Origin of the sequence: Neisseria zalophi (genome assembly GCF_008807015.1) — a bacterium.
Lineage (GTDB): Bacteria > Pseudomonadota > Gammaproteobacteria > Burkholderiales > Neisseriaceae > Neisseria > Neisseria zalophi.
Genome location: NZ_CP031700.1, coordinates 1,556,347 through 1,614,017 on the forward strand (window position 1 = coordinate 1,556,347; position 57,671 = coordinate 1,614,017).

Consider the following 57,671-nt stretch of genomic DNA (forward strand, 5'->3'; position numbering starts at 1 on the left):
GTATCTATTTTTTAGATAAAAAAACACAAGTAAAATTGAAAAAACTAGCAGAAAAAGGAGATATCAATGCTGCCTTCCAACTATCTCAATACTTCACTTTAATTAATAAAAATAATGATGAAGCACTTAAATATTTACTTATTGGCGCCAGAAATGGAGATGTACGTGCACAATACAGAGTTTCTCAGAGTTTTTTTAATAAGAAGTTATATAAAGAAGCTTTATTTTGGGCCCAGGAAGCTAAAAAAAACGGCATTTCAAATTTAGACGAATTTATTGATCCGGATGAATTTATTGATGAAATAAAGTCAGAAATGAACAATCAAATATAGTTGTAAGCATAAATAAAAGAGTTAAATCAATCATTATATGTAGAAAATTGCTGTGTAGTTTACACATTGGGTTGATAAAATAAGCCTCTAATACTTCAAAAGGCGTCAGCCCTTTAAGTGTTACATATCGATCGTTACCGCCTCGACTACGACTGCCACCGCCAACCCCACTCTGCAAAACAACAGCAAACTAAACAATGTGTACGACAAAATCGGCAGACGCTTAAGCAAAGAAAGAACCGACAAAGACGCGTTACAATCCACCCATCCGAAGCGCACTCATTTTGTTTGGGATAGCAGCTGCCTGTTACAGGAATACATCTATAAAGGCAACTATACCTACATTTACACCGACCAAAATTCCTACGAACCTTTAGCACAGTTATTCTTTAACAATCAAGATGAGCAGCAATACCTAGCCTATTTCCATAACGACAAAATCGGTATTCCTAGAGAAATGACAGGTCAGTTCGGTAATCTGTTATGGTATGGCAATACACCGCCTGGGGTAAACTTAATAAAGACGAACGGGTTTATCCACTCGTACATCAACTGTTTAGGCTTCAGAACCAGTATTGGGAACTATTATTGCTCATCAACAAATATTTTTTGGTAATCATACAGCCACATCAGACCTTTCAAAAACTGAAAATTATGGTTGGTTTGATATATGAAGTAAAAGATGATAATTTATTAAGAGAAATCATTAATGAAAATTAGAAAAATGATAAATATAGTTTATTTATAAGTAATTGCCAACAATGAGTAAATAAAGTAATGGAAGCATACAAAGTGGAGAGAAGCAATGCTTATACTTATATTTGTATTATTAATAACTATTCTATTAATAATATATTTACTTAATAAAATATATTTTTTAATTATTATATTTTTATTGGCTATTGTTTTTGGTATTTTTTACACATCAAATTATAGAGATATAAATGGATTAACTTGGCTATTAATAGATGGTACAACTTATAAACAAAAAGTATCTAGTAACTTTAAATTCAAAAATAAAAATTTAATAGCCATTGAATTCAATCGAAATATTATATATCAATTAAAATTTGAACTTTATCCATATAAATCAAATAAGAAAGATATTATAGAATTTGAAAATATGATGAAACATATAAAAAATACAAAAATATATATGTATACAAAAAATTCTAATCAAATATATAAAAGTTTTCATCTGTATCAAAGTCAAAATACCTCATGGAGTGCCGGGACAGTTATTTATCAAGATGACTCCCGTCAGCCATTTGTTATTGGTTTTGAATCTGAAAGTTTTTTTATACCACCCTCATTAAAACAACAAAAAATTTATTTTAAGTTTGATATCAACAATAAAGAGGTATTAAATTATTTAAATAACAACAAAATAAAATTATCTATTATTCAAAAATCTTTATAGTAGTTAATAAAAAACCTAAGCATAAAATCCTAAGGTAGTATACAGAACCACAAGCACGTACGAGTTATCTCTCTCAAGGCAGTCTGAAACAAACCAACCCTTTCAGACGGCCTCCTTTACAGCATTTACAACAGTACCGGCAGACCGTTTCAGCTAAACCTTCCATTCATCTGCCTCAACAACAGAGAGTATTCAAGCCATGCTTTAATATAAAATGCAAGATAGAGGAGTTATCCCTTATTTTATAGAAAACACAATTAAAACAGCTACCAAAAACCCTATTAGAGATGATTCAACCATTCATTATGATAAAATCAACAAAATTATGGTAGTTACCAATAAATAAAAGATAAGGTTATAATTGTTATACATAAAAGTAAATAATATGGTATTTGTTATAGATAAATTTTTAACTGAAGCAAATAAAGCTAGTGAAAATCTTTTTTTATTTGCATCTTTTGTAAATAATACAGAATTTTTAATGAATTATATTGAGCGTAAATATTTAAAAAATATTGACACAGATAAATATAAAAATTGCTGGGATGAGTTAGAAATTTTAAACGCATTAGCTTTGTCAGATTGGGAGGATGATGGAAAGCCTACTGACTGGCATAAGAAGTGGAAAAAATATTATCAAAAAGATGCAAAAAGTTTAATTTGTAATTTATTGAATATACTACATATGAATTAATGAATAATTTTTCTAAGCCTGACAATATAAGCAAAACTTAAGTAAGCCTTAATTTGTATATAACCCTACAGGTAATCGGGCATTTCAAGTACGTATATGTTATTCGCTCTCAATTCTACCCTTTCAGATGATCTCATATTTTATATAGCCTATAAAAATAATAATAAAGAAACCACTGGGGAAACTGGAAAAACTGATTCATATATAGGAAAAGGTTAAAAGTGAATAATTTATTAAATATATATGTAAATTATGGTATAAGTTTGTATGACAAAGGAGAAAGTGTAATTATTCTGCCAAAAAACATTGCACTTATCGCTATAAATTATTACCTTGAACTAGGAATAATAATATTAGGCGGAGATATATATGAAAAAGTAGATGATAAAAATTTTAATCATACTTATGACAACTGGTATTATGAGGGCAATTCATCTGCTGAAAGTATTATAAAAGCAAGGGGTTACTTGCAGTCATTTAATAATAAAAATGTATATGTCTCATTTGTTGTGAGGCTATGCAAGCCGTAGCCTGTATGCTCCACAGGTAGCGTGTGTGCCTTCAGGCACGCACGTGTTATCACCCCCTCAAAGCCGTCTGAAAAAATAAATCATACACCACCCTTTTAAACGAAAACCCCACAAAAGCTTTTAAACATGGTTTAATGCCATTTCAGCAAACAAGAAAACCGTTATCATGAAACCTCATGCTCCGATTATTCAATCACTGCTCGATACCGATTTATATAAATTCACCATGTTGCAGGTTGTCCTGCATAAATTTCCCCAAGCGCACGGCGTTTATGAATTCCGCTGTCGCAACAACGATGAAACCGTTTATCCGCTGGCCGAAATCCGTGAAGATTTGGAACGCGAACTTGATGAATTGTGCCGTTTGCAATTAAGCCAAGACGAATTGGATTATTTGCGAAGCTTCCGCTTTATCAAAAGCGATTTTGTCGACTATATGGAGCTTTTCCAGCTCAAGCGCCGTTTTGTTAACGTCAGCACCGATGAAGAAGGCCGACTACATATCAAAATCGAAGGGCCGATGATACAGGCGATGTTCTTCGAGATTTATATTCTTTCAATTGTGAACGAACTTTATTTCCGCCGTCTTGAAACGCCGGAAGTATTGGCTGAAGGCGAGCGTAGGCTTCAAGCGAAGGCCGAACGATTAAAAGAATTGGCAAAAATCCAAGATCCAAACGATCCGCCATTTCTGATTTCTGATTTCGGTACCCGCCGCCGCTATACCCTGGACTGGCAGGAACATGTTATCAAAACACTTTATGCGGCAGCCCCTGAAATCGTACGCGGCACCAGTAATGTTTATTTAGCCAAAAAACTCGGTCTCACCCCAATCGGCACCATGGCGCACGAGTTTTTACAAGCCTTTCAAGCCCTTGATGTTCGCCTGCGCGACTTCCAAAAAGCCGCGCTTGAAGCATGGGTAAGCGAATACCGTGGCGACTTGGGTATTGCACTTACCGATGTAGTTGGTATGGATGCGTTCCTGCGTGATTTCGACCTCTATTTTGCCAAACTGTTTGATGGTCTCCGTCACGACAGCGGTGATCCGTATGTTTGGGGTGATAAAGCCTACCGCCATTATCAAAAACTCAAAATTGACAGCCGCACCAAAATGCTGACTTTCTCAGACAGCCTTGATATTGAAAAATCATGGGCGTTACACCTCTATTTCAAAAACCGTTTTAAAACCAGTTTTGGTATCGGCACCAACCTTACCAATGATTTAGGGCATACCACACTCAATATCGTATTGAAATTGGTAGAATGTAACGGCCAATCTGTGGCTAAACTGTCTGACAGTCCCGGCAAAACTATGACGGATAACAATACCTTCCTTGCTTATTTACGGCAGGTATTTGAAATACCCGAACCAGAAGATAGTAAGCAATAAAAGCAGGCCGTCTGAATAGATAAATATTCAGACGGCCTTAAACCGATAACGGCTTTTATAAACATGATATTCAAGCCGTCTGAAAATACTTTTGATATCCATGGTTAACCATATCGTAGGCAGCAAATATTTGGATTGCCAATATTTTGGCAAAGCCGCCCATTTATGATATAAGGCCGTTTCCAAACAATTATCCGCTAGTTTCAACAGCCAAGGCCGTCTGAAACCCGATAAACAAAATAGAAGGAAATATAATGAGTTCACAAGATTTAACCGGAAAAATCGCGCTGGTTACCGGCGCTTCACGCGGTATTGGTGCTGCTATTGCCGACACACTGGCTGCTGCCGGTGCCACAGTTATCGGTACGGCTACGTCTGAAAGCGGTGCAACCGCCATTGGCGAGCGTATGGCACAATGGAAAGGCGAAGGCCGTGTTTTGAACACTGCCGAAGAAAACAGTATTGAAGCATTGATTGCCGATATTGAAAAAACACACGGTCAATTAGATATTTTAGTGAATAACGCCGGTATCACCCGGGATAATCTGCTGATGCGTATGAAAGAAGAAGAATGGGATGACATTATGCAGGTGAACCTGAAATCGGTTTATCGTACCAGTAAAGCCGTTTTACGCGGTATGATGAAACGGCGCTACGGTCGTATTATCAGCATTACTTCCGTGGTCGGCGCGATGGGCAATGCCGGTCAGGCCAACTATGCGGCAGCCAAAGCCGGCTTAATCGGTTTTTCCAAATCCATCGCACGTGAAGTCGGTAGCCGTGGGATTACCGTGAATTGCGTTGCCCCCGGCTTTATCGATACCGACATGACCCGCGCCCTACCTGAAGAAACCCGTAAGGCTTTTGAAGCAGAAACTTCATTGGGCAAATTCGGCGAAGCGCAAGATATTGCCGATGCCGTATTATTCTTAGCCAGTGATCAGGCAAAATACATTACCGGCCAAACCCTACACGTCAACGGTGGTATGTTGATGCCCTAAGTGAATAGACTACTCGAACTTCAAAGGCCGTCTGAATCTATTTTTCAGACGGCCTTTTGTTTATCTACATCTATAAAACAAAGCAATGGCACAGATTTATTGTATAAATTTTTGTGACATAACAAGTGGTTTTATGCCACTTCAAGCCATGCAAAAAACATGTTTTTAAAGTCTTTTATCATGGGTAGTCCCGATTTGCTATATAATCCAAACCCTATTTCCGGCAAACATCATTATTTAATTCACGATATTCACACTATGGAACACTTCTCTCTAGCACCTATTGTTATTGTTTTATCTGTTGCGGTTATTTCCGTTATTTTTTGCCGGAAGTTCAATATTCCTTCCATGCTCGGTTATCTGCTTTCCGGTTTTCTTGCCGGCCCGAGTGTGTTGCACCTGATACCGAAAAGCGAAGCCACCGATTATCTGGGGGAAATCGGTATTGTGTTTTTGATGTTTAGTATCGGTTTGGAATTCTCCCTGCCCAAACTCAAAGCCATGCGGCGCTTGGTATTTGGTTTGGGTGGTATGCAGGTGGTCATTACCATTATTGCGATTGTCGGTATTTTGATGATTAGCAGCGCCCAATTTAACTGGGCGTTTGCCGTTGCCGGCGCCTTAACCATGTCGTCTACCGCCATTGTGAGCCGTATTCTTTCCGAAAAAACCGAATTGGGGCAAACCCACGGCCAAATGACAATGGGCGTGTTACTGATGCAGGATATTGCGGTTGTGCCGTTAATGATTTTGCTACCGGCACTTGCCGGCGGTAGTAGTGGCAACCTATGGATTGAATTGGGCTTGGCTGTTTTGAAAATGGTACTGACACTTGGTGTTCTATTTGTCATCGGCAGCCGTATTATGTCGCCATGGTTCCGGTTGGTGGCTAAACGCAAATCGTCCGAACTATTTATGATTAACGTTTTGCTGGTCACACTCGGTGTTGCTTATCTGACCGAACTAGAAGGCTTGTCACTTGCTTTGGGTGCGTTTGTGGCCGGCATGTTGCTCTCCGAAACCGAATACCGTTTTCAGGTAGAAGACGATATCCGCCCTTTCCGCGATATCCTGCTTGGTTTTTTCTTTATTACCGTCGGCATGAAATTGGATATTCAGGCATTAATCGACGACTGGCAATCGGTATTGATGCTGTTGGGCATTCTGATTTTATTAAAAGCCACAGTGATTTTTATTATTGCCCACCGCATGAAACACAGTGCGGCCGACAGTTTGAAAACCGCGCTTTATTTGGCTCAGGGCGGTGAGTTTGGCTTTGTAATGTTGGCCGTTTCCAGCAAAATCAATATGGTTTCGCCCCAACTCGAACAGGCTGCGACTGCTGCAATTTTACTTTCTATGATTATCGCCCCGTTCCTACTCAATAGCAGCGATAAATTGATTAACAAATTTGTGAAGTCAGATTGGGATATGAAGGCCGTCGATCTACAAAACATGCTCATTGCTACCATGAGCAAATCCGACCATGTGCTGATTATCGGCTACGGTCGCGGCGGACAAACCATCGGCAGGATTCTGACTCAAGAAAATATTCCCTATTATGCTTTGGACTTAGATGTCGAACGCGTTCAAGTAGCCCGCAGTGCCGGTGAACCGGTATCATTTGGTGATGCCAAGCGGCGTGAAGTTTTAGAAGCCGCCGGCTTAAACCGTGCCAAAATGGTGGTGATTACCCTTAGCAATATGCACGAAACCCAACACGTGTTGGATAATATTATGAGCATCCACCCCACTATGCCCGTACATGTGCGTGCCGTTAGCGACGATTACCTGCAAACCTTTACCCAAATGGGTGCCGAAGAAGCAGTATCCGATACCAAAGAAACCAGCCTCGCTTTAGCTTCTTATGCCATGTTGGGAGCAGGATTGTCGTATCACCACGTTCATCAAACCATTATGGATATCCGCCGCAACCGCTACGATATTTTAAAAGACTTGTTTGTCGGTAGTGACGACGAATCCGCATTTTATGATGAAGAAAACAATGTCAGCCGTTATGCATTTGCATTGTCACAAGAAGCACATGCTATTGGTAAACACATAGACGAACTGCCACTCAAGCATTTAAATATCAAGCTGCTGTTTGTCCGCCGCCATACCCATCGTATTCAAGAATTTGATAAAGACTTCCGACTGAATGACGGCGACATTCTGGTTGTTGCCGGAAACAAGGAAAAAATAATATCCTTTGAAAACTGGTCTCTACAAGGAAACGCTTAAAATGATGCAAAAAATACTTGCAGCGACAACCAAGTTTTGATTTAATCACGGCTTCACAGCGACACGGGTGATTAGCTCAGTTGGTAGAGCGTCTGCCTTACAAGCAGAATGTCGGCGGTTCGACTCCGTCATCACCCACCAAGTTTTTTGTGCGGAGTGGTAGTTCAGTTGGTCAGAATACCGGCCTGTCACGCCGGGGGTCGCGGGTTCGAGCCCCGTCCACTCCGCCAACCTTATTAAAAAAGCATCAATTTTCGGATTGATGCTTTTTTATTTGCTTAATATTTATCAGGCCGTCTGAAACATTTTCAGACGGCCTGATGCGTTTCTTTCAATTCATCCGTTCAAATAAAACCTTGAATAATTCAAGCTGCCTGAATACCGCTCAATAAAATGCTACAATAACCAGCCTCAAACACTGATTGACTGCGATTTATGAAAACCATCGAACATGTTCAGGCCGTTGCCTTTGATTTGGACGGCACGCTTTGCGATTCCGTGCCCGATTTAGCTGCCGCAGCCAATGCCGCACGCGAACACTTAGGCTTGTCGGCACTTCCTATCGAAACCGTCAAAAGCTATGTGGGCGACGGCGTTGCTAAGCTGATACATCGAGTGCTAACCGAAACCTACGAAGAAGAAGCCGAGCCCGCTCAGTGGGAACAGGGATTCACATTTTTTATCCGCTATTATCATGATCACTTAAGCGTTTATACCCGCCCCTATCCCGAAACCGAAGCCGGATTAAAACTGCTTAAATCTTTAGGTATTCCCTTAATTGTGATTACCAATAAAAATGAAGTTCTGGCAGTCGAGCTATTAAAACAACTCGGTTTGGCCGACTATTTCAGCCTGATACTCGGCGGCGACAGTTTATCCGAGAAAAAACCGTCCCCCCTGCCTATTACGCATGCCGCAGAAGTATTGAATATCCAACCGGCCGATATGATCATGGTCGGCGACTCTAAAAACGATATTCTGGCGGCCAAAGCAGCCGGCTGTTTGAGCGTCGGCGTTACGTTCGGTTATGGCGATATGACTATGTTGTCACAAAACGAAGCCACCAAGCCGGATTGGTTAATCGGCTCTATTCCGGAAATTTATGAAAACCTGCAACCGCAGAAAGAAGTAGAAAACCGATAAAAGCCATCCATAATATAGGCCGTCTGAAACTCTTTCAGACGGCCTATTATCCAAAAGATACCTTATTCCGATATGAAGCAACCCCTATCCCTCCGTGCCCGTGCCTTAAATATACTCGCCCGCCAAGAAATCAGCCGCGCCGACCTTAAACGCAAACTGGCACCTTATGCCGACAATGAAAACGAACTAGATCAACTTTTAGACGAACTGGCCGAACGAAACTGGCAATCAGACGAACGCTTTGCCGAAGCCTATATACACAGCAAAAGCAAACGACACGGCACGCTACGCCTGAAACAAACTTTACAGCAAAAAGGCATCGATAATGAAACAGCCGCATCCTTTTTACCCAGCCGTGAGCAAGAATTGCAAACAGCCATTGAAGTGCTGCATAAAAAATTCAAACAACCCGCCCAAGATATGAAAGAGATGCAAAAACAAATGCGTTTTCTCGCTTATCGGGGTTTTGATACCGACACTATCCGTGCTGCTATGAAAAACGACTGGTTTGAAGAAGAATAAAACTGTACCGATTGGCTATCGACTATCGCGACCCCATAATAAAAGGTAAATAATATATAAATCACCTTGAAAGCTGTATAGCCATACCCATGTAGCCAAAAGCCGTCTGAAACCTTAATATTCAGACAAACGGCCATATCCGGCACAATATTTTTTAACGTTGCACTATTTAACCCAAGAAAGGCCATTATGAAAACTTTAAAAGAAGCACTCGACTGGCGTTACACCACCAAAGTATATGATGCCGGCAAAAAAATATCGGCGGAAGACTTTGCCCAAATCGAGCACATCCTCCAATTCAGCCCGAGCAGCACCAATTTACAACCCTCTCATTTCATTATTGCCGACGATGATGCCGGTAAAGCACGCATTGCCAAAGCAGCAGAAGGCCCTTATGCCTACAATGCTCCAAAAATCAAAAATGCTTCCCACATTATTGTATTCTGCAGCAAAGTTTTCGCTGATGACGAACATTTAGAAGCCGTTCTCGAACAGGAAGACAAAGACGGCCGCTTCGCCGAAGAGGCTAACAAAACCCAAATGCACAATACCCGCCGGATGTTTTTAAATATCCACCGTTACAACTACAAAGATGAGCCTCACTGGCATGCCAGACAAACTTATCTGACTTTTGGCGCCGTATTGCTCGGTGCTGCCCAATTAGGCTTGGACGCCACCCCGATTGAAGGTGTGGATATGGCGAAAGTAGATGAAGAATTCGGACTTCATCAAAAAGGCTATTCTGCTCTGGCTGTAATCGCGTTGGGCTACCGCGACGAAGCAGAAGACTTTAATGCCCGCTTGCCAAAATCACGTTTACCGAAAGAAAAATTGTTTACCAAAGCTTAAATATATTGATTCGGTATATCAGGCCGTCTGAAAAAAGTGAACTGTCCCCCAAATCTTGGACAAACATAAAAGCCTTTTCAGGCGGCCTTTTCGAGCTGGGTTCTGTATGCCACAGGACTCAGCTTTTTCAATTTCAAACTACATCTGTCATGATTGTCGTACCGTATATAGTGTATCCATTGTCTGCATCAGCTCTGTTGTCGAAAGTTTGCCTTCCTGATAAAAGCATTCCGTCTTCAGTATTGCAAAGAAGCTTTCCATCGGTGCATTGTCCCAGCAATTGCCTTTACGCGACATACTTTTCACTATACCGTGTTCCGCCAACGTGCGGCTGTACGGCTTGGTATTTAAAGTCTAATGTATATTTGCTCATGAGAAAACTGCACCTTAATGGGTTGGAGGAGTGTCCAACTTTTGGGGTGCAGTTCAATGTTCAAACGGCCTGCTTAAATATTGATATATTAAACAAACATATTCAAACTTTTAAAGCTGTTTTAAGCGGGCGATACGGTTGTCTAATGTGGGATGTGTACTGAGCAATGAATCCTTTGCTTCACTGGCAATACCCATAGCGGCCATTTCTTTAGGTAGATCACTGGCATTGCCTTTCAAACGTTGTAAAGCGGCAATCATTTTCGGCGCCCCTACCAAACAGGCCGCACCTGCATCGGCGCGATATTCACGTTGGCGGCTGAACCACATCACAATAAAACTGGCTAAAAAGCCGAATACTACTTGCAATACCATACTGACCATAAAATAAGTACCTTGTGAGGTACCGCCGCCCTCTGTACGTGCTACCATGCCTGAAACCACACGCGCCAAGAACACCACAAAAGTATTGACGACGCCTTGAATCAAGGTCAATGTCACCATATCACCATTGCCGACGTGTGCCATTTCATGTGCCAATACCGCTTCAACTTCATCCCTTGTCATATGGTCGAGTAATCCGGTGCTGACGGCAACCAATGAATTATTTTTGCTGGCACCGGTCGCAAAGGCATTTGGTTCGGGTGAATGATAAATAGCCACTTCGGGTGTTTTCAAATTCCATTGGCGGGCTTGGTTTTCAACTGTTTTTAATAACCACGCTTCGGTTTCATTGTGCGGTTGAGTAATCACTTCCGCACCAACCGAGCGTTTTGCCATGGTTTTGGACATCAATAAAGAAATAATGGAACCGGTAAAGCCGATTACTGCCGAATAAATCAGCAGGCTGACCATATCATTGGGGTTTGCACTCACCCCGAGTATGCTCAGTACAATACCGATAACAACCAAAACCGCAATATTGGTCATTAAAAATAAAAAAATACGTTTCACAGAGTTTTCCTTTGGAAGTGGTAGTTTATATATGTTGTATTTTTAATAGAACGCACAGATTGTCGCAAAAAACACGCTTCCCGCAAAGATATTATATAGAAAAGGTATGCAAAATTTATGAATAAATTTATACCGCCTGTCTGTTTATCTTTACCGTCTGTGTATTTATTACCCTATTTATCAGATAAATATGGCAGATAATCGGCATATTCGATTGTAAGTACAATAAATCAATTAGATAATAAAGACCTTATTACCCTAGTTTTAACTTATTGATAAATAATCTAAAGGCCGTCTGAAATAATTCAGACGGCCATAACGGAAACCATGATGCAAGCCATTATTCAAACCGCGCTAGACAACCTGATCACCCAAAAGCAGCAGGCGATTAACGACTATCATGCCAAACAACGCCCTGCAGTTTTTTTTGCCCGATACGGGCGGGCACTGAGGCAGACATTAAGCCTATTGTGGCAGCATCAGTTTGCCGACAGCTCTTTGTGTTTGCTGGCAACAGGCGGTTTTGGGCGTGGTGAAATATACCCCTATTCCGACTTGGATTTAGCCATTGTTTCCGAACAAACCCTTACCGAAGACGAACAAGATGCTATCAGCCATTTTATACAGACCCTGTGGGATATACACCTTGTTCCCGCGCTCAAAGCCGGCAGTATTGATGAATTGTGTGAAAGCGCAGCCGAAGACATTACCGGCGACACTGCTTTTTTAGAAGCCCGTTTTTTGGCAGGTAATGAGGCTCTGGCAGAACGCTTCCTACACAAAATAAACCTGCAACGCGATACCGCTTCTTTTATCGAAGCCAAGTGGGTGGAAATGGAACAGCGTCATGCCAAATCGCAAGGTTCGGCTGCTGTATTAGAACCGAATATCAAAACCAGCCCGGGCGGCTTGCGTGATATTCATACTATGTTTTGGATTGCCAAAGCACAAGGTTTGGATACATTCTTAAGCCTGTCTTCTTCCGACGACATCCTCACCCATACCGAAGTCACTATGCTGCTAGACAGCTATAAACAACTTGCCGCCATACGCATCAATCTGCATCTAGCCGCAGGCCGTCAGGAAGACCGCCTGATTTTCGATTTACAATCCCAAGTAGCCGAAAACATGGGATGGCAGGAAGGCGAACAGCGGATTAAAAGCGAAAAACTAATGCGGGTATTTTACCGCGCCAGCAAAACCGTTACGCAACTGAACGGTATTCTGTTACCGATGCTGCGTGGTCGCGTTTATTCGCTTTTGCGCCAATTTGTCGGCTTGATTGACGACCATTATTATCAAATCGACAATCAAATCGCGGTATACGACAAACAACTTTTTACACGGGAACCCGAACATTTATTTAAAATTCTCGAAGTCATCCAAACCCATAACGATATCGACACCATCGCCCCACAAACCCTAAGGGCATGGTGGGCGGCGACCTTCAAAATTGATCAAGATTTTTACAACAACCCCACCAACCGCCAACGTTTTATCGGCTTTTTCAAACATGGCGAAGGGCTAACCCACCTTATGCGCTTTTTAAACCTTTATGGCGTATTAGAGCGTTATTTGCCCGCATGGAAAAACATTGTCGGCCTGCTGCAACACGATTTATTCCATATCTATCCGGTGGACGACCATATCCTGACCGTATTGCGCAATGCCCGCCGCTTGGCGATGGATGCCCACAGCCACGAGCTGCCTTTTGCTTCCGCATTGATGCATGGTTTCGAACGACAATACATTATCTATCTGGCTACCGTGTTTCACGATATTGCCAAAGGACGGGGCGGCAATCATGCCATCGAAGGCATTGGCGACGCCCGCCGTTTTGCCGCCGACCATTTTCTTGATAAAGAAGAAAGTGAAATGCTGTGCTGGTTGGTGGAAGACCATTTATTGATGTCTTCCGTTGCTCAAAAAGAAGACATACAAAACCCTGATGTCATCAGCCATTTTTGTGAACGTGTGAAAACGCAAGAGCGACTAACCGCTCTTTATCTGCTGACCGTAGCCGATATCCGCGGCACCAACCCCAAATTATGGAACAGCTGGAAAGCCGGCCTATTTGAAACCCTGTTTCATGCCGCCAGCCACCGTTTGGCAGGCGGGAAAGACAACCGCCACGCAATGATCAGCCGCCGCCAACAAGCTGCAACCGATCAACTCAATCATGCCGGCACACCGGAAAAACAGCAAAAACAGCTTTGGCGTATGCTTGGTTCCGCCTATATAGTTCGCCACGAATTGCGCGACATTCTTTGGCATACGGCTAACCTGATTCATCATACGGATCAGCCGCAAGTACGCTGCCGTTTACTAGACTCGGATGGGGATGCTTTGCAAGTGATGGTTTTTATGCCGAACGCACCACGCCTGTTTGCCCGACTATGCCGTATTTTCAATCATCACAATATGGATATTTTGGCCGCCCGCGCGTTTGTGACCGATCACGACTATATTCTCGACACTTTCACGGTACAAATGCCGCCACAACACACTCCGGGTGATTATCTTGACATACAGAGCGCACTTGAAGCCGAAATCAATAATTTTGTTCACGGCTACGACACCACCGAAAATCACGCCACCTTACGTCCCGTACCAAACAGCCGCCGCAGCCGTCATTTACCGATAGCACCGGTTATCCGACTAACTTCCGATCAGGACAACCCCGACTGGTACACATTGGAAATTGTCGCCGTCGACCGCCCTTACCTACTGGCCGATATTGCCGAAATCTTTTCCGCACAAGATATCAGCCTGCGTTATGCCAAAATTTCCACTTTGGGCGAACGGGCAGAAGACGGGTTTGTGATTTTCAGCACCGCCTTAGCCAACCCTAAAAAACAGCTTGCCTTAAAACAAGCCTTATTTGAACAATTAACAGTTTAATCAACCCATCTTTATCCGGAGCATTTTGAAACGGGTAAAATCCATTTTTACCATTATTAGAAAGCAGATGATTTTAAAACGCCAATCTATTATTAACGAATTAACAACCTTTAAAAACAGTATAGTCAATTTTAACTAGAATAAGTAAAATACCGCTAAATTCTATTTATTTCTGACAACCAAGCATAACAAGGCTTTTTTAAGAAGGGTTCGGCTGGGTAGTCAACAATAATATTAAAATCAAATACTACCAAAGGAGTGATTGGCGATGCGTTTTTTGGCTATATTGAGTCATCAGTTAACTCGTTTTACTGCCATAGTCATTTTATTGGCTGCCGGTGTTACTTTTATTGAGCCGGCAACTTTCAGCTGGGTGAAAGGCGATGCCCAAGTTGTGGTTTTGGGCATTATCATGCTTGCCATGGGTATGACGCTGGGTAAGCAGGACTATCAAATATTGCTTCGGCGTCCTTTTGATATCTGTATCGGCACATTGGCACAATTCACCATTATGCCGTTGTTGGCGATTTTGGTTGCTAAATCATTGAATCTGTCGGTAGGGTTAACGCTGGGGCTTGTGCTGGTCGGCAGTTGCCCGGGCGGTGTTTCATCCAATATTATGAGTTACCTAGCCAAAGGCGATGTAGCATTTTCTGTCGGCATGACAACCTTATCCACCATTATTGCGCCCGTGGTTACACCTTTATGGCTGACCTACTTGGTCGGGCAAACGGTTGAAATGGATGGTTGGGGCATGTTCCGCTTTATGGTGTTGGTTACCTTAATGCCAATTGCAATCGGATCAATCTGTAATATTTTATTTCATCATCAAAAATGGTTTGAAACCATTCGTGCCATTATGCCGGGTGTAGCGGTGTTGGCTTTCGCTTGTATTATCGGCGGGGTTGCGGCTGTGTTTGGCAACCAATTATTCGAATCGGCATTAATTGCCATTGTTGCCATCGCTATTCATAATTTTTGCGGTTATGTTTTAGGGTATTTTTCCGGCAATTTAATCGGGGCAAATACGGCTAAAAAACGTACGCTTGCTATTGAAGTCGGGGTGCAAAATGCCGGCCTTGCGACAGGATTGAGCACTAAATTTTTCCCGACTAATGCCGAATCGGCCATTGTGGCAGCCGTTTCTACTATTTGGCATTCGGTTTCCGGTTCGGTTTTGGCAAATTTATTCGCTTGGTGGGATAGATATCAAATGGCTAAACAAAAAACTGATGTTAAAAATCCGGAATCAATAAGTATTGGTGAATAGAATCGGTATCACCCAAGCGGCAATCGGTATCCACGATTGCCGCTTTTGTATGATTGCGCCCTACTCAATGATTCAGCCAGCTTACGATAAGGTATAATGTGCCGTTTTCTTAAATATTTACCCGGCCGTCTGAAACTTTTGCAGAAGAATTTACCTATAGATTTTTCTGCAAAAGTTTCACTTAAGCATTTCAGACGGCTCGTAGTATAAAGACGAGTCCTTATGTTAAAAAAATGGTTACACAAAGTTTTGCCCGGCAAATCGGCCAAACCGCGTCGTGCACAAAAACAAGTTATCCCGTTCAGCGAACACCGCATCGGCGCCGATATGTTGAGTTTTGCCGCAGAAAAAGTGGTTCGTAGGCTGCACAATCAAGGCTTTGAAGCCTATGTGGTCGGCGGTGCCGTGCGCGATTTATTACTAGGCATCGAACCGAAAGATTTCGATATAGCCACCAATGCCACCCCCGAACAGGTGCGTAAAATATTCCGCCGCAGCCGTATTATCGGCCGCCGTTTTCAAATCGTGCATGTGATGGTCGGGCCGGAAACCATTGAAGTAACCACATTCCGCGGCGGTGGTAAGGTTCAGCAAAACGAACACGGCCGCATTATGAAAGACAATGTATACGGCTCAATGGCAGAAGATGCCATGCGCCGCGATTTCACCTGCAACGCACTGTATTACGACCCCATTACCCAACACATTATTGATTTTCATCATGGTTTGGCCGATATTCAAGCCCGCCAACTGGTGATGATCGGCAACACTGCCGAACGCTATCAGGAAGACCCGGTACGCATTTTGCGCGCCGTACGTTTATCGGGCAAACTCGGCTTTGAAGTGGAATATGAAACCGCCGCACCGATTACCGCATATGCAGGCCGTCTGAAACTCGAACCGGTTGCGCGGCTATTCGATGAAATCATGAAACTGCTGTTTTCCGGTCATGCCGTACAGTGTTTGGCACAGCTCGATAAATTAGGTATTCCCGATAATATCCACCCGATTCTAACCGCCCTGCAACACGCCGTTGCCGATAGCGATAATATCGTTTCCCTAGCCCTACGCAATACCGACGAGCGTCTGCGCGCCGATAAATCGGTATCGGTCGGCTTTGTTTTGGCCGCAGCCATGTGGCCGCGCTTAAATGAAATTTGGCAGCATAACACTGCGCAAGGCATAAGACCCGTTCCGGCCTTGACCCAGGCGATTAACGAATTACTCGATGCGGAAAAAGGCTGGGGCGTACCGCAACGTTTTTCCGCCACCATGCGCGAAATTTGGCAGTTGCAACCGCAATTTGAAAACATCAAAGGCGCCCGTCCGCACCGCCTTATCGCCCAACAACGCTTTCGTGCAGCCTATGATTTCATGTTGTTGCGTGCCGAAACGGGCAATGCCGATAAAGTATTGGCCAGATGGTGGACCACTTTCCAAAGTGCTGATGATGAAACCCGCCTACAAATGACCGCCGCAGCACAAAACAACCACAACAACGGCGAAGCTAAACGCAAGCGCCGCCGCAAACCCCGTAAAAAGAAAGAAAACCCGCAAGATGCCGTCTGAAAAGCAAGCGCCCAAGCTGACGTTAATGTTTCGCGAATATTGCAGCCTATGCCACAAAATGCGCGATGCCCTGCAACCGTATCAGGCCGAATATGGTTTTGATCTCGATATTATCGATGTGGACGACGACCCCGTATTGGAAGAAAAATACAACGAACTTGTGCCGGTATTATTGGCAGGCGATACGGAAATCTGCCATTGGTTTTTAGATGAAAACAAGCTAAAGGCTTTTTTAGACCAAGAGGCCGTCTGAAAAGCGGTAGGGCTAACCATTACCAAACCGCCAAACTTTAACGGCCTGCCCGATGGTTCACCATCATCACCCCCGCAATAGAAAGCGCCCCACCGACCACCATCGACAGTAGAACCGATTCGCCAAGCAATAAAGCCGACAGCAACACCCCGAACAAAGGCACCAAATTGGTAAAAATCACCGTTTTAGAAGGCCCCGCCGCCCTGATGCCTTGGTAATACCAAACAAAAGCCACCACCGTACCGAACGCCCCCATATAAAAAAGTGCCGCCCATACCGGCCAGCCCAACGCCGTCCAGTCGACCGAAGCAATATGGCCTGCCGCACTCAGCCCGAGAAACAAACACCCCCACAAAGCCGAATAAGTTGTTGCCGCAATCGGGCTTAAAGAGACCAACGCCCTGCGCGATAGCAAGGTATAAGCCACCCAAGCCAAAACCGCACACAACATCGATAGCTCGCCCCTGCCAAACGAACGGCCGATATCCTGAACGGTTCCAGCCAAATCACCCCGCGTAATAATCACCGCCGCCCCCACCAGCGCCAACACAATGCCCAACCAACGCAAACGCCCCAAGCGTTCGCCAAAGAAAACAGCGGAACACACCGCAACAGTAACCGGGCTGAGGGTTACAAACAAAGCCGTACGGCCGGCCGGAATATGCGCCAGTGCACCGAAGAAAAACAGGTTATAGAGAAACACGCCGGTCAGCCCCAAAAGCGCTGTTGAGAAAACCTGCTGCCGATTCAGGCGCGGCAATCCGCCTTCCATTCTAAAGGCCACCCAAACCAAGAGTAACGAAGCAATCAGATAGCGGCCGAATGCCGCCACAGTCAACGGCATCGCCTGAGCCAGCACCCTGCCGCCGATAAAAGTACCGCCCCAAAAAAGGGCAACCAAAACTTGTTTGAACGCGAGCGAGGCAGGCATGTGGTTTGTTGGTGTTTTCATATTGTTTTCTAAATCAATAAGCGCAATTTTTTGATAAACAAAATATAAAAGCAGCTATATCCGCCCTGTCTTTTAATCAGGCCGTCTGAAAAATACCTTACCGATAGCTTAATACTTCAACTTCATCATCCACCCGAACACGCCCCTGATTCAGTGCCACCAGATTTACCCCAAATACGGCATTTCTCACCACCGCCAATGTACTGAGCGGCTCTTGAAAACGGTCTTTCTGCCCGCTCTGCAGATCCACCGTCGTCATCACACAGCGGGTACACGGTTTGAAATTTTCAAATTCCACCTCACCGATGCGGATACGGTGCCATTGTTCTTCTTCATAAGCCTGCTTGCCCGAAAACACCAAATTAGCACGAAAACGCGCCATTTCCACCGGTTTGTCTAACATATGATTCAAGTCGGCCAAAGAAGCGGTATTGGTGAGTAAAAACGGTGCCCCGTCGGCAAAAGAAAGCGGTGTTTGCGAATATGACAGCATACGGTGGCTTTGTTCACCCAACCAATACAAACGCACCGCCATACCGAGTTGCTCAGAGAGCCATTTATCTATTTCAATACTGCCGCAACGGGCGGCAAAAGAATCTTTCCACACGGTAACATCGGCGCTATCGGTCATTTCAGACACCGAAACCTCACGACGGCTGCCGTCAGGTGCCGTTAATACCAATCCGTCCAATCGAGCATCGGCTTGCCAAAGCAACATCTTCGGAAACTTGCGCGCGGTCACAAAGCCACCCTGCGGCGTGGCCACCAGCCATTCGCGGTCATGCGGCAAGCCGGTCGGCAAAATATCGGCTTCTGCAAGGGTATTACCGCCCATAGACTTAACAGGATAACGGATCAGTTCGGTTAGCTTCACAGTGTTTATTCCATAGTTATCAACGTTTTTGAAAATCATAGCAAAATAACCATACGCCGTCTGTATCGGGCTTGAATAAAACAGCGGCCAAAATATACCGCCGCCTAGCCATTTCAATAAATTCGTCATTCAGTTTATGAATGATGTTGGCTATAATACCCGCTTTATTCTTTATTCCAAGCCAATACAATGCCATACACCCTGATTCTGCAACACCCCGCCCTTGCCCAATGCGATCTCAGTGTTTTGAACACCTTAGACCTGCCCGAAGGCAAAACACACCGCCATACGCTGCGGATTCCCGTTTCCGAAACCTTCGCCCTGCCCGATTCGGCCGCCGAAAAATTAAGCAGCCAATCCATAGACTTTGCCGTTTTGCCCGATATGGCATTTTCCGATTTGGGTTTAATCGTGAGCGATATGGATTCAACCCTGATTACCATCGAATGTATTGATGAAATCGCCGCCGGTGCCGGTTTGAAAGCGCAAGTGGCCGAGATTACCGAGCAGGCCATGCGCGGCGAATTGGATTTCGAGCAGTCGCTACGCCGCCGTACCGCCCTGCTGAAAGGCTTGGACGAACATTTTTTGCAAGATGTATACGATAATGTTTTACAACTGTCGCTCGGCGCGGAAGCATTGCTCGAAGAATGCCGTCAAAACGGCGTAACGTTTATGTTGGTTTCCGGCGGGTTTACATTCTTCACCGAAAAACTGCAAAAACGGTTTGGGTTCGACTATCAATACGCCAATATTTTGGAGATAGAAAACGGCAAGCTCACCGGTCAAGTATCCGGCAGAGTGATTGATGCAAAAGCCAAAGCCGATTTATTGGTCGAACACCGCCAAAAACTCGGCCTGGCCAAGCATCAGGTTGTCGCCGTCGGCGACGGTGCCAACGATATTCCTATGATTACCGAAGCCGGTATCGGCATTGCCTATCATGCCAAACCGAAAACACAGGCACAGGCCGACGCCTGTATCCGTTTCGGCGATTTGCAAGCCGTTCGCGGTTGGTTCCGCTAATACAATGAAAAGCTTTTCAGACGGCCTGATAAAAACAACCCTATCATTCAAAAATAAAAAACAAAAAATCCGCTTGAATAATCAAGCGGATTTTTATAATCTGGCACGCCCACGGGGATTCGAACCCCGGTTGCCGCCGTGAAAGGGCAGTGTCCTAGGCCTCTAGACGATGGGCGCATATATCCGGAACGCGCACTATAACGATATATAAGCCCCCTGTCAATAAAACGACGGCATACCGCTTTTCAGACGGCCTAATCTTTATATTCCGATAGAATATAATCATAATATAGATTTTACATCACACCGCCCTATAATCAGGCACTTTATTTGCTATAATGCGGCGGTTTAATCCGAAAGAAATATCATGTGGTTCAAACAAGTCAGTTTTTATCCCCTGAATAAAAACAAACTGCCCGAATTGGAAACCTTAGCCGCCAAATTCACCGAAGCCGAATTCACCCCCTGCATGGGTTTGGATTGGTTTAGCGAAGGCTTTTCCGCTCCGGTTTCATTTTCACCCGAAACCGTGTTTCCCGCCGACTATACTTGGCGCATCGCCCTCAAAAAAGAAGAAAAAGTGCTGCCCGCCGGCGTGATTCGCGATATTCTCGACGAAAAAGTGGCCGAAATTCAAAATGCCGAAGCCCGCAATGTCGGCCGTAAAGAAAAACAAGAATTAAAAGAACAGATTACCGACGATTTATTACCGCGCGCCTTTACCCGCAGCAGCCGCACCCAAGCCATTTTCGATATCAAACACGGCTATCTTTTTGTAAACAATGCTTCGGCTACCAAAGCAGAAGCCATGCTGACCAAAGTGCGCGAAGCATTAGGCGGCCTTGAGGCCCGCTTGCCGAACACCAAACAATCGCCCTCTTCCAAAATGACCGACTGGCTTTTACAGGGCGCAGCCGAAGGCGGCTTCGAACTCGATAGCGATTGCGAATTAAAAGGCACCGGCGACGTTGCCCCCGTAATCAAAATATCGAAACAGGATTTAACCGCAAACGAAGTGGTTCAGCATGTGAAAAACGGCAAAACCGTTACCCAGCTCGGCTTGGTATGGCGCGAACAGATTGCATTCGTTTTAACGCAGGATTTCACCCTAAAACGTATCCAATATTTAGACGTTTTGCAGGAAGAAGCCGAAAACCACGGCGACGATGCCGCCGCTTTAACATTTGCCTCCCAGATTTTAATGGTCGAAGCATTAAGCACCATGCTGGAAGAATTGGCCGGCTATTTAGGCGGCTGGCAGGAAAGCGCAGAATAATCCGCCTACCGATAAACCAAACACCCACGGGCAAAACACCATACGGGTTTCAGACGGCCTGAAACATTCACGGCAACCCCGTGCCCCAACTTAAAGGAAAAACCATGAGCATTAAATCAGACAAATGGATCCGCCGTATGAGTGAAGAGCACGGCATGATCGAACCGTTCGAACCCAATCAGGTTAAAGAAGTCAACGGCCAAAAAATCATTTCATACGGCACTTCCAGCTACGGCTACGATATCCGCTGCGCCAACGAATTCAAAATTTTTACCAATATCAACAGCACCATTGTCGACCCGAAAAATTTCGACCCGAAAAACTTTGTTACCGTAGAAGACGACTGCTGCATTATCCCCCCCAACTCATTCGCCCTTGCCCGCACGGTCGAATATTTCCGCATTCCCCGCAACGTATTAACCGTATGCTTGGGCAAATCCACCTATGCACGTTGCGGCATTATTGTGAACGTGACCCCGTTCGAGCCCGAATGGGAAGGCTATGTAACCCTAGAGTTTTCCAATACCACCCCGCTGCCCGCCAAAATCTATGCCGGCGAAGGCGTGGCACAAGTGCTGTTTTTTGAAAGCGACGAAGTATGCGAAGTTTCCTATAAAGACCGCAGCGGAAAATACATGGGGCAAACCGGCGTTACCCTGCCCAAAACCTAATCGAAACCCATAAGCCGAAATCAAACCCAGCTGATTTCGGCTACTATTATCCGTTTCAGACGGCTTCATCCGTTTCAAACCGATATTCACCGTTATATTAAAACCATCCTTTAATCAACGGCCTGCAAGGTAGGGAATATGTCGCAACGCATACGCACCCATTATGACAACCTCAAAGTCGCACAAGACGCACCGATTGAAGTCATCCGCGCGGCTTACCGTTCCCTTTGCAAAAAATACCACCCCGATCAAAACCCGAACAATCCCGATGCCGAACGCATTATGAGCCTGATTAACCGCTCCTATGCCGTTCTATCCGACCCCGAACAACGCCGTGCCCACGATGATTGGATTGCCGCCCAATCCCACCATCACCCCTCTACCCCCTCAAACACCCTCAAACATCAGCCGAGCGAAACATTCAGGCCGTCTGAAAACCGTCCCCAAGCCCAAGCAACCTTTACCCGCTTCTGGCTCGGTCTAGTATTTTTTGCCATTATCCTCAGCCTCCTATTCTGGTTTGCCAAACAACAGCGCGAAGCCGTCCCCGCCTACCCAACCACCCGCCTCGACAACCATACCCCCGCCACCTATCCCGAATTCGCTCAATACATGCCCGGCTACCCCGTTTTAGCAGAACAAGGGCACAATATGGTTAAAATCGACAATCAAAACAAACACTCCGCCGTATTGGCACAAATTTTCCCAAACAATAGCAAAACCGCCATCCGCACCATTTACATACCGCCCCAAGCCGACTTTACCGCCTTTAAATTAGCCGCCGGACAATATCGGCTGCATTACAGGCAATTGGCCGATGATACGCAGGAGGAAGTTTTATTTGAGTTGAATGAACAGCAGGCCGACGCACGGGTGATTGTTTTGGAAGATAAGGGGTTGGGGATTTGAGGGGTTGGGAAAGATAAAATTAAATGTACTTAAAAATAGGCTAAAAATTCTATCGATTAAGTATTTTTAGATAGCCTTTCATAATATAAATATATTAGCATAATATAATTTAACAAAAAAAATTCATAGTGTATAATTTATCCAAATAAAAATATCATTGGAAAAATTATGTCAATTGAAAATATAATAGTAGATTCTCATACTCCCTACTCTAACAATCCTGATTCTCAAAATATATATTCTCAAGATAATAGAATTTATTGGAAATTACCTAGAGCTGAAAGTAATTTCTATAATTTGGAACGTTTAGGTAAAAATATTTCGAGCGTACTCAAGAAATACAAACAACAATTTCCCGAGTTTGATCATAAAGATTATGAAGAAATTGCTACAGAATTTTGTGAACAATTCTTTCTTAATGACTTTGATGTCAATGTCTTTGCATATTTTTCAAATCTGTCTTTAAAAGATCAATCTGAAAAAAAGATAACTTTGGCGATTCGTATTCCTAATCATCCGATTTTTAATGAAAACCTATCTAAGAATATTGCTATTACAGTATTAGGACTCTGTCTTACTGATAAACCCAATCCAATTTTTACGCCTCAAAGCATTGCTTTAACCTATGGAAAGCAAGGTCCTACTAATTATGAAAAAGAAAGTGAAGTACTTTTTCAAAAGCTTGATGAAGGAAAATTCCCTCCACGTAAAGCTAATAATGCTTTATCTTCTACTTTCTTAAAATCCTTACCAAAATTTGCAATAAGTGCGAAAGAACGCTTAGAAGCATGGAAAGAGTTTCTTATTTTTAAAGAAAATCTTATCAAACATAAAACACAAGGTGTTCGTTATTTAAAATGGAAGTTTCTTGAAAATTCTGAGCAATTAAAATTTGATGTAATATTTGAAAATCAGCAAGCCTTAAATTCTATAAAAAAAGCTTTTAGTCGACAAAATCTACATACTTTTGAGTTAAAAACATCTAGCGATCCTTATCGATTTATTTTACCTAAAAATAATTCTAATAAATTAGATAATAGTTTTGGCAACTTTGGCCAGCTTGCCAATAATGGAATAAAAATTATTAAAAATAATAAACATCAATCCCATCACAAAGAAGAAGTAAGTTTTGATTTGGATACAGCAGTTTGGGCGGAACTTCTTGTTGATATATCAGAAGAGTTGAGCTACAAGCTCAGTCAAATTAATGAAGAGTTTATTGATGACAAAGAAAATGATAAGAAACTTGAAAAAATCAACAATCTTTTTAAAGCACTACCTGAAACAGGGTTTTTATCTATTTCCCTCATTGGTGATTTAGCTCTAATTGAACGTCATCGAAAAGCAGTAGAAAATTTAATACAAAATGAAAACTGCTATGCTCCTTATTTATCAAATTATCTATTTGATATTAAAAATGCCAATCAACCTGATCATATTCCTGAAATTACTGAATGGGAAAATAACACTCTAAACGATAAGCAGAAATCCGCCGTGCAAAAAATACTTGCCGCCCCTGATATTTGCTTAATCCAAGGGCCGCCCGGAACGGGAAAAACCACCGTAATTGCTGAGGCTTGTTTACAATTTGCCAAGCGAGGTGAAAAAGTATTATTAGCCAGCCAAGCACATGATGCTTTAGATAATGCCTTATCTCGTTTAAAAAATCATCCAAATCTAAAAGCTATCCGTTTATCTAAAAATAACAATCGGATTTCAGATGAAGGTAAGGAGTTTACAGGTGAAAATGTATTAGCAAAACAATATACGGCTTTAAAAAACTATGTATCTGAAAAGTATCTACTTCCCCAACAACAACTCCAAGAAAAAATCCACAAGCTTAAAGAGTGGTTGGAGCCTGCTCACTTTATAGTTGATGATAGAGAGAAACTACATATTCGAGATAAAGAACAGCAGAGGCAATTAGCTCAAACAGAAAAACAATTAGCCGAACTTAAAGAAGAATTTGAGCAAAAAAATAAAATTTTCAATCGCCAACAACAAAATAATAGTAATTTAGAAAAATTAATTAATTTTTTGAAAAATGGTAATGATAGTATTGCTCAGTTAACTTTAGAAGTACCACAAGAAATTTTTTCTTTAGTAAAAAAACTATGTAACTTAGAAACAATAAAAATTGAACAGCAATATATCACTTTCAATATTTTTATGGATAGCCATGAAAATCAAATGGCTATTTTACAAAATCTATATAAACGCTGGCTGTCAATCGACAACGCCATACCCCAAATGCAAGCAGATTTAGATCGAATTAGTCTTGGACAGGGCAAAACAGATATAAAAACAGTATTAAAACTTGAAGAATTAAAACAAGAAATTGATGAACTTGCAAAGAAAATAGATGATGATGACGATGATGGTAATCTTATAACATTATGGAAAAGTAAACGTAAAGAGTGTAGAGAATTAGAAAAAAGTATAAACTCAAACAATAAAATTAATAATCTAATTGGTGATTATTATAATTTATTTAGTGATAAAGATAACTTCTTAAATGGCAATAGTGATAATATAAAAATTTTATTGCAACAACGATTAGATAACATTATAAAAATAAAACAGGATATTGATTCTATTATAAATAATACTATTGTTCAATTAAATCAACTTATAAAAATAGAAAATATAGAAAAGCCTAATGATGAAGAAATAAAACGACAAGAAACCATCGTAAAAAATATAAAAAATGAACTAGAGAAAATTAAACAACAAATTAATAAAAAAAATAGTGAAGCCTCAGAATGGACTATAAAAGCAGAATTTGACAGCTCTATTGAATTTACAAGTTTAGTTGAAGAGCAAAATCTTAATTTAAATAACTTACAAAATGAACTAAACAATATTCAACGGCAAAATAAAGATTTCCTACCTTTATTTAAACAGTGGCAGGATATTCTAACAGATCCATTACAACGAGCAAAAGATGATTGGATTGAATTAGAACAAACTTATTTTGAAAGTTGTAATGTAGTGGCTATTTCTTGTAATGAAGATGAACGAACATTAACAAATAATAATTTTGATAGCTTTGATGTGGTTATTATTGATGAGGTCTCCAAAGCAACGCCTCTAGAATTACTATTACCATTAATGCGCGCTCCAAAAGCAATTTTAGTAGGCGATCATCGTCAATTACCACCTATTTTCAACGAAGCTGACGGCTTGACTTTTGAAGATGAAGTTGAGAGGAATCAAGCGGATAAAGAAGAAGAAATAACAAATGTTAATACAGATGTCACCAAAGAGAATTTACGTAAATTTGAAAAGATGGTTACCGCTAGTTTGTTTAAAGAACTATTTGAGCAAGCACCTGAAAGCCTACGAGAACGATTAGATATTCAATTTCGCATGCATCCGGATATTATGAGGATGATTAATTACTTTTATGAAAATAAATTAACTTGTGGAAATCCTGATTTACCGCGCCCACATAATTTAACTTTCATTACTGAAAATAATGATCGCCTTCTCAAAAAAGAAGATCATCTTTTATGGGTTGATACTACAAATGATGAACATGGTAAAAAATATAAAATTGAGGATGGAGTTAATATTAATCGCCTTGAGGCCCGTCTAATAGCCAAGACTTTAATAGAAATTGATCGTCAAATACAAATAGAGGGTAAATATAATAAAGATAATAGGCTCAAAATAGGTGTGGTATCTTTTTATCAACCGCAATGCCGTTTAATTCGTGACGAAATACGAAAAAATGTGCCAAATAAAAAAACATGGTTTACTGCTATTGATGTAGAAATTAATACAGTTATCCGTTATCAAGGTAAAGAAAAGCCAATTATTTTACTTAGCTTAGTTAAAAATAATGGCCGTGATCTCCATCAAAAATTTACGCGTGGTAGAGCTAATATCGCCCGTTTTGAATTTATTAATGTAGCAATGAGTAGAGCTCAAAATCTATTAATAATATTTGGAGCAAGAAATATGCTAGAAAACAGAGAAGTAAAACTACCTAAAATGGATGAACATAAGATTGAGAAAACAATGATCTATAAAAAAATGTTTAACTATTTAGAATATCAGGCAGATACTGGAAACTTAACTGAAACTCAACCTTTCTTTAATGCTTTACAAAATACAATGAAAAAATTAAATGCTACAAAAGGGAATAACTCATGAATGAATACACACTAAGTCAACATTTTGTTGCATATCCAGTTTTTAATATCCGAGTAACTTATCGTTATCGTAAAGTTAGAAAACCTACTGTATTTGATAAGCTTATAATGAGTTTAGTTATGGACTTTCCACAGTTAAAGCAAAAATCATTAGGGGAAATTATTCAATCAATGCAGTTAGATGAGGTGTTTATTCGCAAGACTCTGGAAGATATGTTAGAAGCCGGATTGATTGAAGATATCGATTTAGATAATGATCTAAACAATATTCAAATTGAAGAATTAATATTAACTAATCATGGTGAAAAATTTTTTAAAGAAAAAAAAATGATTAGCAGGAGAAAATCAGCAAATGAAAATTTCTTTTTTAATCCTCTTATAAATGCTTATGAACAATTTCATAATATAAAAGATAATCAGATTGATATTAAATTAGATCATGAGCTTTTTACTCCGAATCAAGAGACTCTTACAAAACTTAGTATAAATAAAATGGCTGAGTTAAGTTGGGTTAAATCTGATATTGATCTCGAATCTAATGGCATTGACAATAACATAGACATAGAACAAATTAAATGGAAAACAGCTAAAGTTAGTTTGGTATTAGATAATAACTATAATGTCACATTAAGATGTGATGATAAATTATTTAAAAGCTGGTTAGATAATCGCTCATTGGATGTAATACATAATAAAATAATCAAACCAATTTTAGATAAAGCCGATAATATTATCGAACCTATTTTAAATAAAATAAAAATAGATAATTTAAATAACCTACTTTCTTTAGTGCTAGCGGATCAAAATACTGATTTAAAGCAATTAAAACAAACTGTACCAATTAATTTTTCTAATGCACAAGAATTTAATAATCAAGCCCCTTATATCATACTCAATAATAATCATGATGAAGCAAAATTAAAGGATCAAATACTTAGTATTTCTTGTAATCAAGAATATGAAGAAACTATTACAAAAATATTCTGGGATCCATGTAGTTTCAATCTATTTTATGAGGAAATTGGTTATATTCCTGCATATTTTCATCATCAAGAAATAAAATTGCCTGTACGTATTTTATCAAAAAATGAAAATAATCAGATAGCTGAGCTATCTGCATTAAATAATCCCAATTTCGATACTTTGGCTTTTATGGCCAATTATTTACCTTATAAGGAAATTATAGAAAAATTTCCTAAAATGGATATTTTAGAAGCTATATCATTTAAAGAACAATTTGAAAAAAATTGGAACAATAAAAAGTTTATTACAGGCTCTCCAGATATTTGGGCTGAAAAAATCAACTTACTAAATAATAATGACGAAATTGAAAAATTTACAAAATTGTTTCCGAATATACCTTTAAGTTTATCAAAAATAAATGATAATTTACACAGCACACTAATAGATGAAGCATTTAAAAATCCAAAATCACAAATAGCTAAGACAGCTGAATTAAGCCATCTATTTAAACTAACCAATGAGTTATCTAAGTTTAATGATATAACTAGGATACAATTAAATTTAATTAACCAAGATACAATGAAAAAATTTATAGAATGGGAAAGTATAAAATTAGAGTTTAAACGTAAATATCCTAAAATTAATTCTATTGAATTAGATAAAAGAACACAAAATATAACTAATTTTTATACAAAAATTAATGAGTTGTTTGAACCAATATCTCCCAATAAGAAATTTGCTGTATTAGATACAGACTTTATTCGAAAATATCCAGAAAAATTATTTAATATTCAAAAGGATAGAATAGTTATTCTATCAAAAACAACGCTAGATGAATTAGATTATCAAAAAGAAAAAAGTCAAAAAGATATCTATGAAGCTAATAAAATTCTTAATAGCATTCAAACTGATAGTTTAGATCAAGAAATAAAGGATACTATAGAGGATATTGAAAATATTAATAATAAGATTAAAGAGTTTGAATCACAGATTCAAAACAAGCGATCAATTTTAGCATCATTAAAAAATCATAGCGAGAAAGAAAATGTCTAAGAAAAAAAGAAATAGAAATAAATTAAATCAAAATAACTCAACTCCATTAAACGTAAATGAAAATATAGCTATAAAACACAAGATACCAGAAATGGAAATGGAAATTTCAAAGTTAGAGCATGAAATTTCTAGTTTGCAAAATAAAATAGCTATGCTGAAAATTGAAAAAAACAATTTCAATAAAAAAAAGCAAGATGCAGAAAACAAACAAAAAAAACTACTCAAAGACAAGAATCAACAACAACAACATATTGATTCCTTAAATAAGAAAGCTGCTGAAATCAGAGAGGCCATTCGAAAAATTGATGAATTAAAGTTGGCAACACACACAGAAAACTCAAATTCTGAGTTACTAACAATACTACAACAATCAAATACTATGAAAACTCCAAATGGTGAAAACGATGACAAAACCTTAGCTGTAGCAGTACGTTATAAATTAAACGATCTGATTTTTTATACAAATGATAAAAATTTAAAAAATAAGGCAACTAGTGTTGGTGTTAAAACTAGTTAATAAATAACCAATAGGAATAAAAAATGAGCGCAATTCATGAGAGACAATGGGCATTAGTTCGTGAACGTGAAATTCGAGAGGAAGCACATAAACAAAGATTAAAAGAAATTAAGAATCAAACTGAATTTTTTTTAAAAAAATATGAAAGCATATTAAATGAATTAGCAGAGGATGGACTAGAACAATATATTCCAAAAGAATGTGATCATGTACGTAATGAAATTAATCGAATACGTAATAATATGGATGCTTTAGAAGGGCGGGAAGTCAGTCGTATTTTAGGCAATTTTGTTAGAACTCTACCACATCAAGCAAGAGAACAACATCGTATCGCTGAGGAATATCAACGATTAATACAAGAGGAAGCAAAATTAGAAGCTGAGCGGCAAGTAAAAAAAATACAAAAAGAACGTGAAATAATCTGGCAACAAGTTACATCCAATTGGCAAAACAAATTGGCTCGAAATTTGGCGTTTAAAAAACTTTATGAGCTAAAACAACAAGCCTTTTCTGAAAATTGGGATGGACAACAAATAACGGAAGCAGTTGATAAAATAAAACAAGAATCTGAACAACAAGCCATTGAAAATGAAAAAAATTTCATAAATGCAGTAAGAGGAGAAAATGAACAAAAACAAAAAGGTGAATTACTAAAAATAATTAAAACAACAAATTTACCAAAAGCGCAATCTACTCAATTGCAGCAGAAAATCGAGCAAGCATCTGGTGAAAATTTAACTAAAATTGCCCAAGAAATTGATTTGGTACATGATGAAATTATAGAGAATGAAGACATCAGAAAAGAAATGGTAAAAGCTGTTTACCAAGCATTAAAACAAGCAGGATTTAATGTCCTCAACCCCATAAAACAAAAAAATGAAAATGGTGAGGAAATTGTTTTAGTTCAAGCTGCACGCCCTACCGGAAATCAAGCAAAATTTAGAATTAATTTAAATGGTTCAGTACGATATGAGTTTGATAACTATAAAGGTCAGCATTGTAAGGAAGATATGCAAAAAGTTTTACCTAAGTTATCTGAAATTTATGGTGTAAATTTATCCAAAGAGCGAGTTATTTGGGAAAACCCAGATGATACAAAGATGGATGCAAAACCAATTAACCCAATACAGACTAACAAAAATATAAAAAACTAATAATTAGAGACAAAAGATGAATGAATATATTAGTAGTTGGCTAGAAAACTTTGAACGTCAAGTAATGATACGTCGTGCATTGATTATTAGTGGTAATATCATCGATTTTTCATTTAATCGTTATAACCGTTTGGTTCCTATTAATCAAGCAATAACAGATAGTTTAAAAGCACAAGGATTTTCACATGTGGTCTTTTATTCTCGTTTATCTGGCGTATCAGGAGTTTCCACTGATGAGTGGAATAATCTTACACAAGCCATAATACAAGCTGAAGAAGGGGAAGACTATGATATAGAAAATATAGACAGCCCTACTTTATCTAATAATGCCCCAATAAGTACAGAAGATTTTTTTGCTACTGTACAACAAGTGATGACTAATGATTCAAAGAAAGTTGCTTTTGTTGTTGATTGGTCTAATTATTTATTTGGGCAAGTAAATGCATTAAGTGACGCAGAAAGAGCTTGGTTACAACAAATCTCTACAAGTTTACGCGATGCAGAGCAACCTAATTCTCCAGAAGCAATGGATAACCCACAAAGTATATTAATATTTCTTTGCTCAGGAAATATATCTTTACCTCCATCTATTTATTTAAATAATCCATTATTTGCTGAAATTAGTATCCCTCTGCCAACTATGCAAGAACGTGAGGAAGCAATTTTAGCTAAACAATATCATTTTAATTTACAAGAAACGTTAGATCGTGGAAGTAAAGCGCTAGCGGATTTTGTAACCTTAACGGATACACTTACATTACGAGATATTGATAATCTTGTTCGTTTATCTCGTCAACAACGGTCTCCTTTGATTTTACAAAACCTGATTTCTCTTTATCGTTATGGTAAACGTCAATCTCCTTGGGAAAAGCTTAATTATAAACGCTTGAAAGAAGCAAAAAATATACTGGAGCACCGTGTAAAAGGACAAGAACACGCAATTGACGCAGTAAATAAAATATTAATTCGTGCATATACTGGTTTATCAGGTTTACAACACTCTACCAAAGCCCGTACACCCAAAGGCACATTATTTTTTGTTGGCCCAACCGGCGTTGGTAAAACAGAATTGGCAAAATCATTAGCACAATTTTTATTCGGAGACGAAGATGCTTGTATCCGTTTTGATATGTCAGAATTTAATCATGAACATGCAGATCAAAGATTAATTGGTGCTCCTCCTGGGTATGTTGGATTTGAAGAAGGAGGACAATTAACTAATGCGGTTAAAGCCCGCCCCTTTTCTTTATTATTATTTGATGAAATTGAAAAAGCACACCCGCGTATTCTCGATAAATTTTTACAAATTTTAGAAGATGGTCGGCTAACTGATGGTAAAGGAGAAACTATTTCTTTTGCCGATACTTTCATTGTATTTACTTCTAATATTGGTGCATCAGAAGTTCAACCAGGAGAGCCTCAAAGTGTTGCAGAACAATTTAAACAATTGGTACAAGAACACTTTAGAAATAAACTTAACCGCCCCGAACTACTAGGTAGAATTGGAGAAGCAAATATTATTCCATTTAATTTCATACAAGATACTAATGTACTTAAATCTATTGCCAGAGCCAAACTACAACCATTAAATGAGCGCTTAAAAGAAAAATGGAATATTGATAGCCTTGAATTTGAAGATGAAGACCGGGCATTAGAATCTTTGGTAAGTCAGGTGAACCAACAACATGGTGGACGAGGAGTATTAAATGTATTAACTAAGTCATTATTTGATCCACTAGCAGAGTTTCTATTTGAGGAAAGTGAAAATCCTCAACCATTATATGGAAAAACACTCTATGTAGTACAAGCAGGGAAAACTTTTGATTTTGAAATTAAATAAGGTAAACAAATGCACTGGTTAAACATTGCTAAAATATTAGCAGCAACCGAAGCAGAAGGGCCAGGATTACGATTTGTAATTTGGGTGCAAGGGTGTTTAAAACGCTGTATCGGTTGTTGTAATGGAGATTTGTTAAAAATAAAACCTGTACATATATGTCGTTCAAATGAAATTATAATGAAATTAATAGAATCTAAAAAACAATATCCTTTAGAAGGATTAACTTTCTTAGGTGGAGAGCCAATGCTACAAGCTGATGGTTTGGCAGATATAGCTGAAGCAGCTCAGAATCTAGGATTATCAGTTATTTGTTTTTCAGGCTATCAAAAATATGAGTTAATTGAAGAACAATTCATAGGTTCTCAAAGATTATTAGCTGCTACTGATTTGTTAATTACAGGAGAGTTCGACCAAACAAAAACTGAAACCATTAGAAATTGGGTAGGTTCTACTAATCAACAATTCCATTATTTGACAGATCGTTATAATGTTGAAATTGAGACAAGACCATTAACTGTAACCAATGAATGGCGAATTAATTTAGATAATAAAATTGTTGGAAATGGATTACCATTTGAAATAACTATGAAATAAATTCTATATACTTTCAACATCAATTTTAATTCCCAATAAAAATAAGGCTGTCTCAAAATTCAGATAGCCTTATTTTAAAATTTAAATATTTCTTATTTTTAATAAAACTCAAAACGGAATATCATCATCAATATCATCCACCGGCGCGGCAGGAGCTGCTGGTGCTTGGCGGCGGGGTGCAGCCGGTGGCGGGGTTTGCGGTGCGGGTGCGCTTTGATAGTTTTGCTGCGCAGGCGCCTGATAGCCGCCCTGCCCGCCGTCGTATTCGGCGGAACTGCCGCCGCTGCGTGAGCCGAGCATTTTCATTTCATTGCCGATAATTTCGTATGCGGTGCGCTCTACGCCGTCTTTGCCGGTATATTTACGGCTTTGGATACGGCCTTCGATATAAACGGAACTGCCTTTTTTCAGATACTGTCCGGCAACTTCTGCCAAGCGGCGGTATAAGGTGATATTGTGCCACTCGGTGCGCTCTTGGCGTTGGCCGCTGTTGCGGTCGGTCCAGACTTCGCTGGTGGCAATGCTGAAATTACATACCGGATCGCCGTTGGGCATATAGCGGACTTCCGGGTCGCGGCCAAGGTTGCCGATTAAAAGAACTTTATTTAATGATGACATGGTTTACTCCTGAGATAATTTGTTCGGCCGCTGCGGCATCAAAGCCTTTTTGCAATGCTTTAATAAAAACGGTTTGTTTGTCTATGCTGAACGACACGGATTCTACGCCGCTCAAAGCAGACAATTCGTTGCGCAAAGCCTCGGTATGGTTTCGTTGGCTTTCGGGAATGGTAAAAGCAATATTTTTAACCGGTTTCGGTGCCGGCATATAAAATGCAATGATTATCCATAATAGCATTAATACCGTGCAGAAAGTAAAGACACCGTTAAAGCCGTATTGTTGGAACAATAAGCCGCCGACGGCGCCGCCGGTAAACAAGCCGACCGATTGCAAGGTATTGTATACACCCATGGCGGTGCCTTTTAAATCGGGTGGTGAAATTTTCGACACCATTGAGGGCAAGCTGGCTTCCAATACGTTGAAACCGATAAAATAAACCACCAATAAAAGGGTAATCAGCCATACGGAATGCAGGCTGAAAAACAGGCCGATGGGGGCAACGGCAATACAGGCAATCCCGCCGATAAATATTTGTTTCAGTTTATTGCGTGTTTCACCAATAATAATCAGCGGCACCATTACCACAAGGCCGATAATAGTGGTGGGTAGATAGATTTTCCAATGCTGCTCTTTGAATAAACCCAACTCTACCAAGGCGAAAGGCAGGGTGGTAAACAAAGCCATTTGGGCGGCATGTAAAGCAAAAATACCAAAATCTAAACTCAATAATTGTTTGTTTTTTAAAACTTCGCTGATTCTGGAAGGTTGCGCTTCCGCATCTTCATGCAGTTTTGAGGTTTCGGGATTCGGTGTCATCCATGCCACTACCCCGATACTGATAAGGGTGAGAATACCGGTTAACACAAACAAACCCGGCACACCGATTAAGCCGGCCAATACCGGTGCCAATACCAAGCTCACGGAAAAGGTTAAGCCGATACTCAAGCCAATCATGGCCATGGCACGGGTACGCACTTCATCGCGCGTTAAGTCGGCCAATAATGCGGTAACTGCAGCACTGATCGCGCCTGCTCCCTGTATGGCACGGCCTACTACCAACATCTCAAGCGAATCGGCGGCAGCTGCGATAAAGCTACCGGCAGCAAAAACAATCAGCCCGACATAAATCACTTTTTTGCGCCCGAACCTATCGGAAGCCATGCCCAAGGGTAATTGCAAACAGGCTTGTGTTAAACCATACATACCCATAGCCAAACCAACTAAAGCTTTATTATTGTCGGCGCCGGGTAATGTGGCGGCATACAGCGCCAAAACAGGCAGTACCAGAAACATGCCCAGCATACGCAAGGCATAAACGCCCGCTAGCGAACTGCTGGCACGCCATTCGAGCGGAAACATTTGTGTACGGTTTTCTCTTGCCATAATTCGCCTGTCGTGTCTTTTCAGACGGCCTTTATAATATAAACAGCTTAAGGCCGTCTGAAACGGTTGGATTAAAAGAAAGCAGATTATAAAATATCTGTTTTAAAACAAATATTTGATTAAACTAGCCCCACCGCCAATGGTTGCGCCATGCACCGAGCACGGCATTCGGATATTTATTGCTGCCCAAGCTGCCGTTGAAACGTGCCAAAGCGCGTACTAAATTACCGTTTTCGACATTATTGTAATGTCTCAGAATAGTGCAACCGTAACGCAGGTTGGTGCGGATATCAAATAAATTATGGTCTGATTTTCCAATATAATTTTTCCAAAACGGCATCACCTGCATCAAACCGCGCGCACCGACTTTACTAATGGCATATTGGCGGAATGCGCTTTCCACTTCTATCAGCCCCAATATCACTTGAGCATTCAATCCGGCGCGGCTGGCTTCATATTGGATATTGATTAACAGCCGCTCTCGTTGCCCTGCATCCGGCACATAACGCGCCAACCGTGCCGACATATCGCGCAGCCAACGTTCGCCTTCAGCGGGGTTATCAAAAACCAAACGCGGTGGGTTAACACTATTCACAGCACCGCGCATAACAGAAGCCACATCATCGGATAAAGTTTCTTCTCGCTGGGCGCCTGCATAAAGTAACTTCGGGCTGAGCAATGCCGCACTTCCGGCCAATAATAAACGGCGGCGAAAAAAAGATGCCGGTAGATTTTTCGGTGTCTGACGTTCCATAATGTATAAAAATTGTTTTTATATTGAATTAGTTATTTTTTCAGACGGCCTATACCCATATAGATTATGGCCGTCTGAAAACGGTATCGGTTTTATTATTTTATATTATCACTTCTTTTAACGGTATTAATCTAAATGTTCACTACTTTGTGCTAATACGGTTCGGTTGCCGTTGGCTTCGGGTGCGGAAACAATGCCGTCTGCTTCCATTTGATCAATCAAACGGGCGGCACGGTTATAGCCGACACGCAGATAACGCTGTACGGAAGAAATGGTTGCTTTACGGTTTTTAATCACACAAGCAACCGCATCATCATACATCGGGTCTTGCTCTTCATCGCCGTTGCGTTGGCCGTTGGCATTGCTGAATAAATCATCACCGCTCACGCCCGCAGTCAAAATATCGTCAATATAATTCGGCTCGCCAAACTGTTTGAGGTATTCGACTACATAGTGCACTTCGTCGTCTGCCACAAAAGCACCGTGAACGCGTTTCGGATAGCCGGTACCCGGCGGCAGGAACAGCATATCACCCTGTCCAAGCAGGTTTTCCGCCCCCATCTGATCTAAAATCGTGCGGCTATCGACCTTGCTCGACACTTGGAAAGCAATACGGGTCGGAATATTGGCTTTAATCAATCCGGTAATCACATCCACACTCGGACGCTGGGTAGCCAAAATCAAATGAATACCGGCAGCACGGGCTTTTTGCGCCAATCTTGCGATAAGCTCTTCGATTTTCTTACCGGCCGTCATCATCAAATCGGCAAACTCATCCACCACCACCACAATAAAGGGCAGTTTTTCCAAAGGTTCGGGTTCTTCGGGGTTAAGGCTGAACGGGTTGGTTAATTTTTTACCTTGCGCGGCGGCTTCGGCTATTTTTTGATTGAATCCGGCTAGATTACGCACACCCAAATGGCTCATGAGACGGTAGCGTTTTTCCATTTCGTTCACACACCAAGTCAGCGCATTGGCGGCCAGTTTCATATCGGTAACCACGGGCGCAAGCAAGTGTGGAATGCCTTCGTAAATAGACAATTCCAACATCTTCGGATCAATCATAATCATGCGCACTTCTTCGGGCGTTGCTTTAAACAGCATCGATAAAATCATCGCATTCACGCCCACCGACTTACCCGATCCGGTGGTACCCGCCACCAATAAATGCGGTGCTTTTCCTAAATCGGTAACCACCGGTTCGCCGCTGATATCCTGCCCGAGTGCAAGCGTGAGTTTGGATTTCGATTCTTGAAACGCCGGCGAATTAAAAATTTCACTCAGGCGTATCATCTGCCGTTTCGGATTGGGCAACTCCAAGCCCATATAGGTTTTACCCGGAATGGTTTCGACCACGCGGATAGAAGCCACACCTAAAGAACGCGCCAAATCTTTTTCGAGATTGATTACGGCATTACCGCGCACGCCCACATCCGGCTCGATTTCATAACGGGTAATCACAGGGCCGGCATAAGCATCCATTACTTTGACCTTAACTTTAAACTCGGCCAGTTTTTCTTCAATGGTAATGCTGTTTTCAAGCAGTGCTTCTTCCGTTTGAGTGGCAGTAGGGTCGAACTGTGGCGGCTGAAGTAAAGCCACCGTTGGCAAGGTGTTTTCACCCGACGGCTTAGTAATATTATGATGCGTTGGCACTGTTGCTATTTCAGACGGCATCGGTGCTGCCTGCATAGCTGTTTGAACAACAGAATGATTAGGATGTTCGAATACGGCGGCGGTTACTTCATCGGTATGGTTTGAGGCCGTCTGAAAATGCTCGCCCTCCTGTTCAGAATCCGACTCTTGCAACAAGCGGTCGGTAATGCTCCAACGCGGTTGCGAACTGATGTGGGCATTGGCCTGCTGTTCTGTACGGCGGTTTAACACCCGTGAGGGTCTGATGGCGCCCGTTTGTACATCGTGAAAAGAAGGCGGCGGCGGTATATCGATAACTTGCCGTTCTACTTCCGGCACGGGCGGCGGTTCGCTGATAATAGGCGCAGCTTCGGGAACTGCCGAATAAGGCGTAAATCTTGAATAAATAGGCGCGGCTGCCGTTGCAGCGGCTGCGGCAACGGGTTTTACCGGCTGAAGTTGGGCGGAATGGCTTTGCCCCACTCTCGCCGCTTCGGGAATCACACTTTCGCGCATGGCCGTATTAATCCGGCGGATACGCTGGCGGTTTACAGGCGAATCGGTTTTGGCCAGATTGGCAAAAACTTCACCCTCCGGAATAATCTTCGGCTGCACGCTTTGAACCGGCTCTTGTGCCGATACTTGGCGGCGACGCGCCAAACGTTGGCGTAACAAATTGGAACGGATATCCTCTTCACCGATGATTTCGGGATTATCCAACGCCTGCTCGACCGATTCGACCATTTCGGTGCGGGGCGAACCATAGGTAAGCTGACGCACCTCCGACAATACCCGCTCACGGGTACGAATCACTGCAGGGTCGTCCAATTCAATGGTTTTCAATTGTCGCACCGGGGCGGGCGGTTCAACCTCCTGCAAGGCGGGTTTGAATTGCCAATTCAACTCGACCACTTCCATATCCGGCGAAGGATGGGAAAAAGCGCGTACTGCCTGAGGATTGGTTTCTTTCTCTTGCCATTCCGATAACTGGGTTTCGTGCAAGGTGCGCGTTGCCTCTTCTAAAGTAATCACCGGCAAAGAAGCATCAACGGGCTTGGCTGTGCGGTATTCTTCTTCATCAAACGCCACATAAGGCGCAGGGGCAATAGCCTTGCCAGTAACCGTACGCTTGGAAACAGGCTCTGCCGTATGCGCTTCTGCTTCTGATTCTGCCGTTAAAACGGCACCGAATAGCGGCACTTCGCCTTTTTCTTCGGCAAAAGAAGTATCCGCTTCCTGCTCCTGATGATTATCGCTGGCGACAGATTCCGCATCTGGTTGTGTGGTTTCCGGAACCGGCAACACGGGCCGGGGGCTGTTGTCCGTATCGGTGGCAACGTTTTCGGTAGTCTCTTCGTTTATCCCGACTTCGGAAAAGGTTTGATCCGCCGCCTCTTCAAGCGCTGCGGCTTCTTCTTTAGGTGCGGCTGCAAAAATAGGCAGCTCGTTAAAATCGTCTTCTTGCTGTTCTTTACGTTTGCCGCCCAATGTTGCTTCCAGTTTACGGCTGTGTTTGGGCGACAGGGCGCGGAATTTTTCCACGGTTTTATCATAAACCGCTTTGGCCTCTTCGGCCGCACGATAATGTTGGCGGGTGTTTTTCAGGTTCGGATCCACGCCGCGCAGCATTTTCGGCTGTGCGGCATCATGGGGCGGTTGCGCCTCCTCTTCGTCGGCTTCGTGACGGCTCAGGTAAGTCAGTTCGCGCAGCCATTCCTTCTCCTGACGGTGACGCATCCATAAGACACCGACAATCGCACATAGCAATACAATCAGTAAAAATATCCAAAACATGAATAAAAGCAGCCCGAGTTGATTTTTGCAAAGTGTCTATTTTAGCCTGTTTCGCCGTTTTAAAGAACAGTTTTCAGGGCAATCGGCAGCTTTTTCGGAATAACGGACGGTAAATTGCAGATAAACGAATTTATTTCTCTAGCCAACCGCTTCATTAATAGCAATAATCCAACAAACCGTCTTAACAATTTCAGACGGCCTGTATTCATTTAAACGACTTCTGATAATTTTGATAAAAATGGTTTCCGTACACGCTAAATTTTACTAAAATTCTCATTTCATATCTTACTTTATTCATTTATTAACCATGGGCTTCAAACTCACCCCTATCGACATCGTCGACGACATTAGCCGTGAAGACTTTCACCGCTATTATCTCAAGCCGCGCAAGCCCGTGGTGATTCGCAACATGGCTAAAAAATGGCCGGCTTATGAAAAATGGTCGTTAGACTATATGAAAGAAGCCGTCGGCGATATTGTCGTGCCCTTATACGACAGCAACAAAGCCGACCCTGCCGCCCCGATTAATGCGGCCAGTGCCGAAATGAGGTTTGGCGACTATATCGATTTAATCCAAAGAGAACCGACCGACCTACGCATCTTCCTTTTCGACCCGATCAAACACGCGCCATCGTTGTTGCAAGATTATATTTTCCCGCAAGATTTAATGGGCGGCTTTTTAGACAAATATCCGACCATGTTTTTCGGCGGTATCGGCTCTGAAACCTTTTTGCACTACGATATCGATATGGCGCATATTTTCCATACCCATTTCGGACAAAAACACATTATTTTGTTTGATTATAAATGGAAAGAACGCCTCTACCGTATTCCCTATGCCACCTACGCACTTGAAGATTACAGTGTCGAAAACCCCGACACACAACGCTTCCCCGCTTTAGACGGCGTCGAAGGCATCGAATGTTTTTTAGAATACGGCGATACCTTATTTATGCCGACCGGCTGGTGGCATTGGATGAAATACCTCGACGGCTCTTTTTCCCTTTCATTACGCGCATGGGACGAAAGCTGGGCGGTAAAAGCGCAAAGCGTCTGGAACCTTACCGTACAACGCCAATTCGATAATCTAATGAAAGCACGTTACCGGCAACGTTATATGGCATGGAAAGAACGCCTTGCCGTGAAACGGGCAGACAAAGCTTTGCTAAAAGGGTTACCGAGATAAATATACAAAAAAGGCCATCTGAAAGGCTTTTATGTTTGTCCAAGATTTTTTTGGGGGCAGGTCAAACTTCAGACGGCTTTTTATTTGTGTTTTAGTTAAAAAAACCGCTTAATCTTCATCATCTCTATCAGCAGGTTTCATAAACCGACAAAGCAATAATCCGGCTTCATAAAGTAAAATCAACGGTACCGCCAGCATAATTTGCGAAATGATATCCGGAGGCGTAATCACCGCAGCAATCACAAAAGCACCGACAATCACGTAAGGCCGCGCCACTTTTAATTGCGCCGGAGAAACGATGCCCATACGGTTGAGCAATACCACCACTACCGGCACCTCGAAAGTGGTCCCGAATGCGACAAACATCCCTAAAACAAACGACAGGTACTTATCAATATCGGTTGCCATATTCACGCCGACAGGTGTTACACCGGCTAGAAATTTAAAGATAATCGGGAATACCAAAAAATAAGCAAAAGCCATACCGGTAAAAAACAAAATCACGCTGGAAAGCACCAAAGGCGTAATCAGGCGTTTTTCATTTTGATACAGTGCCGGCGCCACAAATGCCCATACCTGATACAGCGTATGCGGCAGTGATAATAAGAAAGCCACCATCAAGGTTACTTTCACCGGCACAAAAAACGGCGCCACCACATCGGTGGCAATCATACTGGTATTGGCCGGTAAAGTGGCCATCAGCGGATTGGCGACAAAGCTATAAAGCTGTTGGGAAAACGGCATCAGCCCTAGAAAACAGATTAAAACACCGAGAATCAACCACATCAGACGGCGGCGTAATTCGATTAAGTGCTCCACTAAAGGCTGGGAATATTGTTGTTCGGATTCAGACACGGTTGCTCATTTCTTGCGCACGCGCAGCTGAGGTTGGGGACGTTGGCGCGGCCGCGCACTGCGCTTGCGCCTGATGGCTTGTTTGCGTATTGAAGCGGTATGGAAGCTGTTTCCATAAGAATAGTTGCCGCCCACACTGTTTGCTGTTTCAGACGGCATCTCATAGTCATCCCATTGCGTTTCTTCTGCAGCATCTTGCAAAGGCATACCGTTTTCATCCAAGCCGAAATCGGCCGGCGTACGTTGCTCGGGCACACGTTCCCATGCGGGAACACTTAAGCCGTCTGAAATCTCATGAAGGTCTTGGCGCGCCGTTGAGCCGATACTGGTAATTTCGCCCCGTATCTGCTCGGCGGTCGATTCAAATTCGCTTTTGGCTTTACGCCATTCTTCCATATCGGCATGTGCGCTTAGCTCTTCTTTAACGCTGCTGATCATACGTTGTACACGCCCAAGCAGATTACCGGCCGCCCGCGCGGCTTTAGGCAGCCGTTCCGGGCCGAGCACTACTAAGGCAATCACACCGATAAGCAGTAGTTCGCTAAAACCAAAATCAAACATTGTTTTAAGCCGATTTATCGTTGTCTTTTTGATGCTCTACGATATCTTCTTTCTTGCCTTCTTCGCCTTCATTCAAACCTTTTTTGAAATCATGCACGGCACCGCCTAAGTCTTTACCGACATTACGCAATTTTTTGGTACCGAATACCAATACGACAATCACTAAAACGATCACCCAGTGCCAAATAGAAAAGCTACCCATAACGTAAAATCCTTTTGATTTGATTATTTAAAATATTTAAAAAATTAAAAGCCGCCTTAAACCGGCCGACCCATAATATGAATATGTAGGTGAAACACTTCCTGCCCGCCGCCTTTGCCGGTATTGATATGGGTTTTGAATCCGTATCCCAAACCGTTGGCTTCGGCGATTTCAGGTACTTTAACCATCATTTTGCCCAACAGGGCTTCATGCTCCGGCCCGACTTCTGCCAAAGAAACCAAATGCTGCTTCGGAATCAAGAGCAAATGAACAGGTGCGGCCGGGTTAATATCTTTGAAGCACAACATATCGTTGTCTTCATAAACAATATCGGCGGGAATTTGCTTATCTGCAATTTTACAGAAAATACAATCGGTCATCAGAAGCTCCAAAATAGCGGTTTGTGTATCGGCAGATGGCTTAATATACTTATATTTCAACAGAGGCCGTCTGAAAATAAGTTTTCAGACGGCTTCCGACATCTGTTATCCGACCGATTTTAATACAATTTCAACTTTCCTGCCGAGAAGCTTTTTCCACCAGCCCCGACAAACCTTGTCTGCGTGCCAATTCGCTAATCACATCTTCGACCCGCAGTCCGTGGTGTGCCAGCAACACTTGGGTGTGAAACCATAAATCGGCTACCTCATAAACCAAATGCTCGCCACCGCCATCTTTTGATGCCATCAATACTTCGCCGGCTTCTTCAATCACTTTTTTCAGAATTTTGTCTTCGCCTTTATGCAAAAGCCCTGCAACATAAGACGTTTCAGGGCTGCTGTTTTTGCGCCCGTCGATAACATTCTGAATTTCGGTTAAAACCTGTTCGTTCATATTTTTACCTCAATGGCTAATCATGCAAACGCTTGTTTCACCATACGGCAAATACAGACCATCATTTTTTCAGACGGCCTTGTTATTGTAACCATGTTTAGCCGTGTGTATGCGTATGTCCGTAAATTTCTTTTTCGTCTTTCAATACTGCATCGACAATCTGCCATTCGCCGCCACGCCAAACGCGGTAGAAACAGCTTTCCCGACCGGTATGGCAGGCAATGCCGCCGGCTTGTTCAATCAACATAATAACCGCGTCACCGTCGCAATCCAAACGCAGCTCGAAAACTTTTTGGGTATGCCCCGATTCTTCACCCTTCATCCACTGTTTGCGGCGTGAACGACTGTAATAATGGGCATAGCCGGTTTCAGCAGTTTTTTGCAGGGCTTCGGCATTCATCCATGCCACCATCAGCACCCGTAAAGTTGCCGCATCTTGGGCAATGGCACAAACCAAGCCCTTTTCATCAAATTTAACCGCATCCAATAACGCTTCGGACATCTCAAATACTCCTCCAAACCGATTGATCATGTGCTAGGCTGATTAAACAGGGGTTTATTATTTTTTATCACGGTAACAACACCCTTATCCCTGACGGTGCGGCATCATAACAAAAAAGCGGCACCGAAGCACTTTTCATACGTTCGCCGTTTTATTTATTTCAAGAATGCCGCAATCACTGCTACCACAGTCATCACCATTAAAATCAATCTTAATTTTTCCGGCGGCAGTTTCAAGGCAATTTTCACACCAATCAGCGAACCAATGGTATTGCCTGCCGCCAGAATCAGACCGACATCCCACCAAATCTTTCCCTGTGTGATAAATACCACCAAAGAGACGACGGTAAATGCCAAAGTACACACCAATTTCAAAGAATTGGCACGCAACAGGCTGTAATTCAAAACACCTGCCAATACAGGCAGCAATAAAAAGGCCACACTCGCCTGTACAAAACCGCCATATATCCCCACACCAAACAAAAGCAGCGATGCGGCACGCGTTTCAGAAACTTTCCGCTCGCTCGTGTTTTCAGACGGCATTAAAAGCTGAGGTTTCACAAAAGTGAGTATGGCCACACCGAGAATGCACAATAATAATGCCGGCTTTAAAATGGTATTGGGCAAGACCGATGCCAGCCAAGATCCGACAAAACCACCTGCCGCTACCGGCAACAAAATGCCGCGTAAATCATAAGTAGGCAAAACGCCTGCTTTATAAAAACCACGAATACCGGTTAACGATTGGAAAAAAATCCCAACGCGGTTGCTTGCATTAGCCACATCGGGCGGCACGCCGAACAACATCAACAGCGGCAAAATAAAATTAGAGCCGCCGCCGGCCAATATATTGATAATACTGGCACAAATGCCCAAAGCCGCAATAGCCAGATAATGCCAATAAGTCAAATCCATATGCGTTGCCTCTGCTGTTTTCAGACGGCCGGATTATTTTTGTGCCGTCGTCACCAAACACGAACCATAAACCTGCGTACCCGTCGATGTATTCGATTGTGCCTGATTAAGCGGTGCCCCGGTATAGCATGAAAAAGCATCCATTGCATTTTTCGGCGAACCTTCAATCACCCTATCACTATAAATCATATAGGAAAACACTTTTCGGGTCGGGTCGTAGTAGCGCATCACCTGTAAGGTTTTAAAAATCAAACTCGAGCCTTTTTTGAAGACTTGCTGCGGCTTGAGCACTTCCGCTTCGTTATAGCTGACTTGTGCTGCCGTCTGAACACACGATACCGAAGCATCGGAAGCATCTTCTTCTAAATTCACCGTCTCTTTCAAACCGCCTTTTTTCGCATAAGAAATATAACAAGTTACGCCTCGAACTTGCGGATCATCAAAAGCATGGATTTCAATACGGTCATTTTTACCGAGCAGATTAAAAACGGTATCGGCCTCACCGATTTTATCGGTCGAACCACCGCCACAAGCAGCCAACACAGACGACATCAACAATATAAACAACGGTTTTTTCATTTATTGCTTTCTTTATTCCGCCTTTTCAGACGGCCTGATTCAGACAAGTTTATAAGCGCACTTCGATTCCCGCTGCGCGCATAGCCTCTTTAGCCTCATGAATACCCACTTCGCCGAAGTGGAAAATACTGGCCGCCAAGACCGCATCGGCCTTGCCCTCTTTCACGCCCTCTATCAAGTGTGCAATATTGCCGACGCCGCCCGAAGCGATCACCGGAATATCCACCGCTTCGCAAACCGCGCGGGTGAGCGGCAGATTAAAGCCCGCCTTGGTGCCGTCTCTATCCATACTGGTGAGCAGAATCTCACCGGCACCGCGCTTCTGCATATTTACCGCCCATTCCACCGCATCAATGCCGGTAGGCGTACGGCCGCCGTGTGTAAACACTTCCCAACGGGTATTTTCCGCATTCACCGCTTTCGCATCAATCGCCACAACAATCGCTTGCGAACCGAAAAAACCGCTGGCTTCATTCACTAAATCAGGACGGGTAACCGCCGCCGTATTAATACTGGCCTTATCGGCGCCCGCATTCAGCAAACGGCGCACATCGGCCACCGAACGCACCCCGCCGCCGACCGTGAGCGGAATAAACACTTGCGAAGCCACTTCTTCAATCACATGCAAAATGGTATCGCGATTATCGGAAGACGCGGTAATATCGAGAAAAGTTAATTCGTCGGCGCCTTCATCGTTATAACGTTTGGCCACGTCGACAGGATTGCCCGCATCACGCAGGCCGACAAAATTCACGCCTTTCACCACGCGGCCGTTATCCACATCCAAACAAGGGATAATACGCTTAGCCAATGCCATATTCTTGTTTCCTTTTTTTATTTTTCAAACAACTATTTCACCCATTAGGCGATACCAACCCTATGATCGAGAGTGTGGGGAAAAATCAAGGCTGCCGAAGCAGCCCGTGTTTAAGCCATCCAATCCGCCACCCATTCAGGCAGATGCATATAGAAATAATAATAACCCAGCGCACCGATTGATGCCATCACCAACGAACCCATAAAATTTTGCGCATAACGGTTTACAACACCCAGCAATAAAGACACATAAGCCCACAGCAGGCAGTTCACCGCAACCCATTGCCCGTCGATAAAGGGTATTTCAAATGCCATACCCATGCCGATTAAAACAGCCAGAATGGTAAAAGCCAATCCTTCGCTAACGGCATGAATATCACGATCAGATGACCACACCGCCCAAAAACCCAATACAAATGCTTGAAACATGGATTACCCCTTAAAATAAATACTTAAAAAATAACAAAAGATTTTATTATATGCCGTTTCATTATTTTTATTAATAGGCCGTCTGAAAACCGGCATACCTGATTTCAGACGGCCTGATATTAAATATTTTGAGCAGTTAACGAATCAGCCAATTGTTGGGCTTCGGCAAAATCAATACTGCCCTCATAAATCGCCCTGCCCGTAATCGCGCCGGCCACACCGCTTTTTTCTACGGCGCACAAAGCGCGGATATCGTCCAGATTGGTTAAACCGCCCGAAGCGATAACGGGAATACGCACGGCTTCGGCCAGTTTTACCGTAGCCTCGATATTCACACCGCTCATCATACCGTCGCGGCCGATATCGGTATAAATAATGCTGTTCACGCCGTCGTCTTCAAAACGCTTGGCCAACTCGGCAACATGATAATCGGTTACCGTTGCCCAGCCATCAATGGCCACCATGCCGTCTTTCGCATCCAAGCCCACAATAATCCGACCCGCAAATGCTTTGCACGCTTCGCGCACAAATTCGGGATTTTTCACGGCAGCCGTGCCGATAATCACATCGTTCAGCCCCAAATCTAAATATTTTTCAATGATTGCCAAATCGCGGATACCGCCGCCCAATTGCACCGGAATATCTTTCGCCACTTCTTGCAAAATATTGCTGACCGCTTCAAGGTTTTTCGGCTTGCCGGCAAAAGCGCCGTCCAAGTCGACCAAATGAAGGCGGCGCGCGCCCTGTTTCAGCCAGTGCAGCGCGGTTTCTGCCGGATTGTCGGAAAATACCGTTGCCTGATCCATCAAGCCTTGTTTCAGGCGCACACAACGCCCTTCTTTTAAATCTATCGCGGGAATCAATAACATAATCTGTCCGTTATCTGCATCATTATTCAGACGGCCTCTTATTTCATCGCAAACAAGGCCGTCTGAAACGGTTGGAAAAACCTGCTTATTTTACTACACAACTCAACCATTCCAGCGTAAAAAATTACGCATCAGCAATAAACCGGCGTCATGGCTTTTTTCAGTATGAAACTGCGTGGCAAAAACATTGTCTTTGCCGACAATACAGGCAAACTGTTCCGGATATTCGCTGGTGCCCAACACAATATCCGACTGCTCGGGCGCAAAGTAATAACTATGCACAAAATAAAAGCGCGTATCTTGGGCAATATCGGCAAACAGCGGATGCACCTGCGTTTGGTGAACCGTGTTCCAGCCCATATGCGGCACTTTCAACCGGTCGCCGTTCGCATCATGCAAATCGTTGCGAAAACGCTTCACATCGCCGCCAAACCAACCCAAGCCCGCCGTGTCGCCCTCTTCGCTATGGTCGAACAACAATTGCGCGCCCACGCAAATGCCGAAAAAAGGTTTATTCTTCAGGCCGTCTGAAACTGCTTCGCCTAAGCCGCTTTTTTGCAAAGCCGCCATACAATCCGGCATCGCGCCCTGCCCCGGAAAAATAACTTTATCGGCGGCAAACACTTCTTCAGGGCGGTCGGTCAATATAATTTCCGACGGAATATCCGCCAACTTTTGCGCCGCCTGCGCCGATTTTAAAACCGAATGCAGATTGCCCATACCGTAATCTACAATAGCCACTTTCATCTTCTCTTTATCCTTTCAGACGGCCTTTTTCCTAACCGCCGAATAATAGCAGAAAAACAAACCTGCCCGATAACCCGTTTTGAGTTATACACCTTTTCCCCTCATGAAACAGGCCGTCTGAAAAATCATTTCAGACGGCCTGCCCATTCAGGTTTTTAATGCTAAGATATGACTTATTTAATTAATCATCAATCCATAACATTATGAATCCATTACTCGACACACTCAAACCCTATCCCTTCGCCCGTTTGCGTGCCGCCCTGAAAGATATTCCCGCCCCCGCCGGCATAACCCCCGTTCCCCTGCATATCGGCGAACCCAAACACTCCGCGCCCAAAATCATCACCGACGCACTAACCGCCGCATTATCCGGTTTGGAAAAATATTCCATGACCAACGGCCTGCCCGAACTGCGCCAAGCCTGCGCCAATTGGGCCAAACGCCGCTATGACGGTTTGCAGCTCGACCCCGAAACCGAAATCCTGCCCGTACTCGGCTCGCGCGAAGCACTGTTTTCATTTACCCAAGTGGTGCTGGACCCCACTTCAGACGGCCCCAAGCCCATCGTTATCAGTCCTAATCCTTTTTATCAGGTTTACGAAGGCGCCACCCTGCTCGGCGGCGGCGAAATCTATTTCACCAACAACCACCCGCCCCGCTTTACCCCCGATTGGAAAAACATACCCGAAGACATCTGGCAGCGTACCAAAATGGTTTTTATCTGCTCGCCCGATAATCCCAGCGGCAGCGTGATGCAGCTCGACGAATGGGTCGAACTCTTCGCGATGCAAGACCGCTACGGCTTCGTTATCGCCTCCGACGAATGCTATTCCGAAATCTATTTTCAAGGCCGAAAACCCATCGGCTGCCTGCAAGCCGCCGCACAACTCGGCCGCAGCAATAAAGGCATTGTGATGTTTACCAGCCTTTCCAAACGCTCCAACGTACCCGGCCTGCGCTCCGGCTTTGTTGCCGGCGATGCCGCCTTGCTTCGAGCCTTTTCGCTATACCGCACCTACCACGGCAGCGCTATGGGGCTGCCCATCCAATATGCCAGCATTGCCGCATGGAACGACGAAGAACACGTTATCGAAAACCGCCGCCTTTATCAGGAAAAATTCGATAAAGTGCTGCCGATATTGCAGCAAGCCTTCGATGTGCACCTACCCGAAGCCTCTTTCTATATCTGGCTGCCCGTACCCGACGGCGACGACTTGGCATTCGCCCGCAACCTCTGGCAAAAAGCCGCCATCCAAGTTTTACCCGGCCGCTTCTTCGCCCGCGACACCCCGCAAGGCAACCCCGGCAAAGGCTATGTACGCATTGCATTGGTTGCCGATATTGAAACGTGTGTGAAAGCGGCTGAAACGATTGTTTTGCTTTATCGGAGAAGTTGACTAGACACTTAAACTTTAAAAGAATTATGGACACAACATATTAAATAATATTAATATACATGGATATTAATATATTACTTTACAAACAATATAGCATGTAATATTGTTTGTAGTAGCGAGTATGGTGTAAATGGGTAAAACACGCTTTGGAAACAAAGAATATTAGCAGGTTCGAATCCTGCACTCGAAAGTAATTAAATTAGTTTGATTATTTTCGAGTATAGGATTCACGCAAAAGATTTATTATGACTCTAAATAAAGAAAATTTATATCAGATATATCAAAATAATCTTCTTGGCGCAGAAAATCAGTTATCTATTATTGAAGAGATTTGCAAACAAAAGAGAGCGCAATATTATATCTCTAAATGTGAAAAACATGCTGCTAATGATTATATTTCTAGTACAAGACTATATGCTTTATTACTAGCCAATTGGTTTGAAGTTAAATTATTTAAAATAATTAATGAAAACTCTAGTGCTGCTTTTAAGCCAAATGAGGTAGAACAAATACAAGAATGTAGATCTATTTCAGAAAAGTGGCAAGCTACATATAAAATTTCAATAGAAAAAATTATGCAGAAAGGGTTAAATAATTTTGATAATATAAATATTCAGGATCTCTCTAATATATTTCAGTCAGATTATTTTATTGAAATAGAAAATTTAATTCAAATTAGAAATAAACTAGCACATGGGCAATGGAACATTCAACTAAATCATAAACAAACAAATATTAATAATTCACTTAAATTTCTTGATAAATATCAATCCTATTCACATCTTAAATTATTAAGAAGTAAACTAGAAAAAATATCAAAGATAATTGAAACTATAGTTATATATAAAGATAAAGAAAATAAAAATTTTAGTAAAATCTTAAATAAACTTAAAAATGAAATTGATAATATTGATTCAAGACTAAACAACATTAATGATGAAAAAAACTCTCAAACCAAAATCAATCAATTATTAAAAATAAAGAGTATTACTAAAAATTATTATAATCAAAAAAGAGCAACTAAATAGTTGCTCTTTTTTGATTACTCTACTCCCACTCAATCGTAGCAGGCGGCTTACCGCTCACGTCATACACAACACGGTTAATGCCGCGTACTTCGTTAATAATGCGGTTAGACACTTTGCCCAGCAGCGAATAAGGCAGTTCCGCCCAGTGTGCGGTCATAAAATCGCTGGTTACAACGGCGCGTAAGGCGACAACGTATTCATAGGTGCGGCCGTCCCCCATTACGCCGACGGATTTCACCGGCAGGAATACGGCAAAGGCTTGGCTGGTGAGGTCATACCAAGAAGTGCCGTTTTCATCGGTATGGTTGCGCAATTCCTGAATAAAAATATCATCGGCACGGCGCAGTAAGTCGGCATAGTTTTTCTTCACTTCGCCTAAAATACGCACGCCCAAGCCGGGGCCGGGGAACGGATGGCGGTACACCATTTCGCGCGGCAGACCGAGTGCAACGCCCAATTCGCGCACTTCGTCTTTAAACAAATCGCGCAAGGGTTCGAGCAATTGCAGGTTTAATGTTTCGGGCAGGCCGCCGACATTGTGATGGCTTTTAATAGCGTGGGCTTTTTTAGTTTTGGCGCCGGCGCTTTCAATCACATCGGGATAAATCGTGCCTTGTGCCAGCCATTTGGCATTTTGGCGTTTGCCGGCTTCTTTTTGGAAAACTTCGACAAACTCGGCGCCGATAATTTTGCGTTTTTTCTCGGGGTCGGTTTCGCCGGCCAATTTGCCCATAAAGTCATCGGTTGCATCTACATGAATCACGTTCACGCCAAGGTTGCGGGCAAACATATCCATCACCATTTCGCCTTCATTCAGGCGCAATAAACCGTGATCGACAAATACGCAGGTTAGCTGGTCGCCGATGGCGCGGTGAATTAATGCGGCGGCCACCGAAGAATCCACGCCGCCGGAAAGGCCGAGAATCACTTCATCGGTGCCGACCTGTTCGCGGATTTTGGCAACGGCTTCGTCGATATAGTTGGGCATGGTCCAACTCGGTTGCGCTTGGCAGATATCCAATACAAAACGGTTCAACAGCGCACGGCCTTGTTTGGTATGGGTAACTTCGGGGTGAAATTGAATGCCGTAGAATTGTTTTTCGGCATGCTCCATCATGGCAATCGGGCAGCTCGGGGTATCGCCTACCACCACAAAGCCTTCCGGCAGTTTGGATACTTTATCGCCATGGCTCATCCACACATCCAAGATATTCGGCTGATGGTCGAAAATATCGCGCGTTAATTCGCAATCAATGGTTTTCACTTGGGCATAGCCGAATTCGCGCTGGTCGCCCGGGGAAACTTCGCCGCCGAGATGGTAGGCCATAAACTGCATGCCGTAGCAGATGCCGAGCACGGGAATACCCAAGTCAAAAATACCGGTATCGGCCTGATAATCGGAGTTATAAACGGAATTGGGGCCGCCTGAAAGAATAATCCCTTTGGGGTTAAAGGCTTTAATGTCTTCCAAAGGCATATCGAATGAATGCAGCTCGCAATAAACATGCGCTTCGCGTACACGGCGGGCAATCAGTTGGGTTACTTGCGAACCAAAATCGAGAATGAGTATTTTGTCTTGGGTCATAGCGGTTTCTTTGGGATGAGAACAGGTTGTATCGAAAGATTTATATGGGTACAGACGGGTTAATCAATAAGGCCGTCTGAAAAGGCAGCATTGTACCATTTTTCAGACGGCCTGAATCAGTTTGCCATTAACGGCTGATTATTCTTTAAGCTGTTTTTGATGTTTGTAGGGCACGATGCTACTGCGCGACAACAACAGCAATGCGCCGAGAATAATCATACCCAATGCAATCAGTGGCGAATAGCCGAAAATGTATTCGTTTCTTAAATAAACCGCCGCGCCGATATAAACCAAAAACGGGCCGGATACGATGGATTGTTTATTGATGCCGTCTACCAACAATACCACAATGCCGACGACAGCCAAGCCGATGGCAATCAGCGTAGCCGTTGCCGGAAGCACACCCGTACTTTTTAAAAACCAAACCGCTCCGGCGGCAATTAAAAACAGCGGCAATGCAAGTGAAGATTGTGGCATGGTATAAAACTCCGACAGCTTAAATATAGTCATATTCAGACGGCCTATAAGGCTATTTTATATAGAGGCCGTCTGAAAATATAGCATCTCAAGAAATGGGCATAAAACCGAATTGGATTAACCCGCGTTTTTCATCAAGCGTTGTTTCTCACGTTTCCAATCGGCTTCTTTCAGGCTTTGGCGTTTATCGTGTTGTTTTTTACCTTTCGCCAGCCCGATATCCATTTTCACATAGCCACGGTGATAATGCAGATTTAAGGGCACGATGGTGTAGCCCGAGCGCTCTGTTTTGCCGATTAGTTTATTAATCTCAGACTGCTTCAATAATAATTTACGCGGGCGTACGGGATCGGTCTTCACGTGGGTGGAAGCATCGGCCAATGCAGTAATATGGCAGCCCACCAGATAAAACGCGTCTTTTTTCCAGTGGATATAGCTTTCTTTAAGCTGCACCCTACCGGCACGGATGGCTTTTACTTCCCAGCCGCTTAAAACCAAACCGGCTTCGATTTGGTCTTCGATAAAATAGTCGTGAAATGCTTTGCGGTTATTGGCTATACTCATAATCGTTCAATCGTATTAATCTTTTCAGACGGCCTATTTTATCAGAAGGCCGTCTGAAACCCTATTTAAAATGCTTTCAAGCACAAAAAGCGGGGTACGCTTTTATCATGATAAACCACACTTTCCACAAACATGGATAAGGGGCGCACCCACAAATCATATTCGCCATATAAGGCACGATATACCACCATTTCTTCTTCGGTTTCCGAATGGTGCGCCGTACCGATAACTTCGTATAACTGGCCTTTATAATGGCGGTAAACACCGGGTTTTACAATATTCATATCAAAGTTTATTTTATTAAATAGTTACTTACGTTTAATTTTCTAGAAAACGGCGGTAGTATTCGTCAATAGCGGCAATGGCCTGCTTATGATGCGGTTTTAAATCAGTTTGCCAATCGGCAAGCCTTGTTAGAATCAGATCTTCTTCATCTGCCAACGTGCATGACTGGGATTGGTTTTGGCGAAGATAATGAATTAATTCTTCTATTTGCCGGCACGCATTCTGATAATCGAGATCGGGCATGATTGGATTGATATTTAAAAAATTGTGAGATTTTATTTACAAACTGTCATCTTGAAAATAAAGAATCTGCATAAAAATAAATGGCAGGTTTAAAAAAACCTGCCATACACTAATCATTGAAACCGGCAAAACCGGCACAACTTTAAATTAAGCAGCCTGAATATTGGCAGCTTGTTTGCCTTTCGGGCCGGTGGTTACATCAAAAGAAACGCGTTGACCTTCTTTTAATGTTTTGAAACCATCCATATTGATTGCAGAGAAATGAGCGAACAAATCTTCGCCGCCTTCATCGGGGGTAATGAAACCAAAACCTTTAGCGTCGTTAAACCATTTAACAATACCGGTTGCCATTGAACTTCCTATACTAAAAAAAATTAACAAAAAACAGCAAATATAAGGCAACTCAAAAAACCAAAAGTTCCGATTTCTCCTAAACTAAGATTTATATTGTGGATGCCAAGCTCTGCTAACTCACTTTTTACCTATGTTAAGGTGTATAGTCAAGTAGTGTTTGGGGAAAAAAAACGAAATTTATTAAAATAATGCAAAAAACAACATTAAGCCATATCCGAAATTTCACTGAAGACTTAATATGACCAAAAATAACACCCAATATGATACTGATACCGATACTTTAAACCGGAACAAAACAGCCCCACCTAAAAAATATGGCGTCTTTCTTTTGAACGACGATTACACAACCATGGATTTTGTTGTTAAGGTATTAACGGAAATCTTCATGCTGCCCGAAGAGCGGGCAATCGCCGTGATGCTGCTGGTGCATCACGAAGGTAAAGGGCTTTGCGGTGTTTACAGCCGCGATATAGCCGAAACAAAACAGCAACAGGTTATGCGGCTCGCCCGACAGGAAGAACAACCGCTACAATGTGTTGTTGAGGAGGTATAAATGATTTCAGAAGAGCTTGAGCAAATTTTACAAATTCTCTACGCCGATGCACGCAAGCAACGGCATGAGTTAATCAGCTTGGAGCACTTATTGCTGGTGTTAATCGAACAAAGTGACGATGTACGGGAAACCTTGCAAGAATGCAATGTAGACTGCAAAGTGCTTTCCGAACAGCTTATCAGCAGTATTGTTGATAATACCCCGATTCTACCCGCACATTTACTCGATAAAACCGAAACACAACCTACTTTGGGCTTTCAACGCGTATTGCAGCGTGCCATGGTGCATGCCCAATCTGCCGACAAGCGCGAAGTGAAGCCGATTGATGTTCTGGTGGCGCTAATGAGCGAAACCGATAGCCCTGCCGTTTATTTTCTGCAACTGCAATCGGTAACGCGTTATGACATTCTCCGCACGCTGGCGCACGGCAAAGGCGCTTCCGATGACTCATCTGAAGACTCTGACGGACAAGAGCAGGAAGAGGAAAAAGAAGAAAAAGGGCCCAATAAAAAAGATGCGCTCTCGTCTTACACCATCAATCTGAATGCCGAAGCGGCAGCAGGCCGTATCGATCCGCTAATCGGCCGTAAGCATGAAATGGAACGCTTGGTTCAGGTTTTATGCCGCCGCCGTAAAAACAACCCGATACTGGTCGGCGAGGCCGGTGTCGGAAAAACCGCGTTAGCTGAAGGTTTGGCGCACTCTATCGTAAAAGGTAATGTGCCCGACCACTTAAAAAATGCCGTTGTTTTTTCACTGGATATGGGCGCGCTATTGGCCGGAACCAAATACCGTGGCGATTTTGAAGCACGTGTTAAAGCCGTGCTCAAACAATTGGCCAAAATTCCCCATGCCATTTTGTTTGTGGACGAAATCCATACCATTATCGGCGCGGGCAGCACTTCCGGCGGCACGATGGATGCATCCAACCTGCTCAAGCCCGCATTGGCAAAAGGCCAACTGCGCTGCATCGGTGCGACCACTTACGACGAATACCGTACGATTTTCGATAAAGACCACGCATTAAGCCGTCGCTTTCAAAAAATCGATATCGTCGAACCCAGCATCAGCGAAACCGTACAGATTTTGCGCGGCCTAAAACCGATGTTTGAAAGCTTTCATAACGTGCGCTATACCGCCGGCGCTTTAGAGGCTGCGGTCGAGCTTTCCGCACGCTATATTAACGAGCGTTTCCTGCCCGATAAAGCCATTGACGTGATGGACGAAGCCGGTGCGGCACAACGCATTTTGCCAAAATCAAAACAGAAAAAAGTTATCGGTAAAGCCCAAATTGAAGCCGTGATTGCCAAAGTGGCGCGCATTCCCGAAAAAACCGTTTCCCACGACGACAAACAAGTGCTGCAATATTTAGGGCGCGATTTGAAAAATATGGTATTCGGTCAGGATGATGCCATTGATGCTTTGGTGGCCGCAGTTAAAATGGCACGTTCCGGTTTGGGGCAACCCAATAAACCTATCGGCAGCTTCCTGTTTTCCGGCCCGACCGGCGTAGGGAAAACCGAAGTAGCCAAACAATTAGCATTTTCATTAGGCATTCCGCTGCAACGTTTTGATATGTCGGAATATATGGAACGCCATGCCGTATCGCGGCTGATTGGTGCGCCGCCGGGTTATGTCGGTTTCGAGCAGGGCGGCTTGTTAACCGAAGCGGTAAACAAACAGCCTTTCTGCGTTTTATTACTCGACGAAATCGAAAAAGCCCATCCCGATATTTTCAATGTATTGCTGCAAGTGATGGACTACGGCAAATTAACCGACAACAACGGCAAAAGCGCCGATTTCCGCAATGTGATTATTATTATGACCACCAATGCCGGTGCGGAAAGCTTAAGCAAGCCGACCATCGGCTTTGCCGGCAAACGCGAGCGCGGTGATGAAATGGAAGCCATCAACAAACAATTCTCACCCGAATTCCGCAACCGTTTGGATGCCGTGATTGCCTTCTCACCGCTCAGCGAAGCCGTGATTGCCAAAGTGGTGGATAAATTCCTATTGCAATTGGAACAACAACTGCTTGAGAAAAAAGTGGAAGTCGAATTCTCACCGGCTTTACGGAAATATCTGGCGAAAAAAGGCTTCGACCCGCAAATGGGCGCCCGCCCGATGTCGCGCCTGATTCAAGACAAAATCCGCAAGGCATTGGCAGATGAGCTGCTCTTCGGCAAACTGGCCGACGGCGGTTTTGTGCGGATAGATTGGGATGAAGCCAACGACAAAGCTGTTTTGAAGTTTAAGAAAAATACTTCCGGCAAAGCATTAGATACGGTTGTATAGTTCTATCATTCAGTAACAAAAGGCCGTCTGAAATATTATGATCTGACCCCCAAATCTTGGACAAACATAAAAGCCTTTTCAGGCTGCCTTTTCGAGCTGGGTTCTGTATGCCACAGGACTCAGCTTTTTCAATTTCAAACTACATCTGTCATGATTGTAGTATCGTATATAGTCATCTATTGTCTGCATCAGCTCTGTTGTCGAAACTTTGCCTTCCTGATAAAAGCATTCCGTCTTCAGTATCGCAAAGAAGCTTTCCATCGGTGCATTGTCCCAACAATTGCCTTTACGCGACATACTTTTCACTATGCCGTGTTCTGCCAACGTGCGGCGGTAGGCTTCCGTACGGTACAGCACACCTTGATCGGAATGCAGCAGCACTTTATCTGCCTTTGTCAGTTTGCAGACCGCATCATTCAGCATTCTTTCCACCATCTCGCTGTTCGGGCGGCGGCTCATCGCATAAGCGACGATTTCGCGGTTAAATACATCCAATATCGGTGACAGATACAGTTTGCCATTGCTGCACTTGAATTCGGTGGCATCCGTCAGCCATTTCTCATTGGGCTTTTGCGCCTCAAAGCGGCGGTTCAGAATATTATCCGACGGTTCGCCCATTGCCGGATGGCGGTAGGCTTTTTTCGGACGCACTTTGGCTTTCAATTGCAACAGTTTCATCAAACGGATAACCTTTTTCTTATTCCATGACAAAGTGGCGGCAATCCGCCTGTATCCGTAACGCCCTTGATGGCGGGCATAAACTTCGGCAACGGCGGCTTTG

General features: G+C 42.8%; 55 protein-coding genes, 3 tRNA genes and 2 pseudogenes (2 of these 60 only partly in view). 32 read left to right on the plus strand and 28 right to left on the minus strand.

Annotated elements, in window-relative coordinates:
- The 13 genes and pseudogenes from D0T92_RS07170 to nfsB form a co-directional block, all read left to right on the plus strand.
- A protein-coding gene (locus D0T92_RS07170) for an SEL1-like repeat protein (protein WP_151051538.1) crosses the window boundary here: on the plus strand, window positions 1-332 show its 3' portion. The gene continues 124 nt to the left of window position 1, outside the view; only the last 332 of its 456 coding nucleotides appear in the window; the start codon falls outside the window, past its left edge; the stop codon is at window positions 330-332.
- 202 nt (window positions 333-534) lie between these two features.
- Window positions 535-914 (plus strand): annotated as a pseudogene (locus D0T92_RS11595) (RHS domain-containing protein); the annotation flags it as partial.
- Window positions 915-1,137: 223 nt separating this feature from the next.
- On the plus strand, window positions 1,138-1,752 hold the full coding sequence (locus tag D0T92_RS07180; protein WP_151051541.1) for a hypothetical protein: 615 nt from the start codon (window positions 1,138-1,140) through the stop codon (window positions 1,750-1,752).
- 385 nt (window positions 1,753-2,137) lie between these two features.
- Entirely contained in the window at window positions 2,138-2,446 is a 309-nt protein-coding gene (locus D0T92_RS07185) for a hypothetical protein (protein ID WP_151051543.1), read from the plus strand.
- Window positions 2,447-2,667: 221 nt separating this feature from the next.
- Window positions 2,668-2,976 (plus strand): Imm40 family immunity protein, encoded by a 309-nt coding sequence (imm40, locus tag D0T92_RS07190; protein WP_191963617.1) that lies wholly within the window; start codon window positions 2,668-2,670, stop codon window positions 2,974-2,976.
- 166 nt (window positions 2,977-3,142) lie between these two features.
- Complete coding sequence (pncB, locus tag D0T92_RS07195) at window positions 3,143-4,369, plus strand: nicotinate phosphoribosyltransferase (protein ID WP_151051547.1); 1,227 nt, start codon at window positions 3,143-3,145, stop codon at window positions 4,367-4,369.
- Window positions 4,370-4,623: 254 nt separating this feature from the next.
- The gene (fabG, locus tag D0T92_RS07200; RefSeq protein ID WP_151051549.1) at window positions 4,624-5,370 is read left to right on the plus strand and encodes a 3-oxoacyl-ACP reductase FabG; all 747 of its coding nucleotides are present in this window, start codon (window positions 4,624-4,626) and stop codon (window positions 5,368-5,370) included.
- Between the two features lie 258 nt (window positions 5,371-5,628).
- Entirely contained in the window at window positions 5,629-7,611 is a 1,983-nt protein-coding gene (locus D0T92_RS07205) for a monovalent cation:proton antiporter family protein (protein ID WP_151053017.1), read from the plus strand.
- 65 nt (window positions 7,612-7,676) lie between these two features.
- Window positions 7,677-7,752, plus strand: a tRNA-Val gene (locus D0T92_RS07210).
- Window positions 7,753-7,764: 12 nt separating this feature from the next.
- A tRNA-Asp gene (locus D0T92_RS07215) sits at window positions 7,765-7,841 on the plus strand.
- Between the two features lie 205 nt (window positions 7,842-8,046).
- On the plus strand, window positions 8,047-8,754 hold the full coding sequence (locus tag D0T92_RS07220; RefSeq protein ID WP_151051551.1) for a phosphoglycolate phosphatase: 708 nt from the start codon (window positions 8,047-8,049) through the stop codon (window positions 8,752-8,754).
- A 72-nt stretch (window positions 8,755-8,826) separates the two neighbouring features.
- Entirely contained in the window at window positions 8,827-9,276 is a 450-nt protein-coding gene (gene recX, locus D0T92_RS07225) for a recombination regulator RecX (protein ID WP_151051553.1), read from the plus strand.
- A 189-nt stretch (window positions 9,277-9,465) separates the two neighbouring features.
- Entirely contained in the window at window positions 9,466-10,125 is a 660-nt protein-coding gene (gene nfsB / locus D0T92_RS07230; protein WP_151051555.1) for an oxygen-insensitive NAD(P)H nitroreductase, read from the plus strand.
- 77 nt (window positions 10,126-10,202) lie between these two features.
- Here the strand turns inward: nfsB and D0T92_RS11765 are convergent.
- Both D0T92_RS11765 and htpX read right to left on the minus strand, forming a co-directional pair.
- A pseudogene (locus tag D0T92_RS11765) lies at window positions 10,203-10,449 on the minus strand (transposase); the annotation flags it as partial.
- A gap of 159 nt (window positions 10,450-10,608) precedes the next feature.
- The gene (htpX, locus tag D0T92_RS07250) at window positions 10,609-11,451 is read right to left on the minus strand and encodes a protease HtpX (RefSeq protein ID WP_151051559.1); all 843 of its coding nucleotides are present in this window, start codon (window positions 11,449-11,451) and stop codon (window positions 10,609-10,611) included.
- 330 nt (window positions 11,452-11,781) lie between these two features.
- Between htpX and glnD the strand changes: the two genes are divergently transcribed.
- The 4 genes from glnD (at window position 11,782) to D0T92_RS07270 (ending at window position 17,444) form a co-directional block, all read left to right on the plus strand.
- Window positions 11,782-14,352 (plus strand): [protein-PII] uridylyltransferase, encoded by a 2,571-nt coding sequence (glnD, locus tag D0T92_RS07255; RefSeq protein ID WP_151053019.1) that lies wholly within the window; start codon window positions 11,782-11,784, stop codon window positions 14,350-14,352.
- A 268-nt stretch (window positions 14,353-14,620) separates the two neighbouring features.
- Complete coding sequence (locus D0T92_RS07260) at window positions 14,621-15,622, plus strand: bile acid:sodium symporter family protein (RefSeq protein ID WP_151051561.1); 1,002 nt, start codon at window positions 14,621-14,623, stop codon at window positions 15,620-15,622.
- 222 nt (window positions 15,623-15,844) lie between these two features.
- Window positions 15,845-17,191, plus strand: coding sequence for a polynucleotide adenylyltransferase PcnB (locus D0T92_RS07265; protein ID WP_151051563.1), 1,347 nt, complete (start codon window positions 15,845-15,847; stop codon window positions 17,189-17,191).
- Entirely contained in the window at window positions 17,181-17,444 is a 264-nt protein-coding gene (locus tag D0T92_RS07270) for a glutaredoxin family protein (RefSeq protein WP_151051565.1), read from the plus strand. The genes D0T92_RS07265 and D0T92_RS07270 overlap by 11 nt, the downstream gene beginning before the upstream one ends.
- 37 nt (window positions 17,445-17,481) lie before the next feature.
- On the opposite strand, the gene D0T92_RS07275 is transcribed toward D0T92_RS07270, so the two are convergent.
- Both D0T92_RS07275 and D0T92_RS07280 read right to left on the minus strand, forming a co-directional pair.
- A complete protein-coding gene (locus tag D0T92_RS07275) occupies window positions 17,482-18,396 on the minus strand; it encodes a DMT family transporter (protein ID WP_151051567.1) in 915 nt (304 codons plus the stop codon).
- A gap of 97 nt (window positions 18,397-18,493) precedes the next feature.
- Window positions 18,494-19,270 carry an MOSC domain-containing protein gene (locus tag D0T92_RS07280; RefSeq protein WP_191963618.1) on the minus strand — a complete coding sequence of 259 codons (777 nt, stop codon included), beginning with the start codon at window positions 19,268-19,270 and terminating at the stop codon, window positions 18,494-18,496.
- 189 nt (window positions 19,271-19,459) lie between these two features.
- Here D0T92_RS07280 and serB point away from each other — a divergent pair, with 189 nt between their 5' ends.
- A complete protein-coding gene (gene serB / locus D0T92_RS07285) occupies window positions 19,460-20,296 on the plus strand; it encodes a phosphoserine phosphatase SerB (RefSeq protein ID WP_151051570.1) in 837 nt (278 codons plus the stop codon).
- Between the two features lie 101 nt (window positions 20,297-20,397).
- Here serB and D0T92_RS07290 read toward each other — a convergent pair.
- Window positions 20,398-20,473: transfer RNA gene (locus D0T92_RS07290), tRNA-Glu, on the minus strand.
- A 190-nt stretch (window positions 20,474-20,663) separates the two neighbouring features.
- On the opposite strand from D0T92_RS07290, the gene D0T92_RS07295 reads away from it, so the two are divergent.
- The 9 genes from D0T92_RS07295 to D0T92_RS07335 all read left to right on the plus strand — a co-directional run bounded on the left by D0T92_RS07295 (window position 20,664) and on the right by D0T92_RS07335 (window position 33,430).
- Window positions 20,664-21,572, plus strand: a complete 909-nt coding sequence (locus D0T92_RS07295; protein ID WP_151051572.1) for a recombination-associated protein RdgC — start codon at window positions 20,664-20,666, stop codon at window positions 21,570-21,572.
- A gap of 104 nt (window positions 21,573-21,676) precedes the next feature.
- Entirely contained in the window at window positions 21,677-22,243 is a 567-nt protein-coding gene (gene dcd / locus D0T92_RS07300) for a dCTP deaminase (RefSeq protein ID WP_151051575.1), read from the plus strand.
- Window positions 22,244-22,381: 138 nt separating this feature from the next.
- Window positions 22,382-23,152 carry a J domain-containing protein gene (locus D0T92_RS07305; protein ID WP_151051577.1) on the plus strand — a complete coding sequence of 257 codons (771 nt, stop codon included), beginning with the start codon at window positions 22,382-22,384 and terminating at the stop codon, window positions 23,150-23,152.
- Window positions 23,153-23,320: 168 nt separating this feature from the next.
- On the plus strand, window positions 23,321-27,310 hold the full coding sequence (locus D0T92_RS07310; RefSeq protein WP_151051579.1) for an AAA domain-containing protein: 3,990 nt from the start codon (window positions 23,321-23,323) through the stop codon (window positions 27,308-27,310).
- A complete protein-coding gene (locus D0T92_RS07315) occupies window positions 27,307-29,325 on the plus strand; it encodes a PIN domain-containing protein (protein ID WP_151051581.1) in 2,019 nt (672 codons plus the stop codon). The genes D0T92_RS07310 and D0T92_RS07315 overlap by 4 nt, the downstream gene beginning before the upstream one ends.
- Window positions 29,318-29,842: a PIN domain-containing protein gene (locus tag D0T92_RS07320; protein ID WP_151051583.1), complete on the plus strand. Its 525-nt coding sequence runs from the start codon at window positions 29,318-29,320 to the stop codon at window positions 29,840-29,842. The genes D0T92_RS07315 and D0T92_RS07320 overlap by 8 nt, the downstream gene beginning before the upstream one ends.
- 23 nt (window positions 29,843-29,865) lie before the next feature.
- The gene (locus tag D0T92_RS07325; protein WP_151051585.1) at window positions 29,866-30,996 is read left to right on the plus strand and encodes a hypothetical protein; all 1,131 of its coding nucleotides are present in this window, start codon (window positions 29,866-29,868) and stop codon (window positions 30,994-30,996) included.
- Between the two features lie 16 nt (window positions 30,997-31,012).
- On the plus strand, window positions 31,013-32,836 hold the full coding sequence (locus D0T92_RS07330; RefSeq protein ID WP_151051587.1) for an AAA family ATPase: 1,824 nt from the start codon (window positions 31,013-31,015) through the stop codon (window positions 32,834-32,836).
- Between the two features lie 9 nt (window positions 32,837-32,845).
- The gene (locus D0T92_RS07335) at window positions 32,846-33,430 is read left to right on the plus strand and encodes a 4Fe-4S single cluster domain-containing protein (RefSeq protein WP_151051589.1); all 585 of its coding nucleotides are present in this window, start codon (window positions 32,846-32,848) and stop codon (window positions 33,428-33,430) included.
- Between the two features lie 108 nt (window positions 33,431-33,538).
- Here the strand turns inward: D0T92_RS07335 and D0T92_RS07340 are convergent, their stop codons facing one another.
- From D0T92_RS07340 to D0T92_RS07355, 4 genes are all read right to left on the minus strand, one after another.
- Window positions 33,539-34,048, minus strand: a complete 510-nt coding sequence (locus tag D0T92_RS07340) for a single-stranded DNA-binding protein (RefSeq protein WP_151051591.1) — start codon at window positions 34,046-34,048, stop codon at window positions 33,539-33,541.
- A complete protein-coding gene (locus tag D0T92_RS07345) occupies window positions 34,032-35,432 on the minus strand; it encodes an MFS transporter (protein ID WP_151051593.1) in 1,401 nt (466 codons plus the stop codon). The genes D0T92_RS07340 and D0T92_RS07345 overlap by 17 nt, the downstream gene beginning before the upstream one ends.
- 124 nt (window positions 35,433-35,556) lie before the next feature.
- A complete protein-coding gene (locus D0T92_RS07350) occupies window positions 35,557-36,186 on the minus strand; it encodes a lytic transglycosylase domain-containing protein (RefSeq protein WP_151051595.1) in 630 nt (209 codons plus the stop codon).
- A 126-nt stretch (window positions 36,187-36,312) separates the two neighbouring features.
- Window positions 36,313-39,615, minus strand: a complete 3,303-nt coding sequence (locus D0T92_RS07355; protein ID WP_151051597.1) for a DNA translocase FtsK — start codon at window positions 39,613-39,615, stop codon at window positions 36,313-36,315.
- A gap of 307 nt (window positions 39,616-39,922) precedes the next feature.
- Between D0T92_RS07355 and D0T92_RS07360 the strand changes: the two genes are divergently transcribed.
- Window positions 39,923-40,801: a cupin-like domain-containing protein gene (locus tag D0T92_RS07360; RefSeq protein ID WP_151051599.1), complete on the plus strand. Its 879-nt coding sequence runs from the start codon at window positions 39,923-39,925 to the stop codon at window positions 40,799-40,801.
- A 108-nt stretch (window positions 40,802-40,909) separates the two neighbouring features.
- Here the strand turns inward: D0T92_RS07360 and tatC are convergent, their stop codons facing one another.
- The 12 genes from tatC to hisH form a co-directional block, all read right to left on the minus strand.
- Window positions 40,910-41,656, minus strand: a complete 747-nt coding sequence (gene tatC, locus D0T92_RS07365; RefSeq protein ID WP_151051601.1) for a twin-arginine translocase subunit TatC — start codon at window positions 41,654-41,656, stop codon at window positions 40,910-40,912.
- A 6-nt stretch (window positions 41,657-41,662) separates the two neighbouring features.
- Complete coding sequence (gene tatB, locus D0T92_RS07370) at window positions 41,663-42,217, minus strand: Sec-independent protein translocase protein TatB (protein ID WP_151051604.1); 555 nt, start codon at window positions 42,215-42,217, stop codon at window positions 41,663-41,665.
- 4 nt (window positions 42,218-42,221) lie between these two features.
- Entirely contained in the window at window positions 42,222-42,419 is a 198-nt protein-coding gene (gene tatA, locus D0T92_RS07375; RefSeq protein ID WP_151051606.1) for a Sec-independent protein translocase subunit TatA, read from the minus strand.
- A 56-nt stretch (window positions 42,420-42,475) separates the two neighbouring features.
- Complete coding sequence (locus D0T92_RS07380) at window positions 42,476-42,799, minus strand: histidine triad nucleotide-binding protein (RefSeq protein WP_151053020.1); 324 nt, start codon at window positions 42,797-42,799, stop codon at window positions 42,476-42,478.
- 130 nt (window positions 42,800-42,929) lie between these two features.
- A complete protein-coding gene (locus D0T92_RS07385) occupies window positions 42,930-43,253 on the minus strand; it encodes a phosphoribosyl-ATP diphosphatase (protein ID WP_151051608.1) in 324 nt (107 codons plus the stop codon).
- Between the two features lie 97 nt (window positions 43,254-43,350).
- Window positions 43,351-43,755 (minus strand): phosphoribosyl-AMP cyclohydrolase, encoded by a 405-nt coding sequence (gene hisI, locus D0T92_RS07390; protein ID WP_151051610.1) that lies wholly within the window; start codon window positions 43,753-43,755, stop codon window positions 43,351-43,353.
- A 155-nt stretch (window positions 43,756-43,910) separates the two neighbouring features.
- A complete protein-coding gene (locus D0T92_RS07395; RefSeq protein ID WP_151051612.1) occupies window positions 43,911-44,669 on the minus strand; it encodes a sulfite exporter TauE/SafE family protein in 759 nt (252 codons plus the stop codon).
- Window positions 44,670-44,702: 33 nt separating this feature from the next.
- A complete protein-coding gene (locus tag D0T92_RS07400; protein WP_151051614.1) occupies window positions 44,703-45,248 on the minus strand; it encodes a CreA family protein in 546 nt (181 codons plus the stop codon).
- A 49-nt stretch (window positions 45,249-45,297) separates the two neighbouring features.
- The gene (gene hisF / locus D0T92_RS07405) at window positions 45,298-46,065 is read right to left on the minus strand and encodes an imidazole glycerol phosphate synthase subunit HisF (protein ID WP_151051616.1); all 768 of its coding nucleotides are present in this window, start codon (window positions 46,063-46,065) and stop codon (window positions 45,298-45,300) included.
- 110 nt (window positions 46,066-46,175) lie between these two features.
- A complete protein-coding gene (locus tag D0T92_RS07410) occupies window positions 46,176-46,493 on the minus strand; it encodes a multidrug transporter MatE (protein ID WP_151051618.1) in 318 nt (105 codons plus the stop codon).
- A 119-nt stretch (window positions 46,494-46,612) separates the two neighbouring features.
- A complete protein-coding gene (gene hisA / locus D0T92_RS07415) occupies window positions 46,613-47,362 on the minus strand; it encodes a 1-(5-phosphoribosyl)-5-[(5-phosphoribosylamino)methylideneamino]imidazole-4-carboxamide isomerase (RefSeq protein WP_151051620.1) in 750 nt (249 codons plus the stop codon).
- Window positions 47,363-47,464: 102 nt separating this feature from the next.
- Window positions 47,465-48,109, minus strand: a complete 645-nt coding sequence (gene hisH, locus D0T92_RS07420) for an imidazole glycerol phosphate synthase subunit HisH (protein ID WP_151051622.1) — start codon at window positions 48,107-48,109, stop codon at window positions 47,465-47,467.
- 203 nt (window positions 48,110-48,312) lie between these two features.
- Here hisH and dapC point away from each other — a divergent pair, with 203 nt between their 5' ends.
- Together dapC and D0T92_RS07430 are read left to right on the plus strand one after the other, a co-directional pair.
- Complete coding sequence (gene dapC / locus D0T92_RS07425; RefSeq protein WP_151051624.1) at window positions 48,313-49,506, plus strand: succinyldiaminopimelate transaminase; 1,194 nt, start codon at window positions 48,313-48,315, stop codon at window positions 49,504-49,506.
- A 245-nt stretch (window positions 49,507-49,751) separates the two neighbouring features.
- Window positions 49,752-50,534, plus strand: a complete 783-nt coding sequence (locus D0T92_RS07430) for a hypothetical protein (protein ID WP_151051626.1) — start codon at window positions 49,752-49,754, stop codon at window positions 50,532-50,534.
- A gap of 19 nt (window positions 50,535-50,553) precedes the next feature.
- On the opposite strand, the gene guaA is transcribed toward D0T92_RS07430, so the two are convergent.
- From guaA to D0T92_RS07460, 6 genes are all read right to left on the minus strand, one after another.
- The gene (gene guaA, locus D0T92_RS07435; protein ID WP_151051628.1) at window positions 50,554-52,119 is read right to left on the minus strand and encodes a glutamine-hydrolyzing GMP synthase; all 1,566 of its coding nucleotides are present in this window, start codon (window positions 52,117-52,119) and stop codon (window positions 50,554-50,556) included.
- 138 nt (window positions 52,120-52,257) lie between these two features.
- The gene (locus tag D0T92_RS07440) at window positions 52,258-52,596 is read right to left on the minus strand and encodes a hypothetical protein (protein WP_151053021.1); all 339 of its coding nucleotides are present in this window, start codon (window positions 52,594-52,596) and stop codon (window positions 52,258-52,260) included.
- Window positions 52,597-52,713: 117 nt separating this feature from the next.
- Window positions 52,714-53,160: an SsrA-binding protein SmpB gene (gene smpB, locus D0T92_RS07445; protein ID WP_151051630.1), complete on the minus strand. Its 447-nt coding sequence runs from the start codon at window positions 53,158-53,160 to the stop codon at window positions 52,714-52,716.
- Window positions 53,161-53,225: 65 nt separating this feature from the next.
- A complete protein-coding gene (locus tag D0T92_RS07450) occupies window positions 53,226-53,444 on the minus strand; it encodes a DUF1653 domain-containing protein (protein WP_151051632.1) in 219 nt (72 codons plus the stop codon).
- 34 nt (window positions 53,445-53,478) lie between these two features.
- Window positions 53,479-53,688: a branched-chain amino acid ABC transporter gene (locus D0T92_RS07455; RefSeq protein WP_151051634.1), complete on the minus strand. Its 210-nt coding sequence runs from the start codon at window positions 53,686-53,688 to the stop codon at window positions 53,479-53,481.
- Window positions 53,689-53,835: 147 nt separating this feature from the next.
- A complete protein-coding gene (locus tag D0T92_RS07460; protein ID WP_003682902.1) occupies window positions 53,836-54,039 on the minus strand; it encodes a cold-shock protein in 204 nt (67 codons plus the stop codon).
- A gap of 241 nt (window positions 54,040-54,280) precedes the next feature.
- Between D0T92_RS07460 and clpS the strand changes: the two genes are divergently transcribed.
- Both clpS and clpA read left to right on the plus strand, forming a co-directional pair.
- Window positions 54,281-54,595: an ATP-dependent Clp protease adapter ClpS gene (clpS, locus tag D0T92_RS07465; protein WP_151051636.1), complete on the plus strand. Its 315-nt coding sequence runs from the start codon at window positions 54,281-54,283 to the stop codon at window positions 54,593-54,595.
- Window positions 54,596-56,890, plus strand: coding sequence for an ATP-dependent Clp protease ATP-binding subunit ClpA (clpA, locus tag D0T92_RS07470; RefSeq protein ID WP_151051638.1), 2,295 nt, complete (start codon window positions 54,596-54,598; stop codon window positions 56,888-56,890).
- Between the two features lie 78 nt (window positions 56,891-56,968).
- Here the strand turns inward: clpA and D0T92_RS07475 are convergent, their stop codons facing one another.
- Window positions 56,969-57,671 carry the 3' portion of an IS3 family transposase gene (locus D0T92_RS07475; protein ID WP_151050639.1) on the minus strand. 158 nt of this gene lie beyond the right edge of the window, so only the last 703 of its 861 coding nucleotides appear in the window; its start codon lies off the right edge, out of view; the stop codon is at window positions 56,969-56,971.

Bases quoted from the DNA above. Each gene is read 5' to 3' on its own strand.
- D0T92_RS07180 (WP_151051541.1), top strand. From the start codon at position 1,138: ATGCTTATACTTATATTTGTATTATTAATAACTATTCTATTAATAATA.
- D0T92_RS07185 (WP_151051543.1), top strand. From the start codon at position 2,138: ATGGTATTTGTTATAGATAAATTTTTAACTGAAGCAAATAAAGCTAGT.
- pncB (WP_151051547.1), top strand. From the start codon at position 3,143: ATGAAACCTCATGCTCCGATTATTCAATCACTGCTCGATACCGATTTA.
- fabG (WP_151051549.1), top strand. From the start codon at position 4,624: ATGAGTTCACAAGATTTAACCGGAAAAATCGCGCTGGTTACCGGCGCT.
- D0T92_RS07205 (WP_151053017.1), top strand. From the start codon at position 5,629: ATGGAACACTTCTCTCTAGCACCTATTGTTATTGTTTTATCTGTTGCG.
- D0T92_RS07220 (WP_151051551.1), top strand. From the start codon at position 8,047: ATGAAAACCATCGAACATGTTCAGGCCGTTGCCTTTGATTTGGACGGC.
- recX (WP_151051553.1), top strand. From the start codon at position 8,827: ATGAAGCAACCCCTATCCCTCCGTGCCCGTGCCTTAAATATACTCGCC.
- nfsB (WP_151051555.1), top strand. From the start codon at position 9,466: ATGAAAACTTTAAAAGAAGCACTCGACTGGCGTTACACCACCAAAGTA.
- glnD (WP_151053019.1), top strand. From the start codon at position 11,782: ATGCAAGCCATTATTCAAACCGCGCTAGACAACCTGATCACCCAAAAG.
- D0T92_RS07260 (WP_151051561.1), top strand. From the start codon at position 14,621: ATGCGTTTTTTGGCTATATTGAGTCATCAGTTAACTCGTTTTACTGCC.
- D0T92_RS07265 (WP_151051563.1), top strand. From the start codon at position 15,845: ATGTTAAAAAAATGGTTACACAAAGTTTTGCCCGGCAAATCGGCCAAA.
- D0T92_RS07270 (WP_151051565.1), top strand. From the start codon at position 17,181: ATGCCGTCTGAAAAGCAAGCGCCCAAGCTGACGTTAATGTTTCGCGAA.
- D0T92_RS07275 (WP_151051567.1), bottom strand. From the start codon at position 18,396: ATGAAAACACCAACAAACCACATGCCTGCCTCGCTCGCGTTCAAACAA.
- serB (WP_151051570.1), top strand. From the start codon at position 19,460: ATGCCATACACCCTGATTCTGCAACACCCCGCCCTTGCCCAATGCGAT.
- D0T92_RS07295 (WP_151051572.1), top strand. From the start codon at position 20,664: ATGTGGTTCAAACAAGTCAGTTTTTATCCCCTGAATAAAAACAAACTG.
- dcd (WP_151051575.1), top strand. From the start codon at position 21,677: ATGAGCATTAAATCAGACAAATGGATCCGCCGTATGAGTGAAGAGCAC.
- D0T92_RS07305 (WP_151051577.1), top strand. From the start codon at position 22,382: ATGTCGCAACGCATACGCACCCATTATGACAACCTCAAAGTCGCACAA.
- D0T92_RS07310 (WP_151051579.1), top strand. From the start codon at position 23,321: ATGTCAATTGAAAATATAATAGTAGATTCTCATACTCCCTACTCTAAC.
- D0T92_RS07315 (WP_151051581.1), top strand. From the start codon at position 27,307: ATGAATGAATACACACTAAGTCAACATTTTGTTGCATATCCAGTTTTT.
- D0T92_RS07320 (WP_151051583.1), top strand. From the start codon at position 29,318: ATGTCTAAGAAAAAAAGAAATAGAAATAAATTAAATCAAAATAACTCA.
- D0T92_RS07325 (WP_151051585.1), top strand. From the start codon at position 29,866: ATGAGCGCAATTCATGAGAGACAATGGGCATTAGTTCGTGAACGTGAA.
- D0T92_RS07330 (WP_151051587.1), top strand. From the start codon at position 31,013: ATGAATGAATATATTAGTAGTTGGCTAGAAAACTTTGAACGTCAAGTA.
- D0T92_RS07335 (WP_151051589.1), top strand. From the start codon at position 32,846: ATGCACTGGTTAAACATTGCTAAAATATTAGCAGCAACCGAAGCAGAA.
- D0T92_RS07340 (WP_151051591.1), bottom strand. From the start codon at position 34,048: ATGTCATCATTAAATAAAGTTCTTTTAATCGGCAACCTTGGCCGCGAC.
- D0T92_RS07345 (WP_151051593.1), bottom strand. From the start codon at position 35,432: ATGGCAAGAGAAAACCGTACACAAATGTTTCCGCTCGAATGGCGTGCC.
- D0T92_RS07350 (WP_151051595.1), bottom strand. From the start codon at position 36,186: ATGGAACGTCAGACACCGAAAAATCTACCGGCATCTTTTTTTCGCCGC.
- D0T92_RS07355 (WP_151051597.1), bottom strand. From the start codon at position 39,615: ATGTTTTGGATATTTTTACTGATTGTATTGCTATGTGCGATTGTCGGT.
- D0T92_RS07360 (WP_151051599.1), top strand. From the start codon at position 39,923: ATGGGCTTCAAACTCACCCCTATCGACATCGTCGACGACATTAGCCGT.
- tatB (WP_151051604.1), bottom strand. From the start codon at position 42,217: ATGTTTGATTTTGGTTTTAGCGAACTACTGCTTATCGGTGTGATTGCC.
- tatA (WP_151051606.1), bottom strand. From the start codon at position 42,419: ATGGGTAGCTTTTCTATTTGGCACTGGGTGATCGTTTTAGTGATTGTC.
- D0T92_RS07380 (WP_151053020.1), bottom strand. From the start codon at position 42,799: ATGACCGATTGTATTTTCTGTAAAATTGCAGATAAGCAAATTCCCGCC.
- D0T92_RS07385 (WP_151051608.1), bottom strand. From the start codon at position 43,253: ATGAACGAACAGGTTTTAACCGAAATTCAGAATGTTATCGACGGGCGC.
- hisI (WP_151051610.1), bottom strand. From the start codon at position 43,755: ATGTCCGAAGCGTTATTGGATGCGGTTAAATTTGATGAAAAGGGCTTG.
- D0T92_RS07395 (WP_151051612.1), bottom strand. From the start codon at position 44,669: ATGGATTTGACTTATTGGCATTATCTGGCTATTGCGGCTTTGGGCATT.
- D0T92_RS07400 (WP_151051614.1), bottom strand. From the start codon at position 45,248: ATGAAAAAACCGTTGTTTATATTGTTGATGTCGTCTGTGTTGGCTGCT.
- hisF (WP_151051616.1), bottom strand. From the start codon at position 46,065: ATGGCATTGGCTAAGCGTATTATCCCTTGTTTGGATGTGGATAACGGC.
- D0T92_RS07410 (WP_151051618.1), bottom strand. From the start codon at position 46,493: ATGTTTCAAGCATTTGTATTGGGTTTTTGGGCGGTGTGGTCATCTGAT.
- hisA (WP_151051620.1), bottom strand. From the start codon at position 47,362: ATGTTATTGATTCCCGCGATAGATTTAAAAGAAGGGCGTTGTGTGCGC.
- hisH (WP_151051622.1), bottom strand. From the start codon at position 48,109: ATGAAAGTGGCTATTGTAGATTACGGTATGGGCAATCTGCATTCGGTT.
- dapC (WP_151051624.1), top strand. From the start codon at position 48,313: ATGAATCCATTACTCGACACACTCAAACCCTATCCCTTCGCCCGTTTG.
- D0T92_RS07430 (WP_151051626.1), top strand. From the start codon at position 49,752: ATGACTCTAAATAAAGAAAATTTATATCAGATATATCAAAATAATCTT.
- guaA (WP_151051628.1), bottom strand. From the start codon at position 52,119: ATGACCCAAGACAAAATACTCATTCTCGATTTTGGTTCGCAAGTAACC.
- D0T92_RS07440 (WP_151053021.1), bottom strand. From the start codon at position 52,596: ATGCCACAATCTTCACTTGCATTGCCGCTGTTTTTAATTGCCGCCGGA.
- smpB (WP_151051630.1), bottom strand. From the start codon at position 53,160: ATGAGTATAGCCAATAACCGCAAAGCATTTCACGACTATTTTATCGAA.
- D0T92_RS07450 (WP_151051632.1), bottom strand. From the start codon at position 53,444: ATGAATATTGTAAAACCCGGTGTTTACCGCCATTATAAAGGCCAGTTA.
- D0T92_RS07455 (WP_151051634.1), bottom strand. From the start codon at position 53,688: ATGCCCGATCTCGATTATCAGAATGCGTGCCGGCAAATAGAAGAATTA.
- D0T92_RS07460 (WP_003682902.1), bottom strand. From the start codon at position 54,039: ATGGCAACCGGTATTGTTAAATGGTTTAACGACGCTAAAGGTTTTGGT.
- clpS (WP_151051636.1), top strand. From the start codon at position 54,281: ATGACCAAAAATAACACCCAATATGATACTGATACCGATACTTTAAAC.
- clpA (WP_151051638.1), top strand. From the start codon at position 54,596: ATGATTTCAGAAGAGCTTGAGCAAATTTTACAAATTCTCTACGCCGAT.